Annotated in this window: 46 protein-coding genes, 1 tRNA gene and 2 riboswitches; of the genes, 22 read left to right on the forward strand and 25 right to left on the reverse strand. The window is 64.9% G+C overall.

What is annotated here, in order from left to right; all coding sequences use genetic code 11:
• Nucleotides 1–62 precede the first annotated feature (62 nt).
• The 3 genes from ACSVIE_RS11515 to ACSVIE_RS11525 all read right to left on the reverse strand — a co-directional run bounded on the left by ACSVIE_RS11515 (nucleotide 63) and on the right by ACSVIE_RS11525 (nucleotide 2,585).
• Nucleotides 63–245 carry a hypothetical protein gene (locus ACSVIE_RS11515; RefSeq protein WP_426006199.1) on the reverse strand — a complete coding sequence of 61 codons (183 nt, stop codon included), beginning with the start codon at nucleotides 243–245 and terminating at the stop codon, nucleotides 63–65.
• Nucleotides 246–285: 40 nt separating this feature from the next.
• Nucleotides 286–1,602, reverse strand: coding sequence for a PVV-CTERM domain-containing choice-of-anchor G protein (locus ACSVIE_RS11520; protein ID WP_442423907.1), 1,317 nt, complete (start codon nucleotides 1,600–1,602; stop codon nucleotides 286–288).
• Nucleotides 1,603–1,739: 137 nt separating this feature from the next.
• Nucleotides 1,740–2,585: an inositol monophosphatase family protein gene (locus ACSVIE_RS11525; protein WP_426006197.1), complete on the reverse strand. Its 846-nt coding sequence runs from the start codon at nucleotides 2,583–2,585 to the stop codon at nucleotides 1,740–1,742.
• 33 nt (nucleotides 2,586–2,618) lie between these two features.
• Between ACSVIE_RS11525 and ACSVIE_RS11530 the strand changes: the two genes are divergently transcribed.
• A complete protein-coding gene (locus tag ACSVIE_RS11530; RefSeq protein WP_426006196.1) occupies nucleotides 2,619–3,242 on the forward strand; it encodes a hypothetical protein in 624 nt (207 codons plus the stop codon).
• 28 nt (nucleotides 3,243–3,270) lie between these two features.
• Here the strand turns inward: ACSVIE_RS11530 and ACSVIE_RS11535 are convergent, their stop codons facing one another.
• The gene (locus tag ACSVIE_RS11535; RefSeq protein ID WP_442423908.1) at nucleotides 3,271–4,056 is read right to left on the reverse strand and encodes a hypothetical protein; all 786 of its coding nucleotides are present in this window, start codon (nucleotides 4,054–4,056) and stop codon (nucleotides 3,271–3,273) included.
• Nucleotides 4,057–4,165: 109 nt separating this feature from the next.
• On the opposite strand from ACSVIE_RS11535, the gene ACSVIE_RS11540 reads away from it, so the two are divergent.
• From ACSVIE_RS11540 to ACSVIE_RS11550, 3 genes are all read left to right on the forward strand, one after another.
• Nucleotides 4,166–4,238 (forward strand) — tRNA-Arg (locus ACSVIE_RS11540).
• A 1-nt stretch (nucleotide 4,239) separates the two neighbouring features.
• Nucleotides 4,240–4,683 (forward strand): DUF6314 family protein, encoded by a 444-nt coding sequence (locus tag ACSVIE_RS11545; RefSeq protein ID WP_442423909.1) that lies wholly within the window; start codon nucleotides 4,240–4,242, stop codon nucleotides 4,681–4,683.
• The gene (locus ACSVIE_RS11550; RefSeq protein WP_442423910.1) at nucleotides 4,680–5,078 is read left to right on the forward strand and encodes an NUDIX hydrolase; all 399 of its coding nucleotides are present in this window, start codon (nucleotides 4,680–4,682) and stop codon (nucleotides 5,076–5,078) included. The genes ACSVIE_RS11545 and ACSVIE_RS11550 overlap by 4 nt, the downstream gene beginning before the upstream one ends.
• Nucleotides 5,079–5,137: 59 nt before the next feature.
• Here ACSVIE_RS11550 and ACSVIE_RS11555 read toward each other — a convergent pair whose 3' ends face one another.
• A complete protein-coding gene (locus tag ACSVIE_RS11555) occupies nucleotides 5,138–7,051 on the reverse strand; it encodes an ABC transporter ATP-binding protein (protein ID WP_426006192.1) in 1,914 nt (637 codons plus the stop codon).
• Nucleotides 7,048–8,715 carry an ABC-F family ATP-binding cassette domain-containing protein gene (locus tag ACSVIE_RS11560; RefSeq protein WP_442423911.1) on the reverse strand — a complete coding sequence of 556 codons (1,668 nt, stop codon included), beginning with the start codon at nucleotides 8,713–8,715 and terminating at the stop codon, nucleotides 7,048–7,050. The genes ACSVIE_RS11555 and ACSVIE_RS11560 overlap by 4 nt, the downstream gene beginning before the upstream one ends.
• Before the next feature lie 201 nt (nucleotides 8,716–8,916).
• Here ACSVIE_RS11560 and ACSVIE_RS11565 point away from each other — a divergent pair, with 201 nt between their 5' ends.
• The 7 genes from ACSVIE_RS11565 (at nucleotide 8,917) to ACSVIE_RS11595 (ending at nucleotide 14,896) form a co-directional block, all read left to right on the forward strand.
• On the forward strand, nucleotides 8,917–9,639 hold the full coding sequence (locus ACSVIE_RS11565) for a hypothetical protein (protein ID WP_426006190.1): 723 nt from the start codon (nucleotides 8,917–8,919) through the stop codon (nucleotides 9,637–9,639).
• Nucleotides 9,636–10,343, forward strand: coding sequence for a hypothetical protein (locus ACSVIE_RS11570; protein WP_426006189.1), 708 nt, complete (start codon nucleotides 9,636–9,638; stop codon nucleotides 10,341–10,343). Before ACSVIE_RS11565 ends, ACSVIE_RS11570 begins: the two co-directional genes overlap by 4 nt.
• A gap of 250 nt (nucleotides 10,344–10,593) precedes the next feature.
• Nucleotides 10,594–11,412, forward strand: a complete 819-nt coding sequence (locus tag ACSVIE_RS11575; RefSeq protein ID WP_426006188.1) for an amino acid ABC transporter substrate-binding protein — start codon at nucleotides 10,594–10,596, stop codon at nucleotides 11,410–11,412.
• Nucleotides 11,413–12,072 (forward strand): amino acid ABC transporter permease, encoded by a 660-nt coding sequence (locus ACSVIE_RS11580; RefSeq protein ID WP_442423912.1) that lies wholly within the window; start codon nucleotides 11,413–11,415, stop codon nucleotides 12,070–12,072.
• Complete coding sequence (locus ACSVIE_RS11585) at nucleotides 12,059–12,865, forward strand: amino acid ABC transporter ATP-binding protein (RefSeq protein WP_426006186.1); 807 nt, start codon at nucleotides 12,059–12,061, stop codon at nucleotides 12,863–12,865. The genes ACSVIE_RS11580 and ACSVIE_RS11585 overlap by 14 nt, the downstream gene beginning before the upstream one ends.
• A gap of 96 nt (nucleotides 12,866–12,961) precedes the next feature.
• Complete coding sequence (locus ACSVIE_RS11590) at nucleotides 12,962–13,864, forward strand: hypothetical protein (protein WP_442423913.1); 903 nt, start codon at nucleotides 12,962–12,964, stop codon at nucleotides 13,862–13,864.
• A 3-nt stretch (nucleotides 13,865–13,867) separates the two neighbouring features.
• Nucleotides 13,868–14,896: a hypothetical protein gene (locus ACSVIE_RS11595; protein WP_442423914.1), complete on the forward strand. Its 1,029-nt coding sequence runs from the start codon at nucleotides 13,868–13,870 to the stop codon at nucleotides 14,894–14,896.
• Between the two features lie 48 nt (nucleotides 14,897–14,944).
• On the opposite strand, the gene ACSVIE_RS11600 is transcribed toward ACSVIE_RS11595, so the two are convergent.
• The 10 genes from ACSVIE_RS11600 to ACSVIE_RS11645 all read right to left on the reverse strand — a co-directional run bounded on the left by ACSVIE_RS11600 (nucleotide 14,945) and on the right by ACSVIE_RS11645 (nucleotide 28,324).
• A complete protein-coding gene (locus ACSVIE_RS11600) occupies nucleotides 14,945–17,992 on the reverse strand; it encodes an alpha-mannosidase (protein ID WP_442423915.1) in 3,048 nt (1,015 codons plus the stop codon).
• A gap of 119 nt (nucleotides 17,993–18,111) precedes the next feature.
• On the reverse strand, nucleotides 18,112–18,975 hold the full coding sequence (gene fdhD / locus ACSVIE_RS11605) for a formate dehydrogenase accessory sulfurtransferase FdhD (RefSeq protein ID WP_442423916.1): 864 nt from the start codon (nucleotides 18,973–18,975) through the stop codon (nucleotides 18,112–18,114).
• Nucleotide 18,976: 1 nt separating this feature from the next.
• On the reverse strand, nucleotides 18,977–21,283 hold the full coding sequence (locus ACSVIE_RS11610) for an FdhF/YdeP family oxidoreductase (protein ID WP_442423917.1): 2,307 nt from the start codon (nucleotides 21,281–21,283) through the stop codon (nucleotides 18,977–18,979).
• Between the two features lie 55 nt (nucleotides 21,284–21,338).
• On the reverse strand, nucleotides 21,339–22,697 hold the full coding sequence (locus tag ACSVIE_RS11615) for a molybdopterin molybdotransferase MoeA (RefSeq protein ID WP_442423918.1): 1,359 nt from the start codon (nucleotides 22,695–22,697) through the stop codon (nucleotides 21,339–21,341).
• A complete protein-coding gene (locus tag ACSVIE_RS11620; RefSeq protein ID WP_426006179.1) occupies nucleotides 22,694–23,632 on the reverse strand; it encodes an NTP transferase domain-containing protein in 939 nt (312 codons plus the stop codon). Before ACSVIE_RS11620 ends, ACSVIE_RS11615 begins: the two co-directional genes overlap by 4 nt.
• Nucleotides 23,633–23,675: 43 nt before the next feature.
• Entirely contained in the window at nucleotides 23,676–24,176 is a 501-nt protein-coding gene (locus ACSVIE_RS11625) for an HNH endonuclease (protein ID WP_426006178.1), read from the reverse strand.
• A 248-nt stretch (nucleotides 24,177–24,424) separates the two neighbouring features.
• Nucleotides 24,425–25,198: an NlpC/P60 family protein gene (locus tag ACSVIE_RS11630; RefSeq protein ID WP_442423919.1), complete on the reverse strand. Its 774-nt coding sequence runs from the start codon at nucleotides 25,196–25,198 to the stop codon at nucleotides 24,425–24,427.
• Nucleotides 25,199–25,297: 99 nt separating this feature from the next.
• Nucleotides 25,298–26,041, reverse strand: coding sequence for a C40 family peptidase (locus ACSVIE_RS11635; protein WP_426006176.1), 744 nt, complete (start codon nucleotides 26,039–26,041; stop codon nucleotides 25,298–25,300).
• A 4-nt stretch (nucleotides 26,042–26,045) separates the two neighbouring features.
• Nucleotides 26,046–26,205, reverse strand: a riboswitch (cyclic di-AMP (ydaO/yuaA leader).
• Nucleotides 26,206–26,351: 146 nt separating this feature from the next.
• Nucleotides 26,352–27,182 carry a M23 family metallopeptidase gene (locus tag ACSVIE_RS11640; RefSeq protein WP_426006175.1) on the reverse strand — a complete coding sequence of 277 codons (831 nt, stop codon included), beginning with the start codon at nucleotides 27,180–27,182 and terminating at the stop codon, nucleotides 26,352–26,354.
• Nucleotides 27,183–27,186: 4 nt separating this feature from the next.
• Nucleotides 27,187–27,426, reverse strand: a riboswitch (cyclic di-AMP (ydaO/yuaA leader).
• Nucleotides 27,427–27,628: 202 nt separating this feature from the next.
• Nucleotides 27,629–28,324, reverse strand: a complete 696-nt coding sequence (locus ACSVIE_RS11645; RefSeq protein WP_426006174.1) for a metal-dependent transcriptional regulator — start codon at nucleotides 28,322–28,324, stop codon at nucleotides 27,629–27,631.
• Between the two features lie 303 nt (nucleotides 28,325–28,627).
• Between ACSVIE_RS11645 and serC the strand changes: the two genes are divergently transcribed.
• Nucleotides 28,628–29,758 carry a phosphoserine transaminase gene (serC, locus tag ACSVIE_RS11650; RefSeq protein ID WP_426006173.1) on the forward strand — a complete coding sequence of 377 codons (1,131 nt, stop codon included), beginning with the start codon at nucleotides 28,628–28,630 and terminating at the stop codon, nucleotides 29,756–29,758.
• Between the two features lie 79 nt (nucleotides 29,759–29,837).
• On the opposite strand, the gene ACSVIE_RS11655 is transcribed toward serC, so the two are convergent.
• Both ACSVIE_RS11655 and ACSVIE_RS11660 read right to left on the reverse strand, forming a co-directional pair.
• Entirely contained in the window at nucleotides 29,838–30,485 is a 648-nt protein-coding gene (locus ACSVIE_RS11655) for a DUF3027 domain-containing protein (RefSeq protein ID WP_442423920.1), read from the reverse strand.
• Between the two features lie 7 nt (nucleotides 30,486–30,492).
• Nucleotides 30,493–30,876 carry a cold-shock protein gene (locus tag ACSVIE_RS11660; protein WP_216926040.1) on the reverse strand — a complete coding sequence of 128 codons (384 nt, stop codon included), beginning with the start codon at nucleotides 30,874–30,876 and terminating at the stop codon, nucleotides 30,493–30,495.
• Nucleotides 30,877–31,138: 262 nt separating this feature from the next.
• Between ACSVIE_RS11660 and ACSVIE_RS11665 the strand changes: the two genes are divergently transcribed.
• From ACSVIE_RS11665 to ACSVIE_RS11685, 5 genes are all read left to right on the forward strand, one after another.
• Nucleotides 31,139–31,354, forward strand: coding sequence for a hypothetical protein (locus tag ACSVIE_RS11665; protein WP_442423921.1), 216 nt, complete (start codon nucleotides 31,139–31,141; stop codon nucleotides 31,352–31,354).
• 116 nt (nucleotides 31,355–31,470) lie between these two features.
• Nucleotides 31,471–33,924 carry a helicase-associated domain-containing protein gene (locus tag ACSVIE_RS11670; protein WP_442423922.1) on the forward strand — a complete coding sequence of 818 codons (2,454 nt, stop codon included), beginning with the start codon at nucleotides 31,471–31,473 and terminating at the stop codon, nucleotides 33,922–33,924.
• 38 nt (nucleotides 33,925–33,962) lie between these two features.
• Nucleotides 33,963–35,639, forward strand: a complete 1,677-nt coding sequence (locus tag ACSVIE_RS11675) for a DNA repair helicase XPB (RefSeq protein WP_426006169.1) — start codon at nucleotides 33,963–33,965, stop codon at nucleotides 35,637–35,639.
• Nucleotides 35,640–35,825: 186 nt separating this feature from the next.
• Complete coding sequence (locus ACSVIE_RS11680; RefSeq protein ID WP_442423923.1) at nucleotides 35,826–36,299, forward strand: hypothetical protein; 474 nt, start codon at nucleotides 35,826–35,828, stop codon at nucleotides 36,297–36,299.
• A gap of 11 nt (nucleotides 36,300–36,310) precedes the next feature.
• On the forward strand, nucleotides 36,311–38,662 hold the full coding sequence (locus tag ACSVIE_RS11685) for a multicopper oxidase domain-containing protein (RefSeq protein WP_442423924.1): 2,352 nt from the start codon (nucleotides 36,311–36,313) through the stop codon (nucleotides 38,660–38,662).
• Between the two features lie 75 nt (nucleotides 38,663–38,737).
• Here the strand turns inward: ACSVIE_RS11685 and ACSVIE_RS11690 are convergent, their stop codons facing one another.
• Together ACSVIE_RS11690 and ACSVIE_RS11695 are read right to left on the reverse strand one after the other, a co-directional pair.
• The gene (locus ACSVIE_RS11690) at nucleotides 38,738–38,980 is read right to left on the reverse strand and encodes a hypothetical protein (protein ID WP_442423925.1); all 243 of its coding nucleotides are present in this window, start codon (nucleotides 38,978–38,980) and stop codon (nucleotides 38,738–38,740) included.
• A gap of 87 nt (nucleotides 38,981–39,067) precedes the next feature.
• Nucleotides 39,068–39,991 carry a LysR family transcriptional regulator ArgP gene (locus tag ACSVIE_RS11695; RefSeq protein ID WP_442423926.1) on the reverse strand — a complete coding sequence of 308 codons (924 nt, stop codon included), beginning with the start codon at nucleotides 39,989–39,991 and terminating at the stop codon, nucleotides 39,068–39,070.
• A 69-nt stretch (nucleotides 39,992–40,060) separates the two neighbouring features.
• On the opposite strand from ACSVIE_RS11695, the gene ACSVIE_RS11700 reads away from it, so the two are divergent.
• The 4 genes from ACSVIE_RS11700 (at nucleotide 40,061) to ACSVIE_RS11715 (ending at nucleotide 43,346) form a co-directional block, all read left to right on the forward strand.
• Nucleotides 40,061–40,711: a LysE/ArgO family amino acid transporter gene (locus tag ACSVIE_RS11700; protein WP_442423927.1), complete on the forward strand. Its 651-nt coding sequence runs from the start codon at nucleotides 40,061–40,063 to the stop codon at nucleotides 40,709–40,711.
• Between the two features lie 80 nt (nucleotides 40,712–40,791).
• The gene (locus tag ACSVIE_RS11705) at nucleotides 40,792–41,502 is read left to right on the forward strand and encodes a response regulator transcription factor (protein WP_426006163.1); all 711 of its coding nucleotides are present in this window, start codon (nucleotides 40,792–40,794) and stop codon (nucleotides 41,500–41,502) included.
• A 2-nt stretch (nucleotides 41,503–41,504) separates the two neighbouring features.
• Nucleotides 41,505–42,950, forward strand: a complete 1,446-nt coding sequence (locus tag ACSVIE_RS11710; protein ID WP_426006162.1) for a sensor histidine kinase — start codon at nucleotides 41,505–41,507, stop codon at nucleotides 42,948–42,950.
• Between the two features lie 105 nt (nucleotides 42,951–43,055).
• Complete coding sequence (locus ACSVIE_RS11715; protein ID WP_426006161.1) at nucleotides 43,056–43,346, forward strand: WXG100 family type VII secretion target; 291 nt, start codon at nucleotides 43,056–43,058, stop codon at nucleotides 43,344–43,346.
• A 94-nt stretch (nucleotides 43,347–43,440) separates the two neighbouring features.
• Here ACSVIE_RS11715 and ACSVIE_RS11720 read toward each other — a convergent pair whose 3' ends face one another.
• From ACSVIE_RS11720 to ACSVIE_RS11740, 5 genes are all read right to left on the reverse strand, one after another.
• Nucleotides 43,441–44,520 carry an RNase H family protein gene (locus ACSVIE_RS11720; protein WP_442423928.1) on the reverse strand — a complete coding sequence of 360 codons (1,080 nt, stop codon included), beginning with the start codon at nucleotides 44,518–44,520 and terminating at the stop codon, nucleotides 43,441–43,443.
• A 189-nt stretch (nucleotides 44,521–44,709) separates the two neighbouring features.
• Nucleotides 44,710–46,335 carry a chaperonin GroEL gene (gene groL, locus ACSVIE_RS11725; RefSeq protein ID WP_426006159.1) on the reverse strand — a complete coding sequence of 542 codons (1,626 nt, stop codon included), beginning with the start codon at nucleotides 46,333–46,335 and terminating at the stop codon, nucleotides 44,710–44,712.
• A gap of 307 nt (nucleotides 46,336–46,642) precedes the next feature.
• A complete protein-coding gene (locus ACSVIE_RS11730; RefSeq protein ID WP_426006158.1) occupies nucleotides 46,643–46,846 on the reverse strand; it encodes a cold-shock protein in 204 nt (67 codons plus the stop codon).
• Between the two features lie 155 nt (nucleotides 46,847–47,001).
• The gene (locus ACSVIE_RS11735; protein WP_442423929.1) at nucleotides 47,002–47,622 is read right to left on the reverse strand and encodes a LytR C-terminal domain-containing protein; all 621 of its coding nucleotides are present in this window, start codon (nucleotides 47,620–47,622) and stop codon (nucleotides 47,002–47,004) included.
• Between the two features lie 48 nt (nucleotides 47,623–47,670).
• On the reverse strand, nucleotides 47,671–48,006 hold the full coding sequence (locus ACSVIE_RS11740; RefSeq protein ID WP_426006156.1) for a DUF3263 domain-containing protein: 336 nt from the start codon (nucleotides 48,004–48,006) through the stop codon (nucleotides 47,671–47,673).
• 108 nt (nucleotides 48,007–48,114) lie between these two features.
• On the opposite strand from ACSVIE_RS11740, the gene ACSVIE_RS11745 reads away from it, so the two are divergent.
• Nucleotides 48,115–48,882: a uracil-DNA glycosylase gene (locus ACSVIE_RS11745; protein WP_442423930.1), complete on the forward strand. Its 768-nt coding sequence runs from the start codon at nucleotides 48,115–48,117 to the stop codon at nucleotides 48,880–48,882.
• The last annotated feature ends 534 nt before the right edge of the window (nucleotides 48,883–49,416 follow it).

A 49,416-nucleotide genomic window follows, 5' to 3' on the forward strand; every position in this document is an offset into this window, starting at 1 on the left:
GGGGTCAGGCCAGGGAAATGGGTGGCGGGACGGCCCTTGCAGGGGCCGCCCCGCCGATGGTGCTACGGGTTGGGGCCCGTACCGCGCTTCGTAGCCTTGAGCCTGCTGTTGCGCAGGACCACGAAGCCGGTTACCAGCAGGGCGATGCCAACCAGGATGACCCAGCCCAGTGCGGGCGCACCCGTCACGGCAAGGGCGGTTCCTCCTGCGGCGGTACCGCCTGCAGTCCAGTTATGGCCGTACATAGCGTGTTCTCCTTTCGCTGCTGCTGATGCGCCGGAGCGATCAGGCAGCTGCTGCCGCGACCTGGCGGCGCGAGCGGACGAACAGCCAGGTGAACAGCGCCAGGAGTCCCACGCCACCGCTGATGGCCAGGGTGTCCGCGTTCACCAGCGGAATCGCTGCCGCGTCGAGGTTCGGACCAACGGTGGCGCTGGCCAGATCCACGGTGGCGATGGAGCCGCCGGCCACGCCAACCTGCAGCGCGGTTTGGGTGAAGGCGCCCGACGGTGCCGTCTCCTGCACGTTGACGCGGGCTGACACCAAGGCGGTCAAAGCGTCGCCCAGCGGGGTGACGAGGCTGGCAGTCAGGCCGCCCACCAGGGTGTTGATGGCGGTTTCCAGGGTGCCCACGGCGAGGAGGGCCGTGGTCTTGGCGATGTTTGGCAGTCCAAGCGGCGGAATGGTGTCAGGCAGTGCCTCCACGGCGCTCCGGGTGGTGGCCAGCGTGGTGGCCAGGATGCTTTGGATCTTGGTGGACACCGCTGCCGGGAGGAAGGAGACCATGTCCGTGCCGGCAGGCAGCGAGTTCAGGTCGGAGACGCCTGCCGCAGCCAGCAGATCCGCTTCCGTGATCTCGATGACGCCGCTTGCCAGCGGGTTGGTGATCGGCAGTCCTACGGCGCCCAAGGCAACGTTGGCGGTGGTCAGCAGCGGGTCCACGGCGCTGGCCACACCCTGGACGATCGTGCCGCCGACTTCGGCCGAAACCCCGGCAACGGAGTAGGCACCCTGCGGTGCGGCGCCCTGGTCCTTCTTGGCGGCTGCGGCGAGCGTGTCGATGTCCAGGGTAACGTTGACCAGGTCCGCGCCGCCCAGGATAGCGGCCGTGCCTGCGGTGATGCGCGCCGCCGGGATGGCCGGGTCACCGGAGGTCGGCAGGCCGGCCGGCAAGGTTACCAGGCCGGGTGCGCCACTGACGGTCCCGGAGAAAGCTTCCGAGGAGCCGTCGTTGACGGCCTTGCCGTACTGGCTGACGGCACCGACCTGGATGATGCCGTTGTTCTGCAGCAGCGGGATGTTCCCCGCGCCCACATTCACTACGCCGAACACGGCGCTGAGGTCCAGGGGCGTGCTGTTTTCGATGACTGCAGGACCGCTTGGCGGCGTACCGATCTGCTCGGCCGTTGCCGCGCCGTTGGCGGCAAGCCCGGCGAAGTCCGGGATGGCCAGGACGGTGCCGTCAATGATCTGGCCGCTGCCCACCGAAATGACATCGGTGGGGGCGGCATTGGCGGCAGGAACCGCTACGAGGCCCATGGCCAGCACCGATGCGGCAGTAGCGCCGACGGCAGCAGGCCAGAGCTTGCTCTTGTTATTCAAGTATTTCCCCCTTGCGAACGCTGCAGGACAGGGACCGGCAGCTGAGATTGCGGGGCACAATCACCCCCGGTGCAAACTAACAAGGGCGGACGGCCCTGCCCGGGGAGGTACCCGAAGGGGTTAACGCGTTCCGGCGCCTAAGCGAACTGCGGAACAGAGGTGAGGGCGGCACGCAACTCGCGGACCGCCGTCGTACCTCCTGCCATGAACCAGTTCATTCCGTTGACCTGCACGACGGCGGTGTCCCCGCCTGCCGCGCGGACGATCGCCTTGCCGGGGAGCCAGTCCCACTCCGGGCAGCTGTGCTGGAACCAGCAGCCCAGCTCGCCGTCGGCGACGCGGCCAAGGTCGCAGGACCCGGAACCGAACATTCGAAGGGACGCTGCCGTAATTGCTGCGGCATGCCACGGCATGGCGGTCCTGGGGTCGGCGAGCCACGTGGGGTGGATGTACGTGGCCGCGCACAGTTCAGCCACGGAAGTCTCCCCCGCGCCCGAAATGGGTTCGTCGTTCAACGTGGCAGGCCTGTCTTCGCCGCCCAGCCACAACTTGTCCGGTTCAGGCTGGTAAATGGCGCCCAGGATCACTGAGGGGTCCGCCACCGGGTTGCCGCCGCGATCGGAATCGTCGCGTTTGAGCGCAATGGCAGAGCACCAGTAGCTGGAACCGTGCAGGAAGTTGTAGGTGCCGTCCACGGGGTCGATCACCCAGGTCCGGCCGCTGGTGCCGGCCACGGAAGCGCCTTCCTCGCCGAGGATGCCATCATCCGGGCGGCAGCGGCGCAACTGTTCCAGCACATACGCCTCGGCCGCGCGGTCGGCCGCCGTGACGACGTCGGAAATCGATGTCTTGCGTTCGCCCTGCAATCCACCCATCCGCATCAGCAGCGCCAGTTGGCCTGCCTCACGGACCAGGGCGCTGGCCAGTTGGTAATCGTCAAGCGAAGGGTCGAGTTCAGTAGCGGTGTGCCTGCCAGTGGTCATGGCTCCAGCTTATGTGGCGGGATAATGAATGGCATGGCCAAGACACCAGCACAGCGCATCAAGAAGCACGGGGCCAAAGCAGCGGTTCCCCAACACTCGCTGCCGCCCGTCATCAACCCCACTACACAGCGGACGCCGCAAAAAGCGCAGGGCAATTCGAGGCTGATCGTGATCGCGGGAGTGGTGGCCAGCCTGTTCCTGTTCTGGTACCTCCACCTGCTGACACTCAACCAGATGACCCAGCTTTCCGACGGCATGGCCATGCCCGACTCCCTGATTGGCGGTTTCTCCCAGGACTACGTGGCCCAGCTCCGAGGTGCCATGGACGACAACGACCGGGGCCAGCTCAATTACATCCATAAGACGGCGGGCACCCTGTTCCCGCTGATCTTCGGCTTTACCTGGCTGTTGCTGATCGGCAGCAACGTGGCCCGCAAGGCATTGCGCTGGGCCATGTGGGCTGCTCCCCTGCTGTTCGCCGTGGCGCACTTGTGGTCCAACGCCGCGATCGACTCCATGCTCACCCCGGAAACGCCCGACGCCGGTTCGGTCGCCTTGGCCTCGGGCCTCACCGTGGCGTCGTGGGTGCTGTTCTTCGTCAGCCTGGCCTGCGGGGTGGCGGCGGTCTTCCTGGGCCGCAAGCGCGCCAATAAATAATTCGCAGCGCCAGACTCGGCAGCCGCCGTCATGTCCGGCTGCGCGCGGCCTTCCGTTCCGCAGACACCCGCTGGGCGATCACCAGGCCTGCGGCTGACAGGCCGATCGTTACCGGGTAGCCCATGAGCCGCTCCAGTGTTCCCGGTTGCGGCACCTCCATCCGGGTCAGCCCGCCTACCACCAGCGCCCCGATGCACAGCACCCCGCAAGCTGCGATGAACCAACTCATGGGCGTCTGCCGGAACCACAGTATTCCCAGCAACAACAGGGCAAAACCACCACCGATGAAAAACATCAGCGCACCGGCGAAATGCCACGGCGAGGCGTGGTCCTCCGGCACGAGGCCCACTATGACGGTTCCCGCCCCTGCCACGGCAGTCAGGATCCGCACGGCGACGGCGAGGACCCAGGACTTGGACAACACGCGGGCGGATCCATTGCCGGCAACTTCCTGGAAACGGCGGGCACGGGCACCTGGCCTCGCGGCTACGCACAAGATCCCGGCCCCCAGCAATGCCGCGCCCAGGAGCAAGGCCAGCCCCTGGACCACAAAAGAGGCGTTCATCAGCAGATGCAACGGCGAGCAGACGTCCCGGTCCTCGTAGACCCCGCAGGAAACCGCGCCGAGGTCGCTGATGAAACCCGTTGCCCGGCTGTACGGTTGGGGACCCGCCCATGCCTCGATGACGGCGGCCTCCGCCACGAAATACTGGACGACGCTCAAATGCGCCCAGCCGCCGATGTTTGCCCGGATGCTGCGGACATCGGGAAGGAACGTTCCCGCTGCTGAAGGTGCTGCGCCGTGCCCATTCATGGTGGCCAGCCTAGCGGTGTTCGGGGAGCGGCCCCGCAGCTTGTATGCTTGTAGTCGTGTCCGGGCCAAGGAGCTCCAGCAGTGGGATTCATGCGCCAAGGACGCACAGGCCCTCGTAGCTCAGTGGATAGAGCACGGCTCTCCTAAAGCCGGTGTCGTTGGTTCGATTCCAATCGAGGGCACTTGAACCACCAGCAGCCTCCCCGGGACCTGCAGGCCTACCTGGCCGGCAGCTGGAGTGTGGAGCGGACACTCCTCGACCGCGCCACCGGCACACGCGGTACCTTCACCGGCGTCGTACGTTACACCAGGAACCCCGACGGCGGGCTGGATTACCGCGAAGACGGCACCATGCACTGGCCTGCCCATTCAGGGCCGGCGTTCCGTGAATACCTCCTCAAACCCGGAGCCGACGGCCAGACCATGGACGTCTTCTTTCCGGACGGACGGCCGTTCCACGCGATGAGCTTCGCCGCCCACGCCAACCAGGACAAGCACTGGTGCGACCCGGATGACTACTACGTCAACTACACCTGGCAAGGTCCGGACGCCTTCAGCTTCACCTGGGATGTCCGCGGCCCGGCGAAGGACCTGCTGCTGGAATCGCAGTTGAGGAGGACTGTATGAACGTGATCGTGGTCAGCGCAGTGTGCGTCTACAACCAGGCCGGTCAACTGCTCACCGTCCGCAAGCGCGGCACGGACAAGTTCATGCACCCCGGCGGGAAGCCGGAACCGGGCGAAACAGCCGCCCAGGCGGCATCACGGGAGCTGGCGGAGGAAGTCGGCATCGACGTACCGCCGGCGGAGCTTGAGCCCATGGGTGTGTGGCATGCCGTTGCCGCCAATGAAGCAGAAACCACGATCGAGGCAACGGTCTTCACCGCACCCGGCACTTGGGAGGCGCATCCCTCGGCGGAAATCGCCGAGATCCGCTGGCTGGACCTGCACGCGGAACTTCCGGGCGATCTCGCCCCGCTCCTGACGGACCACGTCCTTCCAGCCCTCGCCTCCCCCAACTAGGTCGCAGTTGTGCGCGTTTTGAGCTCTCAAAACGCGCTTAACTGCGACCTACTTGGGTGCTAGTGGTCGGGGACTGCCTCCTGGGCGACTGCGGCTGCTTCCGCGAACTGGGTGCGGTACAGCTCTGCGTACCGGCCGTCGGCCGCCAGCAGCTCGCTGTGCGTACCCCGCTCCACGATCCTTCCGTCCTCCACTACCAGGATCGCGTCTGCCGCGCGGATAGTGGACAGGCGGTGGGCAATCACGACGGCGGTACGCCCCTCGAGTGCCTCCCCCAGAGCCGCTTGGACAGCGGCCTCGTTGGTGGAGTCCAGCGCTGCCGTGGCTTCGTCCAGGATGACCACCCGCGGTTGCTTGATGAGCAGGCGGGCGATGGTCAGCCGCTGACGCTCCCCGCCCGAAAGCCGGTAGCCCCGTTCTCCCACCACGGTGTCAAGGCCGTCGGGCAGGGACCGGATCATGGGTTCCAGGCGGGCCCTCCGCAGCACGTCCCACATGTCGTCCTCGGTGGCGTCCGGCCTGGCAAGGCGCAGGTTGGAGGCGATGGTCTCGTGGAACAGGTGCCCGTCCTGGGTCACCATGCCCAGGGTGTCCCGCAGGGAGTCGAACCGAGCATCCCGGACATCAACGCCCGTGCCCGGCCCGTCGCCACCCAACCGGACAGCGCCGGAATCCACGTCATAGAGGCGCGAGAGCAACTGGGCCACCGTGGATTTGCCCGCGCCGGAAGAACCAACCAAGGCAACGGTCTGGCCCGGCTCAACCCGGAAGGCCACACCGTGCAGGACTTCCTCGCCGCCACGGGTGTCAAGGGTGGAGACCTCTTCCAGCGACGCCAGCGAGACCTTGTCGGCGGCGGGGTAGGAGAAGCGCACGTCGTCGAACTCCACGGCCACCGGGCCTGCGGGGATGGCGACGGCGTCCGGCTTCTCGCTGATGAGCGGCTTGAGGTCGAGGATTTCGAACACCCGCTCAAAACTGACCAACGCGCTCATGATTTCCACCCGCGCGTTGGACAGCGCGGTCAGCGGCGCATACAGGCGGGTGAGCAGCAGTGCCAGGACCACGACGTCGCCGGGAGCCAGCTGGCCGCCGATGGCAAGCCAGCCACCCAGGCCGTACACCAAAGCCAGCGCCAAGGCCGATACCAGGGTCAATGCCGTGACAAACGTGAACTGCAGCATCGCCGTGCGGATGCCGATGTCCCGGACCCTTCCGGCCCTGGCGGCGAACTCACGTGACTCCTCGTCGGGCCGGCCGAAGAGCTTCACCAGCGTGGCACCGGGCGCGGAGAACCGCTCCGTCATCTGCGTACCCATGGCAGCGTTGTGGGCGGCGGCTTCGCGGCGCAGGTCTGCCAGCCTGGACCCCATGCGCCGGGCCGGAATGAGGAACACCGGCAGGAGGATCATGGCCAGCACAGTGACCAGCCACGAGGTACTCAGCATGACAGCCAGGGTAAGGACCAGCGCCACGACGTTGCTGACCACGCCGGACAGCGTTCCGGCGAACGCGGACTGGGCTCCGATGACGTCGTTGTTCAACCGGCTCACCAGGGCGCCGGTGCGTGTCCGCGTGAAGAAAGCCACCGGCATTCGCTGCACGTGGTCGAACACCCGCGTGCGCAGGTCCACGATCACGCCCTCACCGATCGTCGAGGACAACCACCGGGTGAGCAGGCCCACCCCCGCCTCGCCGACGGCCACCACAGCAATGAGGACGGCCAGCCAGATGATCGTTCCTGCTCCGGCCTTCCCGATGATCGCGTCAACAACCTGGCCGGCGAGCACGGGGGTGGCCACAGCAAGGATTGCTCCGGCAACCGAGGCCACCACGAAGGCTATGAGCTTGCCTTTGTGCGGTGCCGCAAAGCCGAGGACCCGCTTGAGGGTCGCCTTGGAGAAGGGCTGCGAGCCGCTCTGGGCCCGCGTCAGTTTGTACAGCGAGCTCCAGGCCACGCCATCCATGCTCATCGTTGCTTCTCCTGACCGGGAACGTGGTGCAGCTCCTGGACGCGCCCCTGGTCCACGTGCCACCGCGAATCCAGCCGCACGTTCTCCAGCAGCCGACGGTCATGGGTCACCAGCAGCAACGCACCCTCGTAGCTTTCCAAAGCCTCTTCCAATTGTTCGATCGCCGGCAGGTCCAGGTGGTTGGTAGGTTCATCCAGCACCAGCAGGTTCACGCCACGGGCCTGCAGGAGCGCCAGGGCCGCTCGCGTCCGCTCCCCCGGGGACAGCGAGTCCACGGTCCTGGACGTGTGGTCCGCCTTGAGGCCGAACTTCGCCAGGAGGGTGCGTACGTCGGCGCTGGCCCAATCCACCAGCACGGCTTCCACCGCATCGCCAAGCCGCCGCCCGCCGTCGAGCAGTCCGCGCGCCTGGTCGATTTCGCCGATGGAGACGGAGGCACCCAGGGAAGCATCGCCGTCGTCAGGTGCCTGGGTCCCCAGCAGCAGGCGCAGCAGAGTGGATTTCCCGGCCCCGTTGGGGCCCGTAATGCCGATCCGCTCACCGCCGTTGAGCTGCAGGCTGACAGGACCCAGCGTGAAGCTGCCTTGACGTGCGACGGCGTCCCGCAAGGTGGCGACCACGGCGCTGGAGCGGGGCGCCTGGCCGATGCTGAACTGGAGCTGCCACTCCTTACGGGGCTCCTCCACCTCGGTGAGCCGGGCGATCCGCGACTCCATCTGCCGCACCTTCTGTGCCTGCTTCTCGGAAGATTCAGTGCTGGCCGCGCGCCTGATTTTGTCATTGTCCGGACTCTTCCGCATGGCGTTGCGGACACCCTGGGAGCTCCACTCCCGTTGCGTCCTGGCCCGGGAAACGAGGTCCGCCTTGGTGGCCGCGTATTCCTCAAAGCGTTCCCGGGCATGGCGTTTTGCGATGGCCCGCTCTTCGAGGAAAGCTTCGTAACCGCCGTCGTAGACCGCCACGGAGTTCTGCGCCAGGTCCAGCTCCACGATCCTGGTGACGCAGCGGGCCAGGAACTCACGGTCATGGGACACCAACACCATGCCACCCCGCTGGCCCTGGACGAAGGCTTCCAGCCGGGCCAGGCCGTCGAGGTCGAGGTCGTTGGTGGGTTCGTCGAGGAGGACGACGTCGAAGCGGCTCAGCAGCAGGGCGGCGAGCGCCACCCGTGCCGCCTGGCCGCCCGAGAGCCCGGTCATGAGGGCGTCGGCGCCCGGTTCAAAGCCCAGGTCCGCCAGCACTGCGGGAATGCGGTCTTCGAGGTCGGCCGCGCCGGACGCCATCCAACGGTCGAACGCTGCCGAGTAGGCGTCATCTGCACCGGGCGCGCCGGAGCCGAGCGCCTCGGCACTGGCTTCCATCTCTGCCGTGGCCCGGGCGCATCCGGTGCGCCGGGCGATGGACCCGGCCACAGTCTCGCCGTCGATCCGCTCGTGCTCCTGGGGCAGCCAGCCGACGAATGCGTCCGACGGCGCCAGGCTGAGCGTGCCTTCCTGCGGACGGTCGACGCCGGCCAGGATGCGCAGCAGCGTGGACTTCCCCGCGCCGTTGGCACCCACCACGCCCACCACGTCCCCGGGCGCCACCGTCAGCGACAGTTTGGAGAAGAGGGTACGGTGGCCGTGTCCGCCGGCCAGGTCCTTGGCCACCAAGGTTGCAGTCATGTGTCTGTCCTCTCGCGGCCCGCGCTCAGGCGGGCATGGAAAAACCCGCTGGTCCGGACTTGGGGGGTGTACGGACCAACGGGTTCAAGCATCAAGCATAATTCAATGTGGCCTCCGCGTAAAATCAAGATGTACCCCACCCGCCATCCTCCTTGCAGCCTTGCGGGGAACCGCCAGTTTGAAAGATCCAGAAAGCTCTACATGCCCCTTCAGTCCAAGGCATTCCAAAGATGGCTCCAAGGCGTTGCGCCCGACGCCAGCACGGCCGACGTCTGCAGGATCTCCGGGATCAAACGAACAACCTTGGCCCAGCAGCTGGTCCGCGGAAAGGTGGCGGAATCCACGCTGGTCAGCATCAGCCGCGCCTACAACATCAACCCGGTGCAGGCCCTGGCCACGTTCGACCTTTATGCGGACCTTCGCGGAGAACCGGTTCCGCCGACGTCATGCGAACTGGTAAGCCAGGTGGCCACCACGGACCTGTTGCGTGCGGTGGTTGAACGAAGCGAACCGGGATCGATTCCGCCGGGCCGCCTGTCTGATCCACCGCACCCCACCGCTGTGCGGAACTGGGTGGACGCGATCGACGACGGCGAGTTGCGGCACCGCGTCAGCGAAGCCACCGGCATCGCCCCCCAGAACTTCTCGGCACATCTGACGGCCAACAGGCTTCCCCCCGAGCTGGCGATCGCTACGTCCCGGGCGGCCGGCGTCGGACCTGCCGGCGGGCTCGTGGCCAGCGGGCTGATCACCGAAGCGGAGGCCGGATGGCCGTTGCGCGGCCGTCAGGAAGCGTTGGACAGCATGACCTTGGGCGCCTTGGTAACGCTGGCCGGTGAACGGCTCCAGGCCCTCGGCAAGACCCTTCGAAGACAAGAACAAGACCAGGAACACACGGAACGGATTTGGGAGAACCTCGGATGACAGCTGTCCTGCCCTGGGCAACGCTGATTGTTTGCCTGGCCATCACGGTGGCGCGTATCCCCAGCCTGCTGCGCGGGGAGAACCGTGTGGTCTTCTACATCTTCGCGCTCATCACGCTCGACATCTTCCTCAGCATTGAAGGCCCGTACATGGCCATCGACGCCGTGCTGGGCGGCATGAACGTGACAAACCTGATCCTGCGTTTCCTGCTCTACGGGACGTTCCTGCTGATGGGCTACAAGATTGCCACCGGCTTCGACTCCAAGTCGGCGGTCCAGGCCATCAGGGGGCCATGGGGGCTGGCCGTCCTTGCCCTTACGGCGGCACTGACCACTTACTTCTTTGTCATCACGGACACCCGCGGTTCCACTGTGGGCATGAACGGCCTGACGTGGGGCCCTTCCATGGAGGCCTACGCGGCCCTTGGGCGCTTCTATCCGGGCTACGTTTCAGCGTGCCTGCTTCCGGCCATCTGGCGCACCATCACGGGCCGCGCTCCGGGCCTGCTGAGGGCTGCGTCAGTGTCCCTGTTCGTGGGTTTGACCCTGCTCCTGGTGTCGCAGCTTTTCCCCCTGATCCCCGCGGTGCACCTGTGGCTGCGTTCGCTGATCAACTACTCGGCGGTCCTGGCAACAGCGATCGGGCTAGCGGGGATCTGGTTCTCAAAAACCGTGGCAAAGCGAAAAGCACGACTTACGGCGTAAGACTTTCACAAAACCATAATTTCGTGGCACAATCATGAATGTGTGAAAGAGGCCGCAGCCTGACACCGGAATCAGAGAACGGGTTTCCGGTGGATGTGGCGCCCACGGGATCACAATTGGGGGGATGAGTGGTGGCGGGCTGTTGGGGACCGCCCCCACTCAGCCTTTTTAACGGCCGTTTCTGAGCGTGATAATACAGCCGGGCGGTGTTACCCGCTGGTACTTTCCCGCCCGTGACTAAGATGGCTCCATGAACAGCCTTCGCAACCGCCGGTCCGTCCTCGCAGCCACCCTGGCCTCAGTTGCCCTTGCACTGTCGGCATGCGGCGGTGGTTCAACTCCGGCACAGTCCGGTGGAGGGGATACCTCCCTGTCGGACGTGAAATCCAAGGGCGAACTGGTCATTGCCACGGAGGGCACCTACCGGCCCTTCAGTTTCCATGCCGACGGCGCAGGTGAACTGACCGGGTACGACGTAGAGATTGCCAAGGCAGTCGCAGAGAAGCTCGGCGTCAAGGCCACCTTCCAGGAAACCCAGTTCGACGGCATCTTCGCAGGCCTGGACGCCAAGCGGTTCGACACCATTGCCAACCAGATCTCCATTAATGACGAGCGCAAGGCCAAGTACGACTTCTCGACTCCGTACACCGTGTCCACCGGCGTGGTGGTCACCAAGTCCGACACCTCGGACATCAACAGCTTCGCCGACCTCAAGGGCAAGACCACCGCGCAGTCCTTGACCTCGAACTTCTACAAGATGGCCGTTGACGCCGGCGCCAACGTCCAGGCGGTGGAAGGCTGGGCGCAGGCAGCCACGCTGGTGCAGCAGGACCGCGTGGATGCCACCGTTAATGACAAGCTGACCTACCTCGACTACGCCAAGACCACGCCGGACTCCGGCCTGAAGGTCGCCGCAGAGGCACCGGACAAGACCGAGAGCGCGTTCGTCTTCCGCAAGGGTTCCACGGAACTGGCCAATGAAGTCAACAAGGCACTGGCCGACCTCCAGTCCGATGGAACCCTGGCAAAGATTTCGGACAAGTACTTCGGCGCGGATGTCACCAAATAGATGAACTGGGATCTCGTCTGGAGTTCCTTCGGCCCGCTCGTCACGGGCGCCGTCACCGGCACCATCCCCCTGACCCTGCTGTCCTTTACCTTCGGCCTCGTGCTGGCGCTCGTGGTCGCGCTCATGCGGCTCAGCCCCAACATCGTGCTCTCCGGCATCGGACGTTTCTACGTCTCGGTGATCCGAGGCACTCCCCTGCTGGTGCAGCTCTTCGTGATTTTCTATGGCCTGCCGAACCTTGGCGTGAAGCTTGATCCGTGGCCCAGTGCCGTCATCGCGTTCTCGTTGAACGTAGGCGGGTACGCGGCAGAGATCATCCGCGCGGCCATCCTGTCGGTCCCCAAGGGACAGTGGGAAGCCGGACACACCATCGGCATGTCCGGCGGTCAGACCCTGGTCCGCATCATCCTTCCCCAGGCTGCACGCGTGTCTGTACCGCCGCTGTCCAACACCTTCATTTCCTTGGTCAAGGACACGTCACTGGCCTCGCTGATCCTGGTCACGGAACTCTTCCGAAACGCCCAGCAGATCGCGGCCTTCAGCCAGGAATTCATGATCCTCTACCTGCAGGCAGCCTTGGTTTACTGGGTCATCTGCCTCGTCCTCTCCACAGCGCAATCTGCCGTGGAGCGGAGATTGGACCGCTATGTCGCCCACTGACGCACCCCCGCCTTCACAGCCTGCCGCGCTGGTCCTGGAAGCCCGCAACCTGGCCAAGGCCTTTGGCAGCAACGTGGTCCTCCGCGACATCGACCTGCAGATCCGCCGTGGCCAGGTGGTGGCCTTGATCGGACCTTCAGGCTCCGGTAAAACCACGGTTCTGCGGTCGCTGAACGGCCTGGAAATTCCCGACGCCGGCACTGTCACCTTTGGCGGCAACGGCGCCGAAGCCGGACTCGCCATCGACTTCGGCTCCAAAGTGGGCAAGAAGGACATCGCCGCCCTCCGTGACCGCAGTGCGATGGTGTTCCAGCACTACAACCTGTTCCCGCACATGACCGTGTTGAAGAACGTCATCGAGGGCCCGGTGCAGGTACAAAAGCGCCCCAAAGCCCAGGCCATCGAGGAAGCCGTGCGGCTGCTGGAAAGGGTTGGCCTGGGTGACAAGCGCGACGCCTACCCCTTTGAGCTCTCCGGGGGCCAGCAGCAGCGTGTAGGGATCGTCCGCGCCCTGGCGCTGAAGCCTCAGCTGCTCCTCTTCGACGAACCTACCTCCGCCTTGGACCCGGAACTGGTTGGCGATGTCCTGGGTGTCATCAAGGAACTCGCCGAAGAAGGATGGACCATGGTGATCGTCACCCACGAGCTGGCGTTCGCCCGGCACGTGGCGGACGAAGTCATTTTCATGGACGGCGGCGTGGTGGTTGAACGCGGACCGGCGGCCGAGGTTTTGCGGGCACCCCGCCAGGAACGGACCAAGCTCTTCGTCAAACGGCTGCAACACGACGTCTAGGCGCTGGACTGGCGTATCCTCGAAGGGGGCTGCACAGCAGGGGAGCCGCGGTTCTTCGGTGCCCAGGTGGCCGCAACAGTCAGCAATGTGGGGGATGTGAAAACTGTGGATGCGACACAGCAGCCGGTAGGAAAGACCAGACGGCGTACGCCGATCATCATCGTGGTGGTGGCCCTGGTCCTCGCCGCAGGAGGCCTTGGCACCTGGTGGGCGCTCTCCCGTCCGGAAGGGGCGCAGCGCGCCGATGTAGCCCGCCTGGACAAGCAACGGGTGATCGTGGACACCTCCATGAACCTCTACGACCCGTTGGTGCAGGACTTCACAGCCCGGTACACCAACGTGGTCTCCGAGAGCGCGGATGAGCAGGAGAAGGAAACAGTTCTGCAGCAGGAGACGGAGCGGCTGCAGCGCGAGTCCCGCACCAACAGGGCACGGCTGGACCAAATGGCGGAGTCGCCGGCACTTGGCGACGGCAGCCTTGCCGATGCCTTCAACCGCTTTAAGGAGCATTACGGAGCGGTGGTGGATTACAACGACCAGCGCATTACCAATACGGCCAACATCACCCGCTCGGTGGGAGGCCCCTGCGCACCCCTCCACGCTGACTTGAACGTCACAAGCCCGACATACGCCGAGGACTACGTGAAGACTGCAGATGCCTGCCTTGGGGCGCTGGCGGACGCGAAGGACACCTCGGATCCGGCCACGGTGGAGCTCCTGACGGGGATCGAAGGCGTTATCAAGGGCCAGCGCGATAAGCAGCAGGAGGTCCTGGACGCCACCAGCGAGCTTGAGCGCCTCGCCAAGCGGACCACCGCAGGTGTGGCCCTGCTGGACATCAACGATGCCCTGGGCAAGGTCAGGACCACGTATGAGACAGCGGTCAAGGAAAGCTCCACGAAGCTTGTTGACGAGGCCAACAGCTCCAACGAGGAACTGGGGCGGGTCCTGAAGGAGCGGCTGGACCGGTTCGATGCCGCCGGCCAGGAGGGGAAATAGGCCATGACCATGGAACAGCCGGACACCACCACGGCACCCGCCCGCCGCAAGCGCAATCCTGCCCTTCTGATCATCGGCATTGCCGTAGCACTGCTGGTCATCGCCGCCGGCACCATAGTCGGCGTCACCCACTTCGCCGGAGAGCAGCGGAAAGAGAGCCTGTCCCTGCTCAAGGATGACCGGCTCAACGCACTCAGTGACACGCGGGCAAAAGTCTCCCCTGCAGTCAACGCGTATTTGGCCGCTTACAAGGAAGCACGGAACGCGCCGGCGTCCCGTGCCGATGCGGAGAAGGCCAGCCAGAAGCAACGGGATGAATTCAGGCAGGCCTCCGATGCCGCGCGCGCCGCACTGCAGAACGTGAAGTCCAGCCATGGTTCCGGTGAAGATCCGGTGGGTGTGGCCTTACAGCAGCTGGTGGAGTCACACGAGGGCTACTTTGACTACATGGAAGGACTCGTCGACTCCTATCCCCTGTTCGAAGGTCTCTTCCGGGAAGGTGACGAGGCCGGATGCAACGGTCTGTTCGTGGGGTCCAAAGCGTCCAGCCTCCGTGAGCGCCAGACGCTGCTCGCCCAGGCAGCCGGCCCCTGCCGGAAAGCAGCAGGCGATCTGAAACAGTCAAAGAACGCAGCGTATGTAGAGTTTGCCCGCACGTTCGATAACCGGGTGGCTGAGCTGGAGGCCCACGCCGAAGTAACGGCGAAGTCCGAGGAAAGCTACACAGAATTCGTCCGGATCAAGGACGAATTCGAGACCAGGCTCGACGACGCCGAAGCACGCAATGCATCCGATGAGGAATACCGGAAAATCGCTGATGAGGCCAAGGCCGTGAACGCCCAAATACGCGCCAACAGGTCGGAGTTCGACTTTGCCGCCGACCGCTACCTGGACAGGGTACGGGAGATGCCTGACCTGGTGGGGGATGTGTTCTCCAAGAACGTGGCAGCCGACATCAAGCATTTTGACGCGGTCATCCCCTTGCGGGTGCAGGTCCTCAAGGACGTGGTGGACACCGAGCTGGTGGAGTAGCCCGCCGGTGGTTCCGGCGGGCCGTTCCTGCACTGCGAAGTGCCGTTCCTAGACTGCGAAGCGCCGTTTCTGGACTGCGAAGCGGAGCGTTGCCAGCTGGAAGGGCCGGAGCTCCAGTTCGGCCGCGCCTTGGACCTCCTTGACCCCCGGGGTTTCCGTTGGCCTCTCCAGCAGGTCGGTGGCCGTCACCCCGGTGGAACCGAAGTTTGCCCGGACAACACCCTTGGAGCGCTGGCCCAGCGACTCGTACAGCCGCACGATCACATCCCCACTACCGTCCTCCGCGAGCTTGACAGCCTCCACCACCAGCGCCGGGTTGGACACGGACAGCAGCGGCTCAACGGGCCGGGAGCCCCGGATGAAGCGCGGCTTGAGGTTGGTCCGGTAGCCCTCTTCCACGGCGTCGGCAATTCCCGCGCCCGGCCTGATGGACACGTCCAGGGTGTGCTGGCCCCTGTCCGCTTCGGGATCGGGGAACCGGGCCGAGCGCAGCAGCGAGACGCGTACCGTCGTCGTGGTTCCCGCGTCGTCCCGGACGGCGCGGGTGACATCATGGCCGTAACTCGAGCCGTTGCTGAGCGCCACACCGTAACCGGGCTCGGCCACGTGGATCCAGCGGTGGGCGCAGATCTCGAACTTGGCTGCATCCCATGACGTGTTGGTGTGGGTTGGCCTGAACACGTGGCCGAACTGTGTCTCGGACGCCGACCTGTCCGCGCGCACGTCCAGGGCGAAGGCGAGTTTGAGCATTTTCTCGCGCTCCTGCCAGTCCACGTCCGTGGAGATGGCCAGCGATTCAGCCCCGGCGTCGAGCGTGAGGCGCTGCGTGATGGTGGAGGAACCCACCCGCCGTTTGACGACCACGACGGCGCCCGTCGCCGTGCGTTCGAGCCCGACGGCGTCCGCCGTGGCCAGCGGAGTGACGTTGTGACGGTAGAACTCCTCAATATCCCAGGCATCCCACTCATTGGGGGTATCGCGGTACAGTTCCAGCAGGTTTCCGGCCTGGCCGGGTGCAATCGCGTCGCGGCCGCTCGCGTGGTCCACCAGGGACGTGAGCAGGCCGTTCCCGTCCAGGACCGCCCGGATCACGCCGTTGTCCAGCACAAAACCGCCATCGGTTTCAGTGACGGAAACGGGAGCCCCGGCCCGGCCGGCCTGCCCCACTGCCAGGGGCGGAACCCCTAGGCGTTTGTGGGGAGCGGCATTGAGCAGGAACTCCGTGCCGCCCTGCCCCACCAAGGCCTGGGCGGCGTCGTTGATGATGGCTTCAAGGTCCCGTGAGATTGCCTCGTAGTTCCGCTCTGCGTCCTGGTGTACCCACGCGATGGAGCTGCCCGGAAGGATGTCATGGAACTGCTGCAGGAGGACAAGCTGCCACAGCCTCTTCAGCTCCTGCGTTGGATAGGTGTACTGCTCCCCCACGCGGATTGCGGCGGTGGTGCACCAAAGCTCGGCTTCGCGCAGCAGGTGCTCGCTGCGACGGTTGCCCAGCTTGGTCTTTGCCTGGCTGGTGTAGGTACCCCGGTGCATCTCCAGGTACATCTCCCCCACCCACACGGGCAGGTTGGAGTATTCAGCCTCCGCAGCCGTGAAGAAGTCCCTGGGGGTACCGATCGTGACCTTCGGTGAGCCTTCCAGGTCTTTGGTGCGGTGCGCAGCGGCCACCATTTCCCGCGTAGGTCCGCCACCGCCGTCGCCATAGCCGAAGGGAACCAGGGACATGGTTCCCCGGCCATGCTCCCGATAGTTGCGCTCAGCGTGGGCGAGTTCCCGCCCATGAAGTTCGGCGTTGTAGCTGTCCACCGGCGGGAAGTGCGTGAACAGGCGTGTACCGTCGATGCCTTCCCACGAAAAAGTGTGGTGCGGCATGCGGTTGACCTTGTTCCAGGAAATCTTCTGGGTCAGGAACCACCGGGAGCCGGCCGCTTTCACGATCTGTGGCAGCGCGCCGGAGTAGCCGAAGGAATCGGGCAGCCATGCTTCCTGGCATTCGACGCCAAACTCCCGCTGGAAGAAGCTCTTCCCTTCCACGAACTGGCGGGCCATGGCCTCGCCGCCGGGCATGTTGGTGTCCGACTCCACCCACATGCCGCCTACGGGAACGAACTGCCCGGCTTTGACTTTCTCGCGGATCCGGACGAACAGTTCCGGGAAGTACTCCTTGATCCACGCCAATTGCTGGGCGGAGGAACAGGAGAAGACAAACCCGGGGTCCTCGTCCATCAAGGCCACCACATTGGAGAAGGTCCGGGCACACTTGCGGATGGTTTCACGGACCGGCCACAGCCAGGCAGAGTCGATGTGCGCATGGCCGGTGGCCACCAGCTGGTGAGCAGAGGCGTATGCGGGCTGGCTGAGGACACCGGCCAGGGCCTCACGGCCGGCGGCGGCAGTCCCGGCGACATCGTCCGGGTCCATGATGTCCATCATCCGTTCCAGGGCGCGAAGGATGTCGTGGCGCCGGGGAAGCTCCATGGGGAGTTCGTGCATGAGGCCGCTCAAGGTCCAGATGTCCTGGTTCAGTTCCCAGACGGTCTCATTGAGTTCGGCGATGGCGATCCGGCCAAGGCGGTACCGCGGCTCATCACCCGAGGTTGCCTTGTCCCCCAGGGGTGTGGGCACGAAGGACCAGCCTTGCGCGACATCCGGGTTGGCCGCAGCCTCCACATAGAAGTCCACGGAGAGTCCGCCGCCGAGGAGTTTGAGGGGCACATGGTAGTTGCGGGGAGAGATGGCCTTGATGATGTTGCCGTCAGCCCGCCACGCGGTTCCTTCGCATTGGAACCCGGGGACATCGCTGTTGAAGCCGAGATCGACCACGATCTCCACCGCGGTGCCTTCCCGCGAACCCCAGCCTTCCGGGACCTCGCCCTGCAGGCGGAGCCACTTGGTGCTCCAGGCCTTGCCCCACGCAGCGCCGTGTTCCTGCGGGGTGAAGAGCTGGCGCATGGCTTCCGAAGCCGGAACGGGCTCCCCCGGGGCTTCCCAGCTGCTCAATTCAAGGGGGACTGACCTGCCGTAGACAGCAGGAAGGATGCGGTCCCGCACAAACCGGTCAAGACGCTGTTCAGTGATCCGGCGGTTGTCGTGCAATTAGTTCCCCTTAGGCTTTGCGGGCGTGGCTGGGCAGGGTTTCGCGTTTCCATTCGATGGATAAAATCTACGTCGTTCCAGCCCGATAGCCAAGTGACAGTGAGCTCTTCCAGCCCCCATCAGGCCGGATCACCGAGGATCCGGTCCCTTCCGGCGTAGACGTTGAGGCTCTGCCCGCGGCTGAAGCCCACCAGGGTTACCCCGGACTCTTCAGCCAGTTCGGCGGCAAGGCTGGAAGGTGCGCTGACGGCGGCCAGGACAGGAATCCCCGCCATGGCTGCTTTCTGCACCAGCTCAAAGGAAGCACGCCCGGACACCTGGAGGACGGTACCCTTCAGCGGAAGCATGCCGGCACGCAGGGCCCAGCCCACCACCTTGTCCACCGCATTGTGCCTTCCCACGTCTTCCCGAAGGCAGAGCAGCTCGGACGTGCCGTCGTCGTGGATCCTGAAGAGGCCGGCAGCATGCACGCCGCCGGTTTTGTCGAAAACGGCCTGGGCCTCCCGCAGCCTGTCCGGAAGGGCGGCCAGTGCACGGACCGGAACGGTGACGCCGTCCTCCATCGGCGAGTGCCTGGATGATTTACGCACTGCCTCGATTGAATCCGTGCCGCAGATACCGCACGAGCTCGAGGTATAGACATTCCGGCCCGTTTCGGGGCGTACCACATCGGGCCTGAGCTGGGCATCGACCACGTTGAAGGTCTGCACCCCGTTTTCGTCCTCACCGGAACAGAAGCGTTCGGAAACCAGCTGGCCCGGCTCCCACACCACCCCTTCCGACACCAGGAACCCTGCCACGAGGTCGAAGTCGTCACCCGGTGTCCTCATGGTCACCGAAAATGACATATCCCCCAGCCGGATCTCCAAGGGCTCCTCCACCGCCAGGACGTCTTCCTTGAAGCGGACAGGATGCTCCAGCGCCTGCGGCGAGCCGTCCAGGACGAACTTGTGCACCTTGCGGCGCTGGGTCACGCGTCCCACGTCAGGCTCCAGCCTCCTCATGCGGAATGAACCGGACCGTCATGGCCTTGTAACCGGGCGTGTTCGATTCGCGGGCCACCAGCTCGCGGTGCACCAATGCATTCGCCTCCGGGAAGTATGCAGCAGCGCACCCCCTGGCCGTGGGATAGGCCACCAGGCGGAACCTGTTGGCCCGGCGTTCCGTACCCGCGAACGTGGAAATGACGTCCACCAGGTCCCTGTCCTTGAAACCCAGCTCCACCAGGTCGTCCTCATGGACCAGGACCACGCGGCGGGCATCGGAAACGCCGCGGTACCGGTCATCCAAACCGTAGAACGTGGTGTTGTATTGGTCGTGGCTGCGGACCGTCTGCAGGATCAAGTGACCCTTGGGGGCCTCAAGGTACTCGAGTGGGCTGACCGAGAACCTCGCCTTGCCGATGTCCGTGGCAAACGTGCGGGTGTCGCGCGGCGGGTTGGGCAGCACGAACCCGTTCCTGCCGCGGACCCGGGTGTTGAAGTCCTCGAAGCCGGGGATGACACGGGAGATGTGGTCGCGGATGACGTCGTAGTCCTCGGCCATGGCCCGCCAGTCGACAGTGTGGTCATCGCCAAGGGTCGCCTGGGCCATCCGCGCCACGATTACAGGCTCGCTCAGCAGGTGTTCGGACACCGGATCGAGGCGGCCCTGCGTCTTGTGGATGACGGACATCGAGTCCTCCACGGAGAGGAACTGGCGGCCGGTGGGGTGTTTGTCGTCAGTGTCCGTGCGGCCCAGGGTTGGCAGGATCAGGGACGTCCTGCCGTGGACCACGTGGGCCCGGTTCGGCTTGGTGGAAATGTGGACCGTGAGGCCTGCCCTCTTGAGTCCGGCCTCAAGGGCATGGGTGTCCGAACCCGCCGCGGCAAAGTTTCCACCCATGGATACGAACACATCAACCTCGCCCTTTTCCAAGGCGTGCTGGGTTTCCACGGAGTCGTAGCCATGGTCCCGGGGCATCCGGAACCCGAACTCGGCATCCAGTGCGGCGAGGAACGATTCCTTGGGCTTCTCCCAGATCCCCATGGTGCGGTCGCCCTGGACGTTGGAGTGCCCGCGGACAGGACACGCACCGGCGCCGCGCTTGCCGAAGTTGCCCTGCAGCAGCAGGAGATTGATGATCTCCTTCAACGTATCCACTGAATGCGGCTGCTGGGTCAGTCCCAGCGCCCAGCAGATGATGGTCGCCTTGGACCGTGCCAGCATGCCCGCAATCCTGGTGATTTCATCGCGGGAAAGCCCGGTGGCCCGTTCAGTTTCGTCCCAGTCGAGCACCGAACGTGCCCGCGCGTACGCTTCGAAGCCCTCCGTCTGCTTGCCGATGAAGGATTTGTCGACGACGGTTCCCGGGTTGCGCTTCTCTTCCTCCAGGAGCAGGTGGCCCAGCGCCTGGAACAGGGCGAGGTCGCCGCCTACCTTGATCTGGAGGAATTCGTCGGCGATGGTGGTACCCCCGCCGATCACGCCGTTGAGGGATTGCGGATCCTTGAAGTTCAGCAGGCCTGCCTCCGGAAGCGGATTCACCGCCACCACCTTGCCGCCGTTGTTCTTGCAGTCCCGCAGTGCCGACAACATGCGCGGGTGGTTGGTGCCCGGGTTCTGGCCCACCACGAACACGAGTTCGGCGTGGTGGATGTCTTCGAGCGAAACGGTCCCCTTGCCGATGCCGATGGTGGGGTTCAGCGCGCTGCCCGACGATTCGTGGCACATGTTGGAACAGTCCGGGAGGTTGTTGGTGCCCAGGCTGCGTGCGAACAACTGGTACATGAACGCTGTCTCATTGGCTGTCCGGCCCGAGGTGTAGAAGACGCAACGATCAGGAGTGGTGGCATTGATGTGCTCCCCGATCAGGGCGAACGCCTCAGTCCAGGTGATGGGTGAGTAATGCGTTTCCCCGGGTCTGATGACCACCGGCTCCGAGATCCTGCCCTGGCTGCCCAGCCAGTATTCGGTTTTGTCTTCCAGCTCCGCGAGGGAGTGTGCTGCCCAGAAGTCCGCTCCCACCGTTCGCGTGGTGCTTTCCTCCGCGATCGCCTTGGCACCGTTTTCACAGAACTCGGCGGGGCTGCGGCGCCCTGTGATGGATTCGGGCCAGGCGCAACCGGGGCAATCGAAACCGTCGCGCTGGTTCACCCTGAGCATGGAACGGACAGTCCGGGCGACCCCGGCCTGGGAGTAACCCCGTTCGAGTGCCACGGAAACGGCTTTGAGACCAGCCGCGGCGCGCTTGGGTGGATGGATCTGCAGGTCATCCTCGTTGATGTCCTGTTCTGGGGCATGCCTGTTCATACGTCCATCATGTCAAGGCTTCGGGCCCTGTGACCACCCGCGTCCGCTGGACGACTCAATCGTCCAGGGCACTCCAGTCGACGGGGCCGGAGGCAGCCTTCCTCTGCTGCCGGACGGGGGTCTTGCGGGGCTTGTCACCGGGCGGTTTGGGCACAGGCAGCGGCTTTCCCCACGGCAGCGGAAATGCCGGAACCAGCTCACCCATCTGCACTCCGTGCGGCGGCACCACCATCACGCCATCGGCAGCAGCAAGGCCGCGCATCATTCCGGGGCCTGCGTGCTGCGCTGGCGATGCAAGGCCGTACACCAGCTTGAAGGGCATCAGCCGCGTCCGGCCGGGGTCGGCGTCGACCATGGCTCCGCACGGAACCTCACCGATGTCAGCAAGCTGCCCATGGCCCAAGGCCGCAAGCAAGGGCCCGCCGATGGTGAACAACGCCATCATGGCCGCCAAGGGGTTGCCCGGAAGGCCCAGAATAAACCGTCCGTCCGGCAGTTCGGCAAGGACGGCAGGGTGTCCCGGGCGCATGGCGATGCCATCGATGAGCAGGTGTCCACCCAGCTCCGCCACCGCGCGCCGGAAATGGTCCGTTCCGGAACGTCCGGTCCCGCCAGTGGTAATTACGACGTCGGCAGGCGGCTCCGGCGCTCCGCCCACCTCTGCTGTGACTTCGGCGGCGGTACCTGGCTCAACTTCCCGCAGCGCGGCCAGCCACTCTTCATAGCTGTCGCCCACCCGGACCTGCTCCCCCGGAATTCCGCCCAGCAGGCCCACCACGGCGCCCAGTTGGGGTCCGAAGGTGTCCCGGACCTCGCCTGGTCCGGGAACTCCGGCCGATACGACTTCCGAGCCCGTGAGCAGGAACCGCACCAGGGGTTTGCCGAGGACCACCAGCTCATCCAGGCCCGCGAGGGCCGCGAGGGCAAGATGCGCAGGGTTCAGGATGGTGCCTGCCTTAATCAGCACATCACCTTCCGCGGCCTCTTCCGCCGCTTTCCGGATGTGCTGCCCGTTGCGCGGCTCCCCGGGCTTGGCCCCTCCCCCGACGGTGAGGATCGGAAGGCCGTCCTCATCGGCGGTGATGACGCCGTTTTCACTGCGGAGCACCGCCTTGGCTCCGGGAGGAATAAGGCCTCCGGTGACAATGGGACTTGCCTGGTGCGGGGCCAGCCGCTGGCCGGGCTCATTCAGGATCCATGGACCGCTTCCGTTGACGGCCCAACCGTCCATGGCTGAGGACGCGTAGTGCGGCATATCCTGTACGGCCACGGCGTCCTCGGCCAGGGTCCGCCCCAGGGCCGCGGAAAGAAGCACGGGGCCGGCAGGTATGGGAACAGCGCCATCGAAGGCCCGCTCGCGGGCCTCGTGCCAGGTGTGTGCTGCGTGGTGGCCCTGGTCCGGGGCCTCGGTCACTCCGCCTCGGTCCCCGTGCCGCCGCTGGTTTCCTTGGCGGCTTCAGGGTCCGCATACTGCTTGGCCACCTGGCGCGCGAGGTTCAGGGCAGCGGCCATCGCGGCGTCATCATCGGCCTGCCCGATACCCCGGGCCATGCCGGCAGCGTATCCGGCAATGAAGGTAGCCAGCGGGGCGGCCGGCCGGACCACGGAATGGGCCGCGACGCCTGCCACCGCAAGGACCTCGTTGACGTCCACCTCTACACCCTCAAGTTCAAAAGCCTGCAACAGCGCACGGCACCATTCCTCAAGCGTCTCGTCCTGGCTCTTCATGTCCGCCTCCAGTTTCTTGTCACGGTCCGGGCCTGTGTCCACGCCCAGGGCAGCCGCGTCCTCCCAGGTGTCCACGTCGTCGGTGGAACCAACAGGGACGGGCACTGCCAGCAGGTTCAGCCTAGCAAGCAGCCGGAATACCGAGGCGTTCGTTAACGTGCCGCTATCCGCGGCGGAGGCAATCTCCACCGCCAAGGCGTCCGTCCTGTAAATGCCCAGGAGGGGTTGTTGCCGCCCGTCCGCCGACACTGCCATTGCACCCTGCTTTCCGGAAGCCCGGGCGACCTGGTCGAGCAGTGTTCCCACGCCCCTGGCGGCATGCGGCATGTCGCATGCCAGCACCAACGTCCACGGAGCGGACCCACCCCCCGACTCCAACGCCGCCAAACCCGCAGCTATCGCAGCGGCCGGTCCTGCATACGCGGGTTCCTCGCGCGCCCTCAGCACCCCTGGAGGAAGGTCGGGGCCCGGCGGCCCAACCACTACTACCGAGCCCGCACCAGCGGCAGCCCGCAGTGCCAGCGAAAGGAGGGTGGCGCCGTCGTACGTCAATCCCTGCTTGGGCACGCCACCGAGGCGGGTGGCCCTGCCACCCGCCAGGATCACGGCATTGAACTCCATCCGGCCAGACTACCGCCACTGGCGGGAGCCCGGCGGAAATCGATCAGGCAGCCGACTCCGGCAACAAGAACGGATCCCAGTCCGGTGCAGGTTTCTCGAGTTCCTTGATCTGCCACGTAGTTCCTGTGGGAACGCCGGGCGTGAAACGGAGTTTCCATCCCATCTCGGCGAGTGTGTGGTCGCTCTTGGCGTTGTTGCATTTCAAGCACGCCGCAACCAGGTTTTCCCAGGAATCCGCGCCGCCCCTGGACTTGGGGTGGACGTGGTCTATGGTGTGTGCTGTTTTGCCGCAGTAAGCGCAACGGTGTCCGTCACGGCGGAGTACTCCGCGGCGGCTCACAGCTGTGATCCTGTTGTAGCGGGGACGGATGTAGCGGTTAAGGAGAATCACGGTGGGGCGACCCAGGATTTCCTGCGGCCCGACGACAGGCTCGTCGCCTTCGGCCACTACGCTTGCTTTTCCGGCCAGCACAAGGACCAGCGCCCGGCGGAAAGTCACTACCGCCAGCGGTTCATATCCAGCATTCAGAACGAGTGTGCGCATGCACGTACCTCTTCACGGCCGCACCCGTCAGGGGCACGAGGGCCGGCTGCCCTCTGCATGTACGGGCTGTGGATCGACAAGACAAGGGTAAGCACTTATATGCCATATCAACGAATTATTCTGTTGATTCCCCTGTGGTGTCGGTCAATGTTCACGTGCGGGACACCTGTTCCCGGGCAAACGTGGCGGCGTTAAAACGAGGAAACCCCGCAGGCGCTGTGCCTGCGGGGTTCCCTTGGGATGATCGATCAGCCGTTGACCCGGATGAAAACGGGGCCTGAGCCGACATTTGCACTGAACAGTGCGGTGGTGGATCCGTTCCATCCGCCGTGCACTGCCATGCCGTTGCCGACGTAAACGGCAATGTGTGCCATTCCGCCGTAGCCGCCGTTGGCGTAGTAGATCAGGTCTCCCGGCTGCGCTTCAGCTGCGCTCACCGTGCGTCCCAACGAAAGGTAGCCGGCCGGCCAGTCGTGGAAGTTGATTCCCACCGCCGCAAGGGAGTTGGTCACCAGCATGGTGCAGTCCTGCGTGACACCCAACTGTGCGTAGGCTGCCGCGGCGATCGCGGCACCCAGGCCGCTGGAGGCGGCGGGAGCCTTGGTGGCAGGGGCCGCAGTGCTGACCGAAACATTGGCCGCACCGGACTGCGTGGTGGCACCGGAAGCGGCTTTGGTTTCAGCCTTTGCGGGAGCCTTCTCCACCACGGGAGCCGGAGCTTCAACCGTCGTGACGACGGGGCGCTCGTAGGAGATGGCCACGGTGGAATCGGCTGCAATGGTTACCTGGGCAACGGCCTGCACGTCGAGTGCCGTGGTGGCGGTGGACTCGCGCTGGATGTTGGTGTCGGCCGCGTTGGCAGCAACACCACTGGTCAGGACCAGGCCTGATGCAGCGGCGATAACGGCTGCCTGGCGGCCAACGCCGCCTGCATTGCCGCTGACGGCCTTGGCGATGACGGCGATGGAGCTGGTCTTGGGGGCCTCAGCGCGGTGCCGTGCATTCTTGTTTGCACTCGTCATGGTTACTCTCTTTTGTCGTATCCGGACGCGGTTGGGGACGCGTCCGGTTCGGCAGGCCAGCACTTGGGGGGCATGCTGGCTTGCCCCGAACGGGATGTGCTAGCCGAGGGTGTAGAACGAGGAGCTGCCGGTGGAAGCCACCGAGTGGAGCAGCGTGCCCTGGCTGGGGTTGAGGGCGCTGATCATCATGCCGTTGCCAACGTAGATGCCCACGTGGGCTCCACCGTTCTGCATCACCAGGTCACCGGGAGCCGGCGTGCTGGTGGGCTTCATGGCGGTCCATGCGTTGACGCGGGGGATGCTGATGCCGGCCTGGGCGTAGACCCACTGGGTGAAACCTGAGCAGTCCCAACCGTTGGGGCTGGTGCCGCCCCAGACGTAGGGGTGGCCAATGCCGGTGTAAGCAATGGCGGCGAGGCCCGAAGCGGCTGCGCTGGAAGCGGAGTCCTTGGCCTTGGAAGACTGGGCCGTCACTGCAGCACCGCTGGTGGAACCACCGTTGCCGGCCTGCGTGCGGGTGGTCTGGGAAGCGCGCTGGACCTTGGGGGCTTCCTTGGTGGCCACGACGGGGCTTTCGAAGGAAACCGTGGCGGTGGGCTCGGCGGTAACCACTGCGGTGGTCACGAGCTGCTGGGTGCTTGACGATTCCGACTTGGAGACGTCGGTGTCAGCTGCCTGGGCGGGCATTCCAACGCTGAGGACAAGTCCTGAAGCTGCGGCCAGAACGGCGGCCTGGCGTCCTACGGTGCCTGCATTGGTGGAAACAGCCTTGGAAAGGTTGTTCAAAGGGTTCGTGCGAACCGTTTCGGCGCGGTGGCGCGCAGGGGTAGTGCGTGAAGACACGAAGGTAGCCTCTCCCAATGCCTGCGAGGTGAGCTGTCGGATTCGGATGGGAGTCATCCGGCCGCTCCGCTTCAAGGAAGCTTTGCGACTTAACCCCTAGGCCTTCAAAAAAGGCCGGAAGTGGTTCCCCCGCCCCTGCCAGACGAATTTTGCGAACGGACCCTGGATGGTGGCAGAGCTAGGCAATCCACCCAAGTGCATCGGCTCCCTGGAAGCCGATGCGATTTAGACGGTACAACAGAAGTGCTTCAATGTCACATTCAGATCACGGGGCGTGTCACAAATGCGAGAGACGACCATCGGCTGTGGCTTAGAGCCAACCCATGGGGTCAACGACTTCGCCGTTGACCTGGACCTCGAAGTGGAGGTGGCAGCCGGTGGAGGCGCCGGTGGTTCCGCTCAGGGCAACAGTGTCTCCGCGGCTGACGGTCTGGCCGACCTTGACGCTGAACGACGACAAGTGGTTGTACGTGGTCTCGAGGCCGTTGCCGTGGTCTACCACCACGCGGTTGCCTCCACCGTACTCGTGCCATCCGGCGAACGTGACCTTGCCGGCTGCTGCCGCATGGACAGCGGTGCCGCACTGGGCCACAAAGTCCTGCCCGCGGTGGAAGTCGCCGGCGCCGCCCGTGAGCGGGCTGATGCGGTAGCCGAACGGAGAAGCCGTGCTGAGCGTGTCCAGCGGGCTGCCCAGGCTGCCGACGGATGAGGCACGCTGGATGCTCTCGGCCGACTGTGCACTCAGGAGCTGCTTGAGCTTTCCGTCAGGATCCGCCGCAGTAGCAACGGCTGCGCGGCTGAAATCGATCTTGGCCGACGCTTCCGCGGAAACCTCGGGCTGGCTGCCGCCCGCGACTGTCAGCGCGGCCTCGGTCTGGCCCGACTCGGAGGTGGCCATCACCGGGCTGGTGGCCGGCAGACCGACAGTCAGGGCAAGGCCGGTGGCGGCAAGCGCTACACCGGCTTTCTGCCCGACGCCACTGGCTGCGGCGAAGTCGGCAACCTGGCGCAACGGGCTCTTACGGCGGCGCACCTGACGCTGGGTGTCGCGGGGCCGGATCTCCGTTACGACGCGGGCTGGCCGCAGCTCAGTAGCGGGGCCGGTCGCGCGTCGGCGGCCCCTGGCGTTCTGCGATGTCAAACTCTGTTCCTCTCTGAAAAGCCTGCGAAGTTAGCTGTCGGATTCGGATCAGAGAGTTCAGACCCGGCCCGCACAAAGCGCACACGGCACACAGGTATCCCAGGAGGGACTTGCGTCAGTAGGCACTTCTGCTGCGGGCTTCACCCCAAGGCTGCTTCTTTAGACAGCCGCTTGTGGTTCCCCCGCCTCTGCCAGTGGTGGATGGCACACCTGATCTGCTGGCAGAGTTCGGCTCCAGATCAGGTAACGCTTTGGTATCAGCGCTAGTAGATAACTATAGGGGATTAAAGCCCGCAGTAATAAATTCGTTATCTACAGAAACGGGGCGTGGCGGAGCGAGCCCATACCACTTCCTGCGGAAAAGTGCAGGTCACACGCTGGCGCTGATCCCAAAGGTGAGATCCGCCACCCCGCCGGACGCGCCGGGCGGTGCCCCGGGCATGAGTTCAGTTGACGGCGACGAAGACGTGCGCTGCGACTTCCGGCGGCAGCTCCAAGGCGCCTTCGATACCGGGTACGCGGACCGAGATGTATTCACCCACGCGTTCGAGCGAGACGGCAGCGCCCGGGCGGATGCCGCCCTCGTCAAGCTGGGTCAGGAGCTCGGGCTCCACCTGGATGGGCTCGGCCAGGCGACTCACCACGACACGGGAGTCCGAAGCGTATCCGTCCATGGCCTGCAGGAGGTTGACATCACCGCGTTCCAGCGGCTGGCCACCCAACCCGCCCAGTGCTTCCAGGCCGGGAATCGGGTTGCCGTACGGAGATTCAGTGGGGTGTTCCAGGAGTTCGTAGAGCCTGCGCTCCACCCGCTCGCTCATGACGTGCTCCCACCGGCACGCTTCATCGTGGACGTAGGCCCAGTCCAGGCCGATCACGTCGGCAAGGAGGCGTTCAGCCAGGCGGTGCTTGCGCATGACCTCGGTGGCGCGCTTGCGGCCGACCTCCGTCAGTTCCAGGTGGCGGTCATTGGAGACAACCACCAGGCCGTCGCGCTCCATGCGGCCAATGGTCTGGGAAACCGTGGGGCCTGAGTGGCGGAGGCGTTCGGCGATGCGTGCGCGAAGAGCAACAATGTTCTCCTCTTCAAGCTCCAAAATGGTCCGAAGATACATCTCAGTGGTATCGATCAGATCCGTCATCCAGCTCAGCTCTCCTCGAACGCAGTTCTTGCGTAATCTCCACCGTACCGCGTCCCGGGCAAGTCCGTCGGTGCACAACCTCCGGCTCAGGAACGCCAAACCTTAGCCTAGCTTATTTGGAATTACTCTTGATAATTTCACTCTGCGACCGGGGCCCTCGGAGCCGGCGCCGTTCCACGTGGCGGACTATGACAGCCGGAGGTTAGTGCCCGCCCTCCCCGTCAGGCAGAATTGGGGAGTCGAAGGGGCAGCTGATGCCACCTGCCACCTCCCCATCTTTGACCGAAACACATTGGAGCCACCGTGAGCGACAACAGCATCACCATTCCCGCCGACCTGCTGCCCAAGGACGGCCGCTTCGGTGCAGGACCGTCCAAGGTCCGCCCGGAACAAATAGAAGCCTTGTCCGCTGCAGCGAAGAACATCCTCGGCACCTCCCACCGCCAGGCTCCGGTCAAGAACCTTGTGGGCTCGGTCCGCGAGGGCCTCAGCCAGTTCTTCCGCGCGCCCGAGGGCTACGAGGTTGTCCTGGGTGTGGGCGGATCCACTGCGTTCTGGGATGTTGCTGCGTTCGGCCTGGTGGAGAAGAAGGCCCAGCACCTCTCCTTCGGCGAATTCGGTTCCAAGTTCGCTTCGGCCACCAACAAGGCCCCGTTCCTGGACGAGTCCTCCATCATCAAGTCCGAGCCCGGAACGCGTCCCGCGCCCAGGGCAGAGGCCGGCGTGGACGTCTATGCCTGGCCACAGAACGAGACCTCCACGGGCGTTGCCGCGACGGTCAAGCGCGTGGACGGCGCCGATGAGGGCTCACTGGTGCTGGTGGATGCCACCTCCGCTGCCGGCGGCCTCGACGTTGATGTTGCGGAGTCGGATGTCTACTACTTCGCACCCCAGAAGAACTTTGCCTCGGATGGGGGCCTGTGGCTGGGCCTTTTCTCCCCCGCTGCTCTGGAGCGGGCAGCCCGCATCAAGGCCGGCGGCCGTTGGATTCCCGACTTCCTGGATCTCCAGACGGCCATCGACAACTCCAAGCTGAACCAGACGTACAACACTCCGTCCCTGACCACCTTGGTCACCTTGGACGCGCAGGTCCAGTGGCTCAACAGCAACGGCGGCCTGGACTTTGCCAGCAAGCGCACGGCCGATTCCGCCAGCCGCGTGTACTCCTGGGCCGAAGCCTCCGAATACGCCACGCCGTTCGTCGCCAACGCCGAGGAACGCTCAAACGTCATTGCAACCATCGACTTCGACGATTCGATCGATGCCGCTGCCATCGCCAAGGTGCTGCGCGCCAACGGAATCGTCGACACCGAGCCTTACCGCAAGCTTGGCCGCAACCAACTCCGGATTGCCACCTTTGTTGCGATCGAGCCGGACGACGTTTCCGCCCTGCTGGCGAGCATCGACTACGTGGTCGGGGAACTGAAGAAGTAAGAGCACACAAAAGCGGCGCTGGCCAGGATCTCCCGGCCAGCGCCGCTTTTGTGTTTATGGGCGTCAGGTTTGCTGAGCGTCAGTTTTGCTGGCCTTGCGGCGCGGCTTCAACGTCCTCAAATGCCGTGTCCGGCTCGTCGGACTCGTCGTCGTCGTCTTCGTCCGACTCAGCCTGGACCGCCTCGTCCTCGGCTGCCTGGACGGACTCCTCGGAGATTTCGTCGGTGGTCTCCTCCACCAGCGGTGTTTCATCTTCGGGCCGGACCCGTTTGGCCCAGGGCACCCACTCCGGCGCCAGGATGGAGTCGTCGGAGGGCAGGAGACCGAGTTCGCTGACGGTGACAACCTTGGAACGCGAATTGCGGGTCACCACTGCGAACCACTGCCAACCCCCATAACCGGGAAGCCTGGATTCGAAGAGGTGGGTCACCACGCGTTCACCTTCGGACTTTGCTCCCAGATGCTCACCGATCTCAGCCGGCTTTGCGATGGTCTGCACTGCCTCCCGGGCAACCCCGACGGCGGCAGCCAGGAAGGCGTCCGGCTTGCCTGTGCGCCACACCGGTACGCCTGCGCGCGGCTTGGCCGCGGCCGGCCTCCGCCCGGCGGCTGCCCCGTTTCCGGGAGCCGTCACGGTCCCAGGAGCCTGGCCGTCGGCAGCGGCGTCCACGGCGGTGGCCTGGACGTCCTCTCCGGACGTCGTGTCCTGCGCGGATTCCGATGTCATGGCGTTCCTAGGCTTCCAGCTCGTCGGCAACCTTGCGCAATGCCATGCCGATGGCCTTTGCCTTGTTGCCTTCGGGGTACTTGCCGGAGGACAACGTACCGGACAGGTTGTCCAGGACCGTCACAAGATCCTGTACCAGGGGTGCCAGATCCTTGGCGTTCATGCGCTTTGCCTTGGCAATGGAAGGAGTCTTGTCCAGGACACGCAGGCCTAGGGCCTGCGCGCCGCGGCGTCCGTCAGCCACGCCGAACTCCACACGCGTACCGGCTTTCAGCTCGGTGACGCCTGCGGGCAGGGACGTCTTGGGCAGGAAAACTTCCTGGCCGTCTTCGGCCGCGAGGAATCCGAAGCCTTTTTCCTTGTCATACCACTTGACCTTGCCGGTGGGCACCTAATCAACCTTCTTCGTTCTTGCAATGCGGAGACACGCCCAGCCACCACCGCATCCACAGGGTTCTGCGGGATCAGGAGTGACGGCTCGGTCCGTGTTGGTCTGTTCCTTCAAGGTTATCCTGCCTGGCCCCCTATTCCCGCTTCCCCGTGCCCGAACGCCGCCTGTCCCGGCCGGGCCACCGTCATGCCGGCGTCACAGTAGGCGCGGGATGCTGCGCTGACGGGGCGTGTGAAGTGGCCGCTGCTGCTAGCGTTGGGGTATGACTTCCCCGGGTTACCGCCGCCCTTTGACGATCATTGCCGCCGTGGTGGCAGTGCTTTCCCTGGCCGCTGTCGGAGCCGTGATGGCCATTGCATCAAGCGGCGGGCAGGCTCCCGCCTGGATCATGTCAACGGCCCTGTACGGCCTTCCGGTTGCGTTCATGCTGGCAGCAGTGATCCTGGTGGACGCCGTCCGCCAGCGCCGCCGCCACTAAGTTCCGCTGTCTGCCGGACACGGGCCGGACAGTTCGTAACCAGTCCCGTGCCGGGCGGCTGCGACCAGTAGCCACAGGACAGGCAGGACCGGCCCCATGGCGGTAACGTTGGATTGATGTCCCTCATTCGCGCGCTCAGCAAGGAACTGGAAGCGCGCAGCGACAATTCGCTGCGGGCTCTGTTTGCCGCGCGGCCGGACCTCATCACCCCCATGGCACCTGATTTCGCCGCCCTGGCTGCCCGGGCCAGCGCCCGGGTCAGCGTCCAGCGCGCCCTGGAGCGGCTCACCAAACCCGAGATGCAGGTCCTCGAGGCGCTGCACCTGTGCACCAACACCGACACGGGGCACAGCGTCCCGGCAGCCGGGCTGAAGAAAGTCATCGCCGGGTCCACGCTCTCGGCGCTCGAACCCATCCTGCTGAAGCTGCAGGAACTAGCCCTGGTTCACCGGGCCGACCCGCCCGCCGGATCGAACGGCAACCCGCGCCAGCGTTTCTACCTTCCTGTCGGCAGCCTGAAGGACGTGATCGGTATCTACCCGGCCGGTTTGGGCCGCAGTTATACCGAACTGGTCCGGCTCCAACCGGCCTTTGCACAGCGGGCGGTCCAGTTGGTGGGCGAACTCCACCAGCACGGCCTGGGGATCCAGCCGGCCAGCACGCCTATGGATGCGGCCCTTTCCCTGCAGCGGTGGACATCGACGCCTGAAAGCGTGCACGCCATCCTGTCCACAGCTCCGGAGCGGACGGCCGGCCTCCTGGAAAAGTTCGGCAGCTGGGCCATGGGCGCGGTTCCCCAAGCGCAACGGCGGGCCTCCGTGACCCACGAAAGTGCCGACGTCGGACCCGTTGACTGGCTGCTGGCCCGCGGTCTGCTGGTCCCGTTGGATGCCGGCCACGTTGAGTTGCCCCACAGCGTGGGGCTTGCCCTCCGGGGCGGCGCGATCGTGAACGACTTCACCTTGACTCCACCGGTCCCCGAGCTCGGGCACACCAGTGCGGCCCTGCGGCGGAACGCTGCGCTCGGCGCGATTGCCGAGACCTTGCGGTTGACCGGCGAGATCCTGTTTGCCGTCCGGGAACAGCCCTTGGCCACGCTGCGCAGCGGCGGTGTGGGGGTGCGGGAACTGCGCAGGCTCGCCGAATCCATCCGCTGCGGGGTTCACGAGAGCGCCATCCTGCTGGAATTCTGTGCCCTGGCCGGCCTGTTACGGCTGGATGTGGACAGCTCCACGTGGGTGCAGCCGCCATCGCTCGAATGGCTGGCGCTGTCCCGCCAGGAGCAGTGGCTGTGGCTCGTGAACGCCTGGCTGGCCAGCGAGCGCGCCCCGTCCATGGTCGGCCAGCCAATCGGGGGCTCGGGAGGACACCAGGGGTCGGCCGCCACCACCATCAATGCCCTGTCCGCTGAGGCCCAACGGCCGGACGCGCCGGTGGTCCGCCGCAGGGTACTGGAGATCCTCAACGAACTCACGGTGGAAGCGGCGGCCCCCGACGGGAAGGCACCCGTTCTGGACGCCCGGGCAGTTCTTCAACGGGCCGAGTGGGCGCAGCCGAGGATGTCACGGCGTTTCAGTTCGCTGGTGCGCGGCATTCTCGAGGAAGCGACGCTGCTGGGCCTGATGGGGTCAGGGGCCTTCACCCAGCCCGGGTCGGCAATCGCCAACGGCCAGCCCGAGGAAGCCCTTGCGATCCTCGGCGAGCACCTCCCCGCTGCCGTGAACCACATCCTGCTGCAAGCGGACCTCACCGCAGTGGCGCCGGGCTACCTCGCGCCCGAGCTCAGTGAAACCCTGCTGCTGATGGCTGACGCTGAAGGGCAGGGTCCGGCATCCATCTACCGTTTCTCTGCCGGATCCATCCGCAGGGCGCTCGACGCCGGCCAGGACGCCGAATCGCTGTTGACGTTCCTTCGCGAGCACTCGGCCACCGAGGTGCCCCAGCCGCTGGCGTACCTCGTTCAGGACACTGCCTCACGCCACGGCCGGCTGCGGATCGGCAGCAGCGCCAGTTTCATCCAGAGCGATGACGAGTCCGCGATCGCCGAACTCCTGCTTGAGGCCCGGACGTCAGTCCTCAGCCTGGTGCGCATTGCCCCGACCGTGCTGACATCCTCGGCCAGCCCCCGCGAAACTGCCCGCGTCCTCCGCGAGCTGGGACTGTCACCTGCCGTGCAGGAGGCCGAACCCGCCGTCGTGCGCTTCAAGCGGACTACCGCGGTGCCAGGCAGCGGCCGCCCGGTCTACACTGCTCCGCGGACGGCTCCGCCGGATGACGACGTCGAAGCGCAGTTGTCGGTCCTGCGGCAACATGGCGGGGTCCCGGCCGACGGAACGGGCGAAGCGTCCACCCAACTGGGCCTGGAGACCCTGCGGAAGGCGATCCGACTCAAACAGGCCGTCACCATGAACGTGGTGGACAGCTTGGGGAATGCCAACACGGAGACAGTTGTTCCTGTTTCCGTCTCCGGTGGGCGCGTCAGGGTCTTCGACCCGGGCAAGGACACCGAGCGGGTACTGTCCATCCACCGGATCATTGATGTTGAACCCGCAGGAGACCTGCACACCTAACAGCGCTCCCGGGATGCCGGGATAGTGAGGAACCAAGAGTGACCGACGGTCCGCTGATCGTACAGAGCGACAAAACCATCCTGCTGGAAGTCGACCATGAGCTTGCCACCGAGGCGCGGCACGCCATTGCGGCCTTCGCGGAGCTCGAACGCGCGCCCGAACACATGCACAGCTACCGGCTCACGCCCCTGGGCCTATGGAACGCGCGGGCGGCAGGCATCGATGCCGAGCAGGTCCTGGACACCCTGCTGAAGTATTCACGGTTCCCGGTTCCGCATGCTTTGCTCATCGACATCGAAGAGACCATGTCCCGCTATGGCCGGCTGCGCCTGGAAAAGGACCCCCAGCATGGGTTGGTGATGCGCACGGATGACTACCCGGTGCTGGAGGAAGTGATCCGGGCCAAAAAGATCGCGCCGCTGCTGGGACCCCGTATCGACGGCGAAACCGTGGTGGTGCACTCCTCCCAGCGCGGCCAGTTGAAGCAGCTGCTGTTAAAGCTCGGTTGGCCCGCCGAGGACCTGGCCGGCTACGTGGACGGGCAGCCGCACCTGATCATGCTGGACGAGTCCGGTTGGCAGCTGCGGCCCTACCAGAAGGTGGCCACGGAAAACTTCTGGGCCGGCGGCAGCGGCGTCGTCGTCCTTCCCTGCGGGGCGGGCAAGACACTGGTGGGCGCCGCAGCCATGGCGACGTCCTCCACTACCACGCTCATCCTGGTAACCAACACCGTGTCGGCGCGCCAATGGAAGGATGAACTCCTCAAGCGCACGTCCCTCACGGAGGACGAGATCGGCGAATACTCAGGGGCTGTCAAGGAAGTCCGGCCCGTTACCATCGCCACGTACCAGGTACTCACTACCAAGCGTGGCGGCCTTTACCCCCACCTGGAACTGGTGGACGGCCACGACTGGGGCCTGATCATCTATGACGAAGTCCATTTACTCCCCGCCCCCATCTTCCGCATGACAGCGGATCTGCAGGCCCGGCGCAGGCTGGGCCTCACCGCGACGCTTGTCCGCGAGGACGGGCGGGAAGGCGAGGTATTCAGCCTGATCGGCCCCAAACGCTACGACGCACCGTGGAAGGACATCGAATCCCAGGGTTACATCGCCCCTGCCGACTGCGTGGAAGTGCGGGTGGACCTCCCCCGGGATGAACGCGTTGCCTACGCGATGGCCGATGATGCGGACAAATACCGGCTCTGCGCCACGTCCGAAACCAAGACCGGCCTGGTGGAACGGATCGTGGAAGCCCACCGCGGGGAACAGCTGCTGGTGATCGGGCAGTACATCGACCAGTTGGACGAGATCGCCGAACGGCTGGACGCACCGCTGATCAAGGGCGAGACCAGCGTCAAAGCGCGGCAGAAACTCTTCGATGCTTTCCGTGCCGGAGAGATCCAGACCCTGGTGGTTTCCAAGGTGGCCAACTTCTCGATCGACCTTCCCGAGGCCTCGGTCGCCATCCAGGTATCCGGTTCGTTCGGATCCCGCCAGGAAGAAGCCCAGAGACTTGGCCGGCTCCTGCGTCCCAAGAAGGACGGCCGTGCCGCGCGGTTCTACTCCTTGGTGGCCCGTGACACCCTGGACCAGGAATTTGCCGCGAAACGCCAGCGCTTCCTGGCCGAACAGGGCTACGCCTACCGGATCATGGATGCCAAGGACATCGGCAACGACGTAGGGACCGGGCGCGATACAGGAACGGATGAATAACCCGCTTCCCCTTGCCAACAATCTCCAGCAACTTTACGATTCGGAATGTAGCTCTCCGCCCGAATGGGCTGCCCCTGGTCCAGGCAGCCCGGCGGCCAGTCGTCGGCAGTGGGGGTAGCCCGCAGCCAGGGTGCCGGCGATTCAAGGCCTTGAAGAATCTGTGAAGTCATTGCCAGAGGATTCCCCATGCGTAAGACCCTCTTGGTCCTTGCGGCCATCATCTTGTTGTCATCACTTGCCCAATTGTTGTTTGCCGGATACTTCCACTTCCAAAACACCATCGAAGCCCAGCGTGAAGCCGGGGTCTACCACGTGGTGAACGGCCAGTATGTGCTGCGCTATACGGCCCTGCTGGCGGTCATCGTTGCCGCGATCGCCCGGCTGGGTTCCAGGACCATCTGGCTTGCTGCCGGGATCTTCCTGCTGACCTGGTTCCAGTTGTTCATCTTCATCATCGGCGGAATGCTCACCGGTTCCTCCGAAGATTTCATTACGCCGTCAGGCTCCTGGGTGGCAGCAATCCACCCAGTCTCCGGATTGCTGATCATCTTCATGTCCTACTGGCTGTTCAACCGGGCACGAGCCGCTGCGCTCAACCCGCAACCACTGCCGCCGAGGACCAAGTCACCTGATGCTTCGGCATCGTCCGCTGCTTCCTGACCTGCGCGGCAGTGAACACCGCGCAGTTGCTGGCAGCTGACCTGGTGCTGGCGGTCGCGGCTGCCGCCACCTGGACAGCCGCTGCTTGGCAGACGGTCTCTGCCACCTCACCACGACGCCCCCGCCTGCCCCTTGCGGCGGACGATGGGCCGACGGTGGGGAACCGGCCGGTGCCGGCCGGGCCGGTGACGGCCGGGCCGGCAGTGCGGGCCCGGCCGGCAGTGGGGGCCGCGCCGACGGCGGCGAACCGGCCGGTGGACATTGCCCTGCTGCTGACTGCCGCCGCCGTGATTGCCACGACGGCCCGGTATGCCCTGCTTCCCGCCTTGGCGGCGGGCGGCTGGTGGTTTGCGAACGAGCGCATCACCGTCAGCCTGCCCCTGACCGCCCTTCCCGCGGCTTGGGCCGCGATGGCCGGTGTTCCGTACTTGCTGAGGAGACGGAACACCGGCTCGGACTCTCACGAAGGCGCCGCCCCACCTGCCATCGACGGCACCCCGGGAAAGGAAGCAGCAGTCCTCTCGCTGACAGCGGCGGCCGCTTCTGCCCTGGCTTCCCTGGCTGTGATCCTGGTGCTGGGCCCGTTCCCGGCTCCATGGACGGTGGTCGTACTGCTGCTGCTGACCGCAGGGGTGGTTCTGCTGGTGCGGCTTGCCCTCTTCAGTGGCACATCCCGGAAGAAGAACACGGGCCTTGCGGCCAACCCATCCGTTCGGCGACCTGTTGGGGCGCGGCGTGGACAGGGGTGGGGTGGATTTGGGCGGCGTGGCCGCCCCAAGCCCGCTGCAGCCCTGGCAGGACTGATGGCCTGCACCCTCCTGGGGTCCGGTGTCTTCGCGTGGCTTGGCAGCCGCTCGGCCGATGGCGCCGTGATCGCGGCAGCCGTGGGACATCACGACGGCGGGACGGCACCAACCGTCGTTGGCCCCACGCCGGTGACTGCCCTCCTGGGCAACGCGCCCAGTGACGCCGTGGTCCGCCGTTACGAGGTCACCGCCCGGACGGAAACAGTCACCTTGCCATCCGGGCAATCTACCGAAGCGTGGACCTTCGGAAGCCTGCCGGGCCCTGCCCTGGAAGCAGACCTCGGCGACGTCATGGAAGTCGAACTCAAGAACCGCGACGTCGCTGCCGGAGTGACGCTCCACTGGCACGGCTACGACGTTCCCAATGCCATGGACGGCGTAGCCGGGGCAACGCAGGACGCTGTGGCTCCGGGAAAATCGATGACATACCGTTTCGTGGCCGCACAACCGGGTACGTACTGGTATCACACGCACCAGGATTCAGCCGAGGGAGTCCGCAAAGGGCTCTATGGCACGTTCGTCGTGCACGACCCGACCTTGCCGCGCGCAGACAAGGACATAGTGGTGGCCGGACACGACCTCGACGGTCTGGGGATGCTGGGCTCCTCAGACCGTACCAGCGAACATGGGGCGGTGCCGGGCTCCACCGTCCGGGTCCGCCTCATCAACACCGACTCCCTGCCGCAGCGATACCTGGTGGAGGGCACTGCGTTCAAGGTTTCGGCGGTGGATGGTACTGCCGTGAACCAGCCACCAGACGTCTCAGGCAAGCTCCTGCGTATCGGCGCCGGTGGCAGGATCGACATCGACTTCACGATGCCCGCTGCCGCGGTGACCATCCGTTCGGACTCTGCGGCCAGCGCCGCCGTCGTCGTTTCACCGGGGCCTCCCGCCGGCAGTCCTCCCGGGGATCCGGCCGGCAGTTCTCCCGGGGAGCCGGCCGGCAGTTCTCCCGGGGAGCCGGCCGGCAGTCCTCCCGGGGAGCCGGCCGGCAGTTCTCCCGGTCAGCCGGCCGCGGGGCAGCCGGCTGAGGCGATTCCGGCCTCAGTGTTTTCCACGACTCCCGTGCTGGACCTACTCCATTACGGAGTCCCTGCGGCGGACGCCAAGACCATTCCGGATATCACCCGGGAGGAAGTCGTGGTGCTGGACCGTCAGTTCCGGTTCGTGGACGGCGTGCCGCGGTACGCCTTCACTGTCAACGGTGCTGCCTATCCCCTGGTGCCTGCCATGGAAGTGGCCATGGGCGACACCGTCAAGGTCACGGTGGTCAACAGGACCGCCGAACCCCATCCCATGCACCCCCATGGCCACCACGTGCGCGTCCTCAGCAGGAATGGCCAAGCTCCCACCGGTTCGGCGCTTCATCTGGACACTGTGGATGTCCAGCCCGGCGAGGTTTGGGAACTACTCCTGGAGGCCAACAATCCCGGCATCTGGATGGACCACTGCCACAACCTGGAGCACGCCGCAGAAGGCATGATGATGCTGCTCAAGTACGAGGGAGTGTCGTCGCCGTTCGTGCACGGTGGGCACGCGAACAACCGCCCCGAGTAGGCAGCCGATCGCTGCGGCAACCGCATCTTGGGCTGGTCACCGATCAGCGCGCAGGCGGCCGTCAGGCGACGGCCGTCAGGCGACCAGGCGAAGGTGCCCCTGGACGGCTACTTCCTCAACCACTGCCCAGCACTCATCGTCATGGAGCTGGAGGTTGGCGAAGCGTTCGGCGGAGGCCTTGTCTGCGAACTCCTCCACCCGCGTGAGGCGGGAGTGGCAGTCGAAATAGCACACGTGGTACTCGTAGGCTTCCGAACCAGCCGGTGTGGTCGGTGCGTTCTTTGATGCTTTGTTGCTGGGAACTGTTTGCTGTGCCATGTCTTCAGTGTGGACGGGGGCACTGACATTTTTTTAAGCATCCGTGGGCGTGTTCAAAATTTGGCGGGATTTACCCGCCTGGCCCCTTCAGGCCTTGCGAAGATACCGGCCGGACACCTTCCGGACAGTCTGGCTCAGCACATCAAGCATCACTGATTTCGTCTTCCATCGCTGCCAGTAAAGCGGTACATCAAACGGACGTTCAGGGGCAAGCTCGATCAACCGGCCATGGTCGATGTCCTGCCGGCATTGGACCTCCGGAATGAGTCCCCAGCCCAGGCCCAGCCGGATGGCATCACCGAAGTCCTGCGAAGCCGGCACGTAGTGGCGCGGGCCCCGGCGCTCCATCCGTCCTGCACCGGGTGCCGTGGGCCACGAAGATACGAAGGCCCACTGGTAGGTGTCCTTGCGGTCAAAGTCCACCGCCGGGACTGTGTTGAGGACGGCACCGTCCAGGCCGCCGGGAAAGCCAGGGAGCCAGCGCTGGATGTAGCGGGGAGCCGCCACAGCCCGGTAACGCATCACACCGAGGCTTTCCACACGGCAGCCCTGCACGGGGTCCGCCGTCGCAGTGACAGCTGCCATGACGGTTCCCGAGCGCAACAACGCCGTGGAGTGCTGTTCGTCGTCCCGGTGGAGGTCGAAGGTCACCCCAAGGTCTTCGGGTACCTCGGCCAGGGCCTGGAGGAACCATACGGCGAGGGAATCTGCGTTGACCACGATCGGCAGGGCGGGTTGGGGACCGTCGGAGGCCAGTCCCAGTTCTGCTCCGGCATCGGCTTCCAACTGCGCCACGTGGTGGGCAAGCCGCAGCACAACCTCGCCCGCTTCCGTGGGCCGGGCAGGGTTGCTGCGCTGGAGCAGGACCCGCCCCGCCGACTGTTCCAGGGCCTTGAGCCGCTGGGAGACTGCCGAGGGCGTGACGTGGAGCTGCCGGGCAGCGGCATCCAAAGTGCCTTCCGCAATCACGGTGGCGAACGTAAGGAGCTGTTCCGATGGAAAGTGTGGCACAAGAATATCTTATGTTGCTGAAGTTTCTTTAGCTGGCCTAATGGGCAGGTGCTGCCTAGCGTTGACAACGTGATAGCTCCGGAACTCCTTCATGCAGCAGGCCTCGGCCTTGCCACAGGTCTCGCCCTCATCGTCGCCATTGGCGCACAAAACGCCTTCGTCCTTCGCCAGGGGATCCTTGGTCAACACGTCGGAGCCATCGTGGCAGCCTGCGCACTGTCCGATGCCGTCCTTATCGCCGCCGGAGTCTTCGGCACAGGTGCGCTGATAACGGCAGCGCCTGCCGCCGTCGTGGTTTTGCGTTATGTAGGCGCGGCGTTCCTGGTGACCTACGGCCTCATGGCGGCCCGGAGGGCATTGCGGCCGCAGGCCCTCACCGCTGAAGGCGGCCCCGCACAGGACGGGAAACCCGCCACGGGGTCAGCGCGTTGCGGACTTGCTGCGGCCCTCGGGACGATCCTCGCGCTGACGTGGCTCAACCCGCACGTGTACCTGGACATTGCACTGCTCGGTTCGCTCGCGAACGCGCAGGGCAGCCCGCTGCAATGGTGGTTCGGCGCAGGGGCCATGGTCGGAAGCATCCTATGGTTCTGTTCGCTGGGCTTCGGTGCCAGGTTCCTGCGGGGATTCTTCGCCAAACCGCGGTCGTGGCGGTTCCTTGACGGCGGCATCGCCGTGACCATGGTTGCGCTTGGCGCCGGATTGGCTTTGGGCGGTTAGGGCGTCCGGCAGGCGACCACGCAGTTGCCTCACATACAGCATCCAGATAACTCACAGAAACTGGGAGCATCATGGGTGTCATGAAAAAGAACGGCCCCGAAGCCAAGCTCCTTGTCGTGGATGACGAACCCAACATCCGCGAGCTTCTCTCCACCTCCCTGCGGTTCGCAGGCTTCGAGGTCGTGGCTGCGTCCAACGGCCGCGAAGCTCTGACCGCAGCAGACACCCACTCCCCCGACCTCGCTGTCCTGGACGTGATGCTTCCCGACATGGACGGCTTCACGGTCACGCGCCGGCTCCGGGCAGCGGGGAAGCACTTCCCCGTCCTCTTCCTGACGGCCAAGGACGACACCGAAGACAAAGTCACCGGCCTCACCGTCGGCGGCGACGACTACGTCACCAAGCCGTTCAGCCTGGATGAAGTAGTGGCCCGCATCCGCGCGGTGCTCCGCCGTACCCAGCCACTGGAAGACGACGACGCCGTCATCCGCGTCGACGACCTTGAACTGGACGACGACGCCCACGAGGTCCGCAGGGGCGGAACGGTGATCGAGCTTTCGCCCACCGAGTTCAAACTCCTGCGGTACCTCATGCTGAACCCCAACCGGGTGCTGTCCAAGGCACAGATCCTGGATCACGTATGGGAATACGACTTCAACGGCGACGCCTCGATCGTGGAGTCCTACATCTCCTACCTGCGCCGCAAAGTGGACATTGACCCAGACGCCGCAGCCCTCATCCAGACCAAGCGTGGCGTTGGTTACGTGCTGCGGACGGCAGAGAAGCGCTGACCTTGCTGCAACGCTGGAAATCGGCGTCGCTGAGGTCCCAACTCGTCGCCATCATCATGGGATTGCTCCTGCTCGCCCTGGCGGCAACGGGAGCCGGTACCCTGACGCTCGTCAAGAGCTATCTGCAGGGCCAGGTTGACGACAAACTGAAGGCCGCAGTGGCGCTGGCACAGGACCAGCAGTCGTTCGACAAACTCTCCGAGCCCAATCCCGCCGTTCCCACCGATTACTCGCTCACGCTCTACGTGCCCGGGCTGGATCCCTACCCGTTCGGTGGAAGGTCCAACGACCGCCCCGCGATCGCCACTATCACTCCCGCCGAAGCGAAGGCCCGCGGCAACACCCCGTTCCAGGTCGCCGGTACTACCGGAAGCAACTGGCGCGTGGTGGCAGTGGGCGTCGTTGCCAACGGCCAGAACGGCGTTGTCATCATCGGCCTGCCGCTGACGCCCGTGGACAAAGTCATGGAACACGCCGTCCTCGTGGTGGTCGGCGTGGGGCTCCTTACTTTGGTGGCAGCCTTCTTCATTGCCACCTGGACTGTGGCCAGATCGTTCCGGCCCTTGGCGCGGGTGGAAAAGACCGCTGCCGCCATTGCTGCCGGCGATCTGTCCCGGCGTGTGGAAATCGATAATCCAAACACTGAAGTCGGACGCCTGGGCGGCTCCCTGAATGCCATGCTGGCCCACATTGAGGCGTCCTTCGCAGCACGCGCAGCTTCCGAGGCGCGCATGCGGCGCTTTGCCGCCGATGCATCCCACGAACTCCGGACTCCACTGGTGACCATCCGGGGATTCTCCGAGCTGTACAGGCATGGCGCCCTGGCCACCCCCGAGGACATCTCAACCGCGATGGGACGCATCGAGAGTGAAGCCAAGCGCATGGGTTCCATGGTGGAGGACCTGCTGTTGCTGGCCCGGCTGGACGAACAGAGGCCCTTGCAGCTCAAACCGGTGGACCTGCAGCTATTAGCCCACGATGCCGTAGTGGACACCCGGGCAACCTCGGGCGCCCGGACCATCACGCTGGTGGGCCTTGACGGCTCATCCCCGGCACCGGCACCGGTCCATGGCGACGAAGCCAAGCTCCGCCAAGTCATCGGAAACCTGGTGGGCAACGCCCTGCGCTACACGCCGGAGGACAGCCCCATCGAACTTGCCGTCGGGGTGCGGACCACCCAGGACGGCGCCGCATCCGTGATCGAGATCCGCGATCACGGTGCCGGCATCCCTGATTCGGAAACCAGCAAGATCTTTGAGCGCTTCTACCGCGCCGATACCTCCCGCACACGGGATACCGGCGGAAGCGGGCTTGGCCTGGCGATCGTGGCTGCCATCGTGGGCAGCCACGGCGGGACCGTACGGGTCACAGAGACCGACGGCGGCGGTGCCACCCTGGTGGTCAGCCTCCCCTTCCGGGAAGAGCCGGCAGAGCTGTTATCCACATAGCGGCGAAAGCTGGTTCTGCCGCTATGGAGCGGTGCCTAGGCTCGTTGATGTGGCCCACGCATTCCTTCCGCATCAGCGGACCATCTTCGTCGAAAGGCACTGCCCATGAGCGTTATCTCCGTAGACACAGAGCTGCTCCAGCTCAAGTCGTCCAACGTCAAGGCCACCGTGGATCGCATCAGCGCGGACGTACAATCCATGAGGCACGGGTTGGAGGAACTCCAGGCAACGTGGAAGGGTTCGGCAGCTGCGAATTTCCAGGCGCTCGTCCTGGAGTGGTCCCTCACGCAAAGCAAAGTGGAGGCCTCGCTCGCGTCCATCAATATGGCCCTGGCCTCAGCGGCCGCGAGCTACCTCGAGGTTGAACAGGGCAATACCCAGCGGTTTGCGTATTAGCACCAGCTGCAAGCCATGAACTCCTGCGGGGCCGGCCGTCTTCCCCCTGTGCGGCCGGTCCCGCAGGTCTGCCCTCAGGACAACCTGACAGGACTCAGCTTTCCGGGGTTCCCTGATGGAACCGCAGCCGCCACTGGCCACGGTCCAGGAGCCAGAGGGAACTGCGCAACGAGGAGCCGGTCGGGGTAGCACCGGAATGGCCGGAACTTCTGTAGTTGAGCAGGATGCTGTCCTCGCTGAGCCTGTCTGCACTGATCAGCTCCAAATCCACAGGTTCGCCCGGGTCTTCCTCGAGGGCAACCATCATCGCGTCCCGGGTCCAGAAGCGTCCTGAGCTGCCGATCTCCGCAAAATCAGGATGCAGCAGGACCCCTATGCGTCCAATGTCGGCGCGGACATCCGGCCTAAGCAACTCGCGTTCCAGTGCCACCACCAGTTCCTCCGCGGGAAGCTCCCGGGCGGCCGCTTCATCCTCCAGCTCACTGAACAGGTCCGGCTGGCCAAAGAATCCTGACTCGCCGAACAGTGCAGGCTCAGGGTGCGGCTGGGCGGCGGACGCGGGGCGGGATTCCGTGACGGTACCCGTGGCGGCACTTGCTGCCAGGGGCACCTGTGCGCCGCTGGACACCGCCTCTGCCGCGCCGGGGGCGATCTTGGATGCCTTCCCGGCGGCCTCAGTAAGAGCTGGATTGCCGGTCTTCGGGAATGAACCACTGAAACCCGGGCCGCTGGGGGCAGCGGTGCCCTGCTGGTAGGCCGTAGCAACAGCCCGGGCACGCTCATCCGCGGCTTCGTTGAGTTCATGGCCTGCGTGGCCCTTCACCCACTCGAAGGTGTACTTGCGCCCTGCGATGGCTTGGTCGATGTCCTTAAGCAGGTCCACGTTAAGTACAGGCTTGCCATCGGCCTTTCGCCAGCCTTTGCGCTTCCATCCAGGCATCCATTTGGTGATGCAGTTGATGACGTACTGACTGTCACACAGGATCCGCAGGTCCTCCTGTGGAATATGGGCCGTCGACCGGAACAGGTCGAGGACTGCCATGAGCTCACCCATGTTGTTGGTGCCGTGCGGCCAACCCCCTGCGCGCCAACAGGAATCGTCAACATACCAGGCCCATCCGGCCGGCCCAGGGTTGCCGAGGGCGGAACCGTCGGCGGCAGCAATAATCGTCATGCGTTTAATCCTGCCAGACCCCACAGACACTGAAACCGCGCCAGCACCCAACTACGTAGCAGTAGATGCCGTTTTGGGCCCTCAAAACGGCATCTACTGCTACTTGGATGGGACGCAGAACGGCGGCCCCCACCCGAAGGTGAGGACCGCCGTCGTACGTGCTAAGCGTGACGCTGCAGTACAGGAGGCTTAGAAGCCGCCCATGCCTGCCATCTCGTCGCCGCCCGGAGCCGGAGCGTTCTTCTCAGGCTTGTCAGCAACAACAGCCTCGGTGGTCAGGAAGAGACCAGCGATGGAAGCAGCGTTCTGGAGTGCAGAGCGGGTCACCTTGACGGGGTCGTTGACGCCTGCGGCCAGCAGGTCCTCGTAGGCACCCGTTGCCGCGTTCAGGCCGTGGCCGGAAGGCAGTCCACGAACCTTGTCAGCAACAACGCCCGGCTCGAGGCCGGCGTTGAAAGCGATCTGCTTGAGCGGAGCGTCGATGGCAACCTTGACGATGTTGGCACCGGTAGCTTCGTCGTTTTCGAGGCTCAGGTTGGCGAATGCCTTGGCACCGGCCTGGATGAGGGCAACGCCACCACCGGCAACAATGCCTTCCTCGACTGCAGCCTTCGCGTTGCGGACTGCGTCCTCAATGCGGTGCTTGCGTTCCTTGAGCTCAACTTCGGTTGCGGCACCGGCCTTGATGACTGCAACGCCACCGGCCAGCTTGGCCAGGCGCTCCTGCAGCTTCTCGCGGTCGTAGTCGGAATCGGAGTTCTCGATCTCGGCGCGGATCTGGGCAACACGGCCCGCGATCTGGTCGGCGTCGCCCGCACCCTCAACAATGGTGGTCTCATCCTTGGTGACAACAACCTTGCGGGCGGTACCGAGGAGTTCCAGACCGGCATTCTCCAGCTTGAGGCCAACTTCTTCGGAGATGACCTGGCCGCCGGTGAGGATGGCGATGTCGGCGAGCTGGGCCTTGCGGCGGTCACCGAAGCCCGGAGCCTTGACGGCCACGGACTTGAAGGTGCCACGGATCTTGTTGACGATCAGGGTGGCAAGAGCCTCGCCCTCGATGTCTTCGGCGATGATCAGCAGCGGCTTGTTGGACTGCATGACCTTCTCCAGGACTGCAACGAGTTCCTTCACGTTGGAGATCTTGGAGTTGACGATCAGGATGTACGGGTCTTCGAGGACCGTTTCCTGGCGCTCTGCATCGGTGACGAAGTAAGCGGAGATGTAGCCCTTGTCGAAGCGCATGCCTTCGGTGAGCTCGAGTTCCAGCCCGAAGGTGTTGGATTCCTCGACCGTGATGACGCCTTCCTTGCCCACCTTGTCCAGGGCTTCGGCGATCAGGCTGCCGATTTCCGGATCGCCGGCGGAGATGGAAGCCGTGGCTGCGATCTCTTCCTTGGTCTCGATTTCCTTGGCGGAGGCCAGGAGTTCGCTGATGACGGCGTCAACCGCCTTCTCGATGCCGCGCTTGAGGGACAGCGGGTCAGCGCCGGCTGCAACGTTGCGCAGGCCTTCCTTGACCAGTGCCTGGGCGAGGACGGTTGCGGTGGTGGTACCGTCGCCAGCGACGTCGTCCGTCTTCTTGGCAACTTCCTTGACCAGTTCCGCACCGATCTTCTCGTAAGGATCGTCCAGCTCGATCTCCTTGGCGATGGAAACGCCATCGTTGGTGATCGTGGGGGCGCCCCACTTCTTTTCGAGGACGACGTTGCGTCCACGCGGGCCGAGGGTAACCTTGACGGCGTCAGCAAGGGTGTTCAGACCCCGCTCGAGGCCGCGGCGTGCCTCTTCATCAAATGCAATGATCTTGGCCATAACGGCGGTAGTCCTTTCGGGACAGTCGTTAAGAAGGTACCTGTCGGATGGGATGCCCGCGACGGACGGTCCTTTGCTTACGGCCTCTGTATGCCCCGCGCGCCGGACCTCATCCCACCAAGGTGTTTCTTGGTCCTCCCCCGCACCAACTGCAGGGAGCGCCGGCCGAAGCCGGTACACCGTTAGCAGTCAGCACCAAGGAGTGCTAAATCAATAATTAGCACTCGACCGTGGAGAGTGCAAGCAGGGGCGCCACCCAGAGCCACAAAATTCCGTGTATTCAGCCAAGAGCGGAGGCGCGGTACTGTCAGGCGACGCGGACACTTTCTGCTTGGGGGCCCTTTTGTCCTTCTCCGAGCTCGAACTCCACCCGCTGGCCTTCCTCGAGGGCCCGGTAGCCTTCCATCTGGATAGCGGACCAATGTACAAAGACGTCGTCCCCGGAATCATCAACAGTGATGAAGCCGTACCCTTTTTCGGCGTTGAACCATTTCACGGTTCCCAAAGCCATGATGCCCACACTTTCACAGTAGCCAAGACCGGTGGCCGGGATCTCCGGACCGGAATCAATCCACTGTAACCACAGTCACTGTCGTGGCGCTGCGCTGCGGGCCGGGGGCTGCTGTTTTGTTATTGAGGCTTAACCGGAACGATGGGCAGCAAGTGCTACTGGTAGCCCGGGCCTACAACAACCACCAGGGGCTGCTGGACGTCCGGGGACTCCACCACGTTGGTGATTCCCAGGAGCGTGGCCAACGCGTCAGCATTGGCCTTTTGCCCGGGAGCGTTGTAGAAGATCACTGATGCCTGCTGCGGAATGCCGCCCCAGTTGCCCACCGTGCCAAGTGCCCAACCGTCACCTTGCACCAAACCGGCCACGCGGCCGGCAAGGCCGGCCGTGGAGGTGCCGTTGTACACAGCAACGGCCGTGGTCTTGTCCAGAGGCGCACCGGACGGGGTCGCGGAGGGAGTGTCGGACGGTGTTTCGTTGGGCGTGGGTTCTCCGGAAGCCACGGAAGCACTGCCAGACTCAGTCGGCGAAGCGGAAGGTACGGCAGAAGTTTCCTGGGGTGCCGGCGTCGAAACGCTGGACGAAGCGCCGGGTGCCACCAGTCCCAGGCGCGGAAGGATGAGGAACGCAACCAGGCCGAGCACCAAGGCCACGGCGCCGACGGTCAGGATCGGCCAGAGCGAAGGGCGGGACGTTTCCTGGGCATCGCGGTGCACGCCTTGCCGGGTGCTGTTTTGCGGAACCCGGTCGAATTCATCCTTGGCAAATTTGGTCATGGTGAAGCGTTGTCCTTGCTGGTTGCTGCTGACGGTCAGCCTGGCGGTTTACGCGTCGGACCCCAAGCGGCGCGCTGTCCGCGCGCGTTGGCGGGACGTACGTAGTCTACGCAGTCTCTTGACCAGCATGGGATCGTGGGCCAGCGCTTCCTCGGTATCGATCAGCGCATTAAGGATCTGGTAGTAATGGGTGGCGGACAGGTCGAACAGCTCCCTGACCGCTTGTTCCTTGGCCCCGGCGTACTTCCACCACTGGCGCTCCAAGGCCAGCATCTGCTGGTCCCGCTCACTGAGGGGCGAATCGCTGCGGACGCCCACCGATAGGTCATCAAGAGCAAAACCGGTGGTCTGCTGCGCCATTGGTTCCTGTGCTGGTTCTGCCATGGCACACTCCTTGGACGCTGGTTGGCGAAAATGTCTCACCCCCATGTTACGGGTGAATAACAACGGTGTCATTCACAGCCCCCGGGCACAGCGATGGACAATGGCTGGATGACTGGCGAGCATGCACTCTTCGACCTTGAACCTGCAGGCACCTCCGGGCCGGGTTTCGATGCCCTGCCGGACCTGCCGCTGGAAAGCCTGGTGGCTGCCGATTGGGCCGACGCCCTGCGCCCCGTGGAACAGGAGCTCCGCAGCGCGCTGGCGTTCGTTGCAGGGCAGGCAGCCGGCGGGGTCCAGGTCCTTCCGGCCGCCAGCAACCTCCTTCGGGCCTTCCGCACCCCTTTGGCGGACGTCAAGGTTTTGATTCTGGGCCAGGACCCGTACCCGACGCCAGGTCACGCCGTCGGGCTTTCCTTCTCGGTGTCGCGCCAGACGAGGCCCATCCCCCGCAGCCTCGCCAACATCTACCGCGAACTCCACGACGACCTCGGCCTGCCGCCCCGGATCCACGGCGACCTCACCGCCTGGAGCGAGCAAGGCGTGCTGCTGCTGAACCGTGTCCTCAGCGTCGCCGCCGGCAGCGCAGGCTCGCATCGCGGCAAGGGCTGGGAGGCCATTACGACGGCGGCAGTCACCGCAGTCGCCAACCGCACCGACACAGCGGGCCGCCGGAGCCCCCTGGTGGCCGTCCTCTGGGGGAAGGACGCCGAGGGTGTCGGGCCGTTGTTGAACGGTGCGCCCATTGTGGCGTCCGCGCACCCCAGTCCGTTGTCTGCTTCGCGGGGATTTTTCGGCTCCAAGCCCTTCAGCAGGGTCAATCAACTGCTGAAAGAACAAGGCGCCGAACCAGTCGATTGGGAGCTCCCGGTCCTTTAAGCCCTTGGCGGCTCCTCTCTCACATCCCATCAGTGTCCGTCTAACGGTGGATTCGGGTGGTGGCGTGTAAGTGATTCTGCCTTCAAGGTTGATGCCGAAGGCGCATAGTGGCGGTTTCCGTACTGCTGTCCATCGTGCTCTGCTTTGTGGGGCGGGAATGAGTGAGACAGCGGGTGAAAGCCAACCAAAGGTAAAGGTTCGACGACGCCACCGACGCAATTCTCGGGCCGCGCCCTTTTCCGCCGCGTGCACCCCAGACGACTTCGGGCCGCGCCCTTTTCCGCCGCGTGCACCCCAGACGACTTCGGGCCGCGCCCTTTTCCGCCGCGTGCACCCCTAACACCGGACGCGTGAGGCGGAAATGGGTGCGGCGGCGCGGGACGGGGAGGTGAGGTGAGAGAGCATCCGCAGAAATCGGTGTTTAGGTGAGAGAGCATCCCCGGAAACCGGTGTTTAGGTGAGAGTGCCCCTATGTTTTTCGTCAAGCTGTTGATGGGTGTTTTGGTTGGTAGAGGGTGCTGTCGCGGAGCATGG

The organism is Paenarthrobacter sp. NCHU4564 (assembly GCF_052156435.1).
GTDB lineage: Bacteria > Actinomycetota > Actinomycetes > Actinomycetales > Micrococcaceae > Arthrobacter.

What these genes read in the sequence shown, in the direction of transcription:
- ACSVIE_RS11720 (WP_442423928.1), bottom strand. Translation starts at nt 44,520, where the DNA reads ATGACGATTATTGCTGCCGCCGACGGTTCCGCCCTCGGCAACCCTGGG.
- ACSVIE_RS11655 (WP_442423920.1), bottom strand. Translation starts at nt 30,485, where the DNA reads ATGACATCGGAATCCGCGCAGGACACGACGTCCGGAGAGGACGTCCAG.
- ACSVIE_RS11670 (WP_442423922.1), top strand. Translation starts at nt 31,471, where the DNA reads ATGTCCCTCATTCGCGCGCTCAGCAAGGAACTGGAAGCGCGCAGCGAC.
- ACSVIE_RS11515 (WP_426006199.1), bottom strand. Translation starts at nt 245, where the DNA reads ATGTACGGCCATAACTGGACTGCAGGCGGTACCGCCGCAGGAGGAACC.
- ACSVIE_RS11570 (WP_426006189.1), top strand. Translation starts at nt 9,636, where the DNA reads ATGACAGCTGTCCTGCCCTGGGCAACGCTGATTGTTTGCCTGGCCATC.
- ACSVIE_RS11730 (WP_426006158.1), bottom strand. Translation starts at nt 46,846, where the DNA reads ATGGCTTTGGGAACCGTGAAATGGTTCAACGCCGAAAAAGGGTACGGC.
- ACSVIE_RS11535 (WP_442423908.1), bottom strand. Translation starts at nt 4,056, where the DNA reads ATGAATGGGCACGGCGCAGCACCTTCAGCAGCGGGAACGTTCCTTCCC.
- ACSVIE_RS11610 (WP_442423917.1), bottom strand. Translation starts at nt 21,283, where the DNA reads ATGAACAGGCATGCCCCAGAACAGGACATCAACGAGGATGACCTGCAG.
- ACSVIE_RS11690 (WP_442423925.1), bottom strand. Translation starts at nt 38,980, where the DNA reads ATGGCACAGCAAACAGTTCCCAGCAACAAAGCATCAAAGAACGCACCG.
- ACSVIE_RS11715 (WP_426006161.1), top strand. Translation starts at nt 43,056, where the DNA reads ATGAGCGTTATCTCCGTAGACACAGAGCTGCTCCAGCTCAAGTCGTCC.
- ACSVIE_RS11705 (WP_426006163.1), top strand. Translation starts at nt 40,792, where the DNA reads ATGAAAAAGAACGGCCCCGAAGCCAAGCTCCTTGTCGTGGATGACGAA.
- ACSVIE_RS11620 (WP_426006179.1), bottom strand. Translation starts at nt 23,632, where the DNA reads ATGGAGTTCAATGCCGTGATCCTGGCGGGTGGCAGGGCCACCCGCCTC.
- ACSVIE_RS11665 (WP_442423921.1), top strand. Translation starts at nt 31,139, where the DNA reads ATGACTTCCCCGGGTTACCGCCGCCCTTTGACGATCATTGCCGCCGTG.
- ACSVIE_RS11525 (WP_426006197.1), bottom strand. Translation starts at nt 2,585, where the DNA reads ATGACCACTGGCAGGCACACCGCTACTGAACTCGACCCTTCGCTTGAC.
- ACSVIE_RS11645 (WP_426006174.1), bottom strand. Translation starts at nt 28,324, where the DNA reads ATGACGGATCTGATCGATACCACTGAGATGTATCTTCGGACCATTTTG.
- ACSVIE_RS11740 (WP_426006156.1), bottom strand. Translation starts at nt 48,006, where the DNA reads ATGGCAGAACCAGCACAGGAACCAATGGCGCAGCAGACCACCGGTTTT.
- ACSVIE_RS11575 (WP_426006188.1), top strand. Translation starts at nt 10,594, where the DNA reads ATGAACAGCCTTCGCAACCGCCGGTCCGTCCTCGCAGCCACCCTGGCC.
- ACSVIE_RS11745 (WP_442423930.1), top strand. Translation starts at nt 48,115, where the DNA reads ATGACTGGCGAGCATGCACTCTTCGACCTTGAACCTGCAGGCACCTCC.
- ACSVIE_RS11625 (WP_426006178.1), bottom strand. Translation starts at nt 24,176, where the DNA reads ATGCGCACACTCGTTCTGAATGCTGGATATGAACCGCTGGCGGTAGTG.
- ACSVIE_RS11735 (WP_442423929.1), bottom strand. Translation starts at nt 47,622, where the DNA reads ATGACCAAATTTGCCAAGGATGAATTCGACCGGGTTCCGCAAAACAGC.
- ACSVIE_RS11680 (WP_442423923.1), top strand. Translation starts at nt 35,826, where the DNA reads ATGCGTAAGACCCTCTTGGTCCTTGCGGCCATCATCTTGTTGTCATCA.
- ACSVIE_RS11595 (WP_442423914.1), top strand. Translation starts at nt 13,868, where the DNA reads ATGACCATGGAACAGCCGGACACCACCACGGCACCCGCCCGCCGCAAG.
- ACSVIE_RS11555 (WP_426006192.1), bottom strand. Translation starts at nt 7,051, where the DNA reads ATGAGCATGGATGGCGTGGCCTGGAGCTCGCTGTACAAACTGACGCGG.
- ACSVIE_RS11550 (WP_442423910.1), top strand. Translation starts at nt 4,680, where the DNA reads ATGAACGTGATCGTGGTCAGCGCAGTGTGCGTCTACAACCAGGCCGGT.
- ACSVIE_RS11565 (WP_426006190.1), top strand. Translation starts at nt 8,917, where the DNA reads ATGCCCCTTCAGTCCAAGGCATTCCAAAGATGGCTCCAAGGCGTTGCG.
- ACSVIE_RS11630 (WP_442423919.1), bottom strand. Translation starts at nt 25,198, where the DNA reads ATGACGAGTGCAAACAAGAATGCACGGCACCGCGCTGAGGCCCCCAAG.
- ACSVIE_RS11585 (WP_426006186.1), top strand. Translation starts at nt 12,059, where the DNA reads ATGTCGCCCACTGACGCACCCCCGCCTTCACAGCCTGCCGCGCTGGTC.
- ACSVIE_RS11560 (WP_442423911.1), bottom strand. Translation starts at nt 8,715, where the DNA reads ATGACTGCAACCTTGGTGGCCAAGGACCTGGCCGGCGGACACGGCCAC.
- groL (WP_426006159.1), bottom strand. Translation starts at nt 46,335, where the DNA reads ATGGCCAAGATCATTGCATTTGATGAAGAGGCACGCCGCGGCCTCGAG.
- ACSVIE_RS11530 (WP_426006196.1), top strand. Translation starts at nt 2,619, where the DNA reads ATGGCCAAGACACCAGCACAGCGCATCAAGAAGCACGGGGCCAAAGCA.
- ACSVIE_RS11580 (WP_442423912.1), top strand. Translation starts at nt 11,413, where the DNA reads ATGAACTGGGATCTCGTCTGGAGTTCCTTCGGCCCGCTCGTCACGGGC.